The 57,671-nt window shown below is 66.4% G+C and carries 31 protein-coding genes and 2 pseudogenes (1 of these 33 running past the window's edge); 19 read left to right on the top strand and 14 right to left on the bottom strand.

The annotated features are described in order from the left end of the window. The 9 genes from pobA to C6A77_RS12000 form a co-directional block, all read left to right on the top strand. Window positions 1-593, top strand: the 3' portion of a protein-coding gene (gene pobA, locus C6A77_RS12050; RefSeq protein ID WP_114169673.1) for a 4-hydroxybenzoate 3-monooxygenase. Its footprint begins 595 nt before the window's first position; 593 of the gene's 1,188 nt are visible here — the last part of the coding sequence; its start codon lies off the left edge, out of view; its stop codon occupies window positions 591-593. An 82-nt stretch (window positions 594-675) separates the two neighbouring features. Beyond that, window positions 676-2,466: a gamma-glutamyltransferase gene (gene ggt / locus C6A77_RS12045; protein WP_114169672.1), complete on the top strand. Its 1,791-nt coding sequence runs from the start codon at window positions 676-678 to the stop codon at window positions 2,464-2,466. Window positions 2,467-2,536: 70 nt separating this feature from the next. Continuing rightward, window positions 2,537-3,418, top strand: coding sequence for a LysR family transcriptional regulator (locus C6A77_RS12040; RefSeq protein ID WP_114169671.1), 882 nt, complete (start codon window positions 2,537-2,539; stop codon window positions 3,416-3,418). 497 nt (window positions 3,419-3,915) lie between these two features. Continuing rightward, a complete protein-coding gene (locus tag C6A77_RS12025) occupies window positions 3,916-7,197 on the top strand; it encodes a non-ribosomal peptide synthetase (RefSeq protein WP_114169669.1) in 3,282 nt (1,093 codons plus the stop codon). A 40-nt stretch (window positions 7,198-7,237) separates the two neighbouring features. Continuing rightward, window positions 7,238-8,902, top strand: coding sequence for a cyclic peptide export ABC transporter (locus C6A77_RS12020; protein WP_114169668.1), 1,665 nt, complete (start codon window positions 7,238-7,240; stop codon window positions 8,900-8,902). Window positions 8,903-8,973: 71 nt separating this feature from the next. Then, window positions 8,974-11,193 (top strand): TonB-dependent siderophore receptor, encoded by a 2,220-nt coding sequence (locus C6A77_RS12015; protein WP_114169667.1) that lies wholly within the window; start codon window positions 8,974-8,976, stop codon window positions 11,191-11,193. 144 nt (window positions 11,194-11,337) lie between these two features. Beyond that, window positions 11,338-11,646, top strand: coding sequence for a hypothetical protein (locus C6A77_RS12010; protein ID WP_241507415.1), 309 nt, complete (start codon window positions 11,338-11,340; stop codon window positions 11,644-11,646). Continuing rightward, on the top strand, window positions 11,646-13,193 hold the full coding sequence (locus tag C6A77_RS12005; RefSeq protein ID WP_114169665.1) for a PepSY-associated TM helix domain-containing protein: 1,548 nt from the start codon (window positions 11,646-11,648) through the stop codon (window positions 13,191-13,193). The genes C6A77_RS12010 and C6A77_RS12005 overlap by 1 nt, the downstream gene beginning before the upstream one ends. Then, a complete protein-coding gene (locus C6A77_RS12000) occupies window positions 13,186-13,464 on the top strand; it encodes a DUF3325 family protein (RefSeq protein ID WP_114169664.1) in 279 nt (92 codons plus the stop codon). Before C6A77_RS12005 ends, C6A77_RS12000 begins: the two co-directional genes overlap by 8 nt. A gap of 318 nt (window positions 13,465-13,782) precedes the next feature. Here the strand turns inward: C6A77_RS12000 and C6A77_RS11990 are convergent, their stop codons facing one another. The 6 genes from C6A77_RS11990 to C6A77_RS11965 are packed head-to-tail and all read right to left on the bottom strand — an operon-like array spanning window position 13,783 to window position 37,313. After that, window positions 13,783-18,402: a non-ribosomal peptide synthetase gene (locus C6A77_RS11990; protein WP_114169663.1), complete on the bottom strand. Its 4,620-nt coding sequence runs from the start codon at window positions 18,400-18,402 to the stop codon at window positions 13,783-13,785. Window positions 18,403-18,459: 57 nt separating this feature from the next. Then, the gene (locus tag C6A77_RS11985) at window positions 18,460-19,512 is read right to left on the bottom strand and encodes a TauD/TfdA family dioxygenase (RefSeq protein ID WP_114169662.1); all 1,053 of its coding nucleotides are present in this window, start codon (window positions 19,510-19,512) and stop codon (window positions 18,460-18,462) included. A 3-nt stretch (window positions 19,513-19,515) separates the two neighbouring features. Next, window positions 19,516-24,297, bottom strand: a complete 4,782-nt coding sequence (locus tag C6A77_RS11980) for a non-ribosomal peptide synthetase (RefSeq protein ID WP_114169661.1) — start codon at window positions 24,295-24,297, stop codon at window positions 19,516-19,518. A 4-nt stretch (window positions 24,298-24,301) separates the two neighbouring features. Beyond that, a complete protein-coding gene (locus C6A77_RS11975; protein WP_241507414.1) occupies window positions 24,302-27,394 on the bottom strand; it encodes an amino acid adenylation domain-containing protein in 3,093 nt (1,030 codons plus the stop codon). 8 nt (window positions 27,395-27,402) lie between these two features. After that, window positions 27,403-36,330 (bottom strand): non-ribosomal peptide synthetase, encoded by an 8,928-nt coding sequence (locus tag C6A77_RS11970; RefSeq protein WP_114169659.1) that lies wholly within the window; start codon window positions 36,328-36,330, stop codon window positions 27,403-27,405. Window positions 36,331-36,335: 5 nt separating this feature from the next. Further along, on the bottom strand, window positions 36,336-37,313 hold the full coding sequence (locus tag C6A77_RS11965; protein WP_114169658.1) for a TauD/TfdA family dioxygenase: 978 nt from the start codon (window positions 37,311-37,313) through the stop codon (window positions 36,336-36,338). A gap of 202 nt (window positions 37,314-37,515) precedes the next feature. Between C6A77_RS11965 and C6A77_RS11960 the strand changes: the two genes are divergently transcribed. From C6A77_RS11960 to C6A77_RS11945, 4 genes are all read left to right on the top strand, one after another. Next, window positions 37,516-37,731, top strand: a complete 216-nt coding sequence (locus tag C6A77_RS11960) for an MbtH family NRPS accessory protein (RefSeq protein ID WP_114169657.1) — start codon at window positions 37,516-37,518, stop codon at window positions 37,729-37,731. 17 nt (window positions 37,732-37,748) lie between these two features. Beyond that, window positions 37,749-39,146: a diaminobutyrate--2-oxoglutarate transaminase gene (locus tag C6A77_RS11955; RefSeq protein WP_114169656.1), complete on the top strand. Its 1,398-nt coding sequence runs from the start codon at window positions 37,749-37,751 to the stop codon at window positions 39,144-39,146. A gap of 274 nt (window positions 39,147-39,420) precedes the next feature. Beyond that, a complete protein-coding gene (locus C6A77_RS11950) occupies window positions 39,421-41,112 on the top strand; it encodes a molecular chaperone HscC (RefSeq protein ID WP_114169655.1) in 1,692 nt (563 codons plus the stop codon). A gap of 6 nt (window positions 41,113-41,118) precedes the next feature. Further along, window positions 41,119-42,531 (top strand): J domain-containing protein, encoded by a 1,413-nt coding sequence (locus tag C6A77_RS11945; protein WP_114169654.1) that lies wholly within the window; start codon window positions 41,119-41,121, stop codon window positions 42,529-42,531. Between the two features lie 62 nt (window positions 42,532-42,593). On the opposite strand, the pseudogene C6A77_RS11940 reads toward C6A77_RS11945, so the two are convergent. From C6A77_RS11940 to C6A77_RS11925, 3 genes and pseudogenes are all read right to left on the bottom strand, one after another. Continuing rightward, window positions 42,594-42,998: pseudogene (locus tag C6A77_RS11940) on the bottom strand (aldehyde dehydrogenase family protein); the annotation flags it as partial. 305 nt (window positions 42,999-43,303) lie between these two features. Further along, window positions 43,304-44,632, bottom strand: a complete 1,329-nt coding sequence (locus C6A77_RS11930) for an MFS transporter (RefSeq protein ID WP_114169653.1) — start codon at window positions 44,630-44,632, stop codon at window positions 43,304-43,306. 85 nt (window positions 44,633-44,717) lie between these two features. Beyond that, complete coding sequence (locus C6A77_RS11925) at window positions 44,718-45,695, bottom strand: hydroxyacid dehydrogenase (protein ID WP_114169652.1); 978 nt, start codon at window positions 45,693-45,695, stop codon at window positions 44,718-44,720. Window positions 45,696-45,928: 233 nt separating this feature from the next. Between C6A77_RS11925 and C6A77_RS11920 the strand changes: the two genes are divergently transcribed. Together C6A77_RS11920 and C6A77_RS11915 are read left to right on the top strand one after the other, a co-directional pair. Further along, entirely contained in the window at window positions 45,929-46,606 is a 678-nt protein-coding gene (locus tag C6A77_RS11920) for an RraA family protein (protein WP_114169651.1), read from the top strand. A gap of 86 nt (window positions 46,607-46,692) precedes the next feature. Further along, complete coding sequence (locus tag C6A77_RS11915; RefSeq protein WP_241507413.1) at window positions 46,693-47,919, top strand: MFS transporter; 1,227 nt, start codon at window positions 46,693-46,695, stop codon at window positions 47,917-47,919. Window positions 47,920-47,923: 4 nt separating this feature from the next. Here C6A77_RS11915 and C6A77_RS11910 read toward each other — a convergent pair whose 3' ends face one another. From C6A77_RS11910 to C6A77_RS25970, 4 genes and pseudogenes are all read right to left on the bottom strand, one after another. Continuing rightward, on the bottom strand, window positions 47,924-49,249 hold the full coding sequence (locus C6A77_RS11910) for an MFS transporter (RefSeq protein WP_114169649.1): 1,326 nt from the start codon (window positions 49,247-49,249) through the stop codon (window positions 47,924-47,926). A gap of 45 nt (window positions 49,250-49,294) precedes the next feature. Further along, window positions 49,295-50,215, bottom strand: coding sequence for an SMP-30/gluconolactonase/LRE family protein (locus C6A77_RS11905; protein WP_114169648.1), 921 nt, complete (start codon window positions 50,213-50,215; stop codon window positions 49,295-49,297). 124 nt (window positions 50,216-50,339) lie between these two features. After that, window positions 50,340-50,504, bottom strand: a complete 165-nt coding sequence (locus tag C6A77_RS25510; RefSeq protein ID WP_161959664.1) for a hypothetical protein — start codon at window positions 50,502-50,504, stop codon at window positions 50,340-50,342. 27 nt (window positions 50,505-50,531) lie between these two features. Next, window positions 50,532-50,656 (bottom strand): annotated as a pseudogene (locus C6A77_RS25970) (hypothetical protein); the annotation flags it as partial. Window positions 50,657-50,878: 222 nt separating this feature from the next. Here C6A77_RS25970 and C6A77_RS11900 point away from each other — a divergent pair. Beyond that, window positions 50,879-51,595, top strand: a complete 717-nt coding sequence (locus tag C6A77_RS11900; RefSeq protein WP_114169647.1) for a helix-turn-helix domain-containing protein — start codon at window positions 50,879-50,881, stop codon at window positions 51,593-51,595. Between the two features lie 495 nt (window positions 51,596-52,090). On the opposite strand, the gene C6A77_RS11895 is transcribed toward C6A77_RS11900, so the two are convergent. Next, a complete protein-coding gene (locus C6A77_RS11895; protein ID WP_114169646.1) occupies window positions 52,091-53,005 on the bottom strand; it encodes a LysR family transcriptional regulator in 915 nt (304 codons plus the stop codon). Window positions 53,006-53,211: 206 nt separating this feature from the next. Here C6A77_RS11895 and C6A77_RS11890 point away from each other — a divergent pair, with 206 nt between their 5' ends. From C6A77_RS11890 to C6A77_RS11875, 3 genes are all read left to right on the top strand, one after another. Next, complete coding sequence (locus tag C6A77_RS11890) at window positions 53,212-54,234, top strand: zinc-dependent alcohol dehydrogenase family protein (RefSeq protein ID WP_114169645.1); 1,023 nt, start codon at window positions 53,212-53,214, stop codon at window positions 54,232-54,234. Between the two features lie 502 nt (window positions 54,235-54,736). Beyond that, the gene (locus C6A77_RS11880) at window positions 54,737-56,122 is read left to right on the top strand and encodes a hypothetical protein (protein WP_114169644.1); all 1,386 of its coding nucleotides are present in this window, start codon (window positions 54,737-54,739) and stop codon (window positions 56,120-56,122) included. Next, window positions 56,122-57,474 carry a GntR family transcriptional regulator gene (locus C6A77_RS11875; protein WP_114169643.1) on the top strand — a complete coding sequence of 451 codons (1,353 nt, stop codon included), beginning with the start codon at window positions 56,122-56,124 and terminating at the stop codon, window positions 57,472-57,474. The genes C6A77_RS11880 and C6A77_RS11875 overlap by 1 nt, the downstream gene beginning before the upstream one ends. The last annotated feature ends 197 nt before the right edge of the window (window positions 57,475-57,671 follow it).

Below are 57,671 nucleotides of genomic sequence, written 5' to 3'. Positions count from 1 at the left end.
TGATCTATGCCCATCACGAACGCGGCTTCGTGCTGTGCAGCCAGCGCTCGCATACCCGCAGCCGCTATTACCTGCAGGTACCGCTGGAAGATCAGCTCGAGGCGTGGTCCGACGAGCGCTTCTGGGGCGAGTTGAAGGCACGCCTGCCGGCCGATGTGGCGGCGCGCCTGGTGACCGGCCCGGCGCTGGAAAAAAGCATCGCGCCGCTGCGCAGCCTGGTGGTCGAGCCGATGCAGTATGGCCACCTGTTCCTGGTCGGCGACGCCGCGCATATCGTGCCGCCGACCGGCGCCAAGGGCCTGAACCTGGCCGCATCGGACGTCAACTACCTGTATCGCATTCTGGTCAAGGTTTACCGTGAAGGGCGCACCGAGCTGTTGCAGCAGTATTCGCCGCTGGCCTTGCGCCGGGTGTGGAAAGGCGAGCGCTTCAGCTGGTTCATGACCCAGTTGCTGCATGACTTCGGCAGCCACCAGGACGCCTGGGACCAGAAGATGCAGGAGGCCGACCGTGAGTATTTCCTGACCTCACCGGCCGGGCTGGTGAACATTGCCGAGAACTATGTGGGCCTGCCGTTCGAAGAAGTGACCTGAGCGGAAAACAGCCAAGGCTTGCACTGAGGTTGGCCGATGACCCAGAGTGCCTTGCTGAAAAGCTGATGCAGGACGCAAAACCATGAAACGTTCCATGCCTCTGATGGGCGCCCTGTGCCTGCTGGCGGCCAGTGGTTGGGCAGGCGCCGACCAGGTGCTGCCCGCACCACCGGAGCTGGCCTCCGGCTACCGCAGTGGCCTGCAGCCGGTGCACGCCAGCCGGCACATGGTCGCCGCCGCCAACCCATTGGCCAGTGAAGCGGGGCGGGCAATGCTGCGTGCCGGTGGCAGCGCCATCGACGCGGCCATCGCCATGCAGATGGTGCTGACCTTGGTCGAACCGCAATCCAGCGGCATCGGTGGCGGGGCGTTCATTTTGTATTGGGATGGCCAGCGCGTGCAGGCGTTCGACGGCCGCGAGGCCGCCCCGGCGGAGGTGACGGAAAACCTCTTCATGCAGGCCGATGGCTCAGCGCTGGCGTTCCGCGCCGCGCAGATCGGTGGCCGTGCGGTCGGCGTACCGGGGGTGCTACGTGCGCTGAAACTGGCCCATGAGCAGCACGGCAAGCTGCCCTGGCGCGAGCTGTTCGCACCGGCGATTGCCCTGGCACGTAACGGCTTCCCGGTGTCCGAGCGCCTTCACAGCCTGGTGGCAGGCGACCCGTTCATAGCCCGTACGCCCGCCATGGCCCGCTACTTCCTCGATGAACACGGCAAACCGTTGCCGGTCGGCACCCGCCTGCGCAACCCCGAGCTTGCGCACACCTTCGAGCAGATTGCCGCGCAAGGCCCCGAGGCGTTCTACCGGGGTGCAATCGCCGAAGCCATCGTCAGCGAGGTGCGCGGCCATGCCAATCCCGGTTACCTGTCGCTGCAAGACTTGCAGCATTACCAGGCCAAGGTGCGCGAGCCGGTGTGCGGCCCGTACAAGGCCTGGCGTATTTGCGGCATGCCGCCGCCGTCATCGGGCGGGGTGATGGTGCTGCAGACCCTCGGCATTCTTGAGGCGCTTCAGCGCACATCGCCACAACGCGACCTGGCCACCCTGCGGCCTTTGCGCACGTCGTCAGTTGCCGGGCTGGAGGCGCCGCCGCTGGCGGTGCACCTGGTTGCCGAGGCCGAGCGCCTGGCCTATGCCGACCGCGCCCAGTACCTGGCCGACAGCGATTATGTGCCGGTCCCGGTCAAGGCCCTGACCGATCCTGCTTACCTGGCCCGCCGTGCCACGCTGGTCGGTCAGTACAGCATGAAGCGCGCCGATGCGGGCCAGCCGCAGGGCGTTGATCTGGCGCAAGCGCCGGACCGCTCGCCACCGCGCATTTCCACCTCGCACCTCGCCGCCGTGGACGATCGCGGGCAGGCCCTGGCCATGACCACTTCGGTGGAAGCGGCGTTCGGTGCGCACCTGATGGTCAAGGGCTTTGTGCTCAACAACCAACTGACCGATTTCTCGTTCATCCCCAGTGAGCACGGCAAGCCCGTGGCCAACCGCGTGCAGCCGGGCAAGCGACCCCTGTCGGCGATGGCCCCGACCCTGGTGTTTTCGCGGGCGTCCGGCGAGCTGGTGGTCAGCCTGGGCTCAGCTGGTGGCTCGCAAATCATCGGCTACGTGAACAAGGCACTGATCGGCCTGCTGGACTGGCAGCTCGACCCGCAACAGGCCGCCGGCCTGCCCAACTTCGGCAGCCGCAATGCGGGTACCGAGGTGGAAGCAGGGCTGGCCAGCCCGGCGTTGATCCGGCAGCTGGCGGCCTGGGGCCACGAGGTGACGCCGATGACCATGACCAGTGGCACGCAGATCATCCAGCGCAGCGGCGAAGGGTGGTCAGGCGGGGCCGACCCTCGGCGCGAAGGCACGGCCCTGGGCGACTAGCGGTGCGCGTTGCGGTGCCGAAGGTGGCGTGATAGAAGTCAGTCCTGTCATTCAGTAGTTGAATACCAAGATGTCTATCAGCGTGAAATCGAATAGGGCCTTGTTCGACCTCGACCTGCTGCGCGCGATTGTCGTGGTGGCCGATTGCGGCAGCTTCACCACGGCTGCTGCGCGCCTGCACTCGACCCAGTCGACCATCAGCCAGAAGGTGCGCCGCCTTGAGGACATGGTTGGCCATCGTCTGCTGGTGCGCGGCAATCGCGATGTGCTGCCGACCGACGCCGGGCAGACCTTGCTCGGTTATGCCCGGCACATGCTGGCGCTCAACGACCAGATGCTCGAGGCCCTGGCCGGGGCGATGGTGGGTGTGACCGTTCGCCTTGGCGTGCCCGAGGACTTCGTCGGCGGGCGCACCACCAATGCGCTGGCGGCGTTCAGCCGGCTGCACCCGCAGGTGAAGCTGGAGGTGACCAGCGGCCTGTGCCGCGACCTCAGCCAGGCCTACGACAATGGCGAGCTTGACCTGGTGCTGCTGAAGCAGCGGCGCAACACACGTGAAGGCGTGGCCTGCTGGCCCGAGCGCTTGCAGTGGATCGACAGCGCCCGCGCGCCCGCTTTCGAGCTGGACCCGATCCCGCTGGTGACCTTCCCGCCGCGCGGCCTGTACCGTGACGACATGATCACCGCCATCGAAGGCATGGGGCGGCGCTGGCGCATCAGCTTTACCAGTTCCAGCCTCAGCGGCATCCAGGCGGCCGTCGCCGACGGCATGGGCATCAGCCTGCTGCCGCCACGGGCGGCCACCGTCGAGCACCGGGTGCTGGGGCCTGGGCAAGGGTTGCCGGAGGTCGACAGCTACGAAATCGTCATCGTGCACCGGCCGACGGCGGATGTGATGGTCAAGGCGTTGGCCGAGGTGATGACGCAATTGCTGGCGGGTGGCGGAATCTGACCCGCTTTACCCCAGCGGAATCCGATGCGCTGCATGGCACCGGCTGCGCCGGTGTTCGCGGCTAAAGCCGCTCCCACAGGTACCGCGTAAGCCCAGGGCTGCACCATCCCCTGTGGGAGCGGGCAAGCCCGCGAAGCAGACGACGCGGTGGATGGCACCGGCTGCGCCGGTGTTCGCGGCTAAAGCCGCTCCCACAGGTACCGCGTAAACCTGGGCCTGCGCCGTCCCCTTGTGGGAGCGGGTTCACCCGCGAAGCAGGCGGCGCGGAGGATGGCACCGGCTGCGCCGGTGTTCGCGGCTAAAGCCGCTCTCACAGGTACCGCGCACGCCTGGGCCTGCACCGTTCCCTGTGGGAGCGGGCGAGCCCGCGAAGCAGGCGACGCGGTGCATGGCCAATGGCGCGCCACGAAAGCACCTAATTGACATCGATTATCATTGGCTCCTAATATCGCGTCCTTAGAAAGCTGGTCGGTTTTTATAAGGAAGTATGAGTGCCGATGGAAAATCTCGATGATGCGCTGCTTGCCCTGCTGCAAAGCGATGCCCAGGCCCAGCCACACCCGCTCACGGCGGGGTCGCATGCTGGTCCGCAGCTGCTCTCGTTTGCCCAGCAGCGCCTGTGGTTTCTGCAGCGCCTGGCACCGCTTTCCACCGCTTACAACCTGACCCGCGCCTTTCTGTTCCACGGCGAGCTGAACGTTGCGGCGTTGCGCGAGGCGTTCTCTGCCCTGGTGGCGCGGCACGGTGTGCTGCGCACGCGCTTCATCGAAATCGACGGGGAACCGCGCCAGCAGATGCTGGCCGAGGCGCCCCTGGTGCTGCACCAGCGCGCCGTCGCCGGCGTGGCAGAAGGCGCCCGGCATGGTCATCTGCAAGGCTTGCTGGCCATCGAAGACAGCCGCGCCTTCGACCTGTCGCAGGCGCCGCTGCTCAAGGTCGAGCTGATTCGCTACGACGCCGCCTGCCACGGCCTGCTGCTGAAGATGCACCACATCGTCAGCGATGCCTGGTCCAACCCGATTCTGGTCGCCGACCTGGCCAGCGCCTACGCCCAGGCGCTGCGTGGCGAAACCCCGCAACTGCCGGCGCTGCCGGTGCAGTACATCGACTACGCACTGTGGCAGCGTGAACGCCTGGGTGGCGCCGCGCAGCAAGCCGACCTGGACTACTGGAAACAGTATCTGGGTAGCCAGGTGCCCGTGCTGGAACTGCCCACCGATTTCCCCCGCCCGGCGCAGCAAGGCCTGCGTGGCCAACGCCTGCGCTGGCAACTCCCCGAGGCGCAAGCCGAGCGCGTCCAGGCCTTCTGCCGCAACAGCGGCAGCAGCGCCCTGGTGCTTCTGCTGGCCGCCTGGCAACTGCTGCTGGCGCGCTACAGCGGGCAACCCAGCTTTGCCGTGGGCGTGCCCCATGGCGGGCGCAACCGCGAAGAACTCGACGGCTTGCTGGGCTTTTTCGTCAACACCCTGGTCTACCGCGTCGATTTGGCACCGCAACTGACCGGCCGTGCGCTGTGCGAACGCCTGCGCCACGAGTCGCTGAATGCCTTGCAGCACGCCGAACTGCCCTTCGAGTTGCTGCTCGAACACCTCTACGTGGAGCGCGACGTCAGCCGCACCCCGGTGTTCCAGGCCATGTTCAACCTCAGCAGCGGGGCGGCGGTCAACTTCAGCTTGCCCGGCGTGCAGGTGGAGCGCGTGCTGCCGGCGCAGGACAGCGCCAAGTTCGACCTGACCCTGGATGTCGCCGTGCGCCCGGACGGAATCCACTGCGAACTGGAGTACAGCCTGGATCTGTTCGCCGCCGCCACCATCGAGCGCCTGGCCGGCGCTTACGGCCTGCTGCTGGACGGCCTGATGAACCAGCCCGATACGCCAGTGTGGCAGTTGCCGCTGCTTGACCAGGTTCAGCGCCAGCAGCAACTGGCGCACTGGAATGCCAGCGAGCAGGCGCTGCAGCCGGGCCAGGACATGCTCGCACTGTTCGAGCACCAGGTCGCCACCGGGCCGCAGCGCTGCGCGCTGATCTGCGGCGAGCACGCGCTGAGCTATGCCGAACTCGATGCCCGGGCCAACCGCCTGGCCCATTGGCTGATGGCCAATGGCGTCGGCTGCGACGCGCGCGTGGGCATCTGCCTGGAGCGTGAAGCCGAGCTGCTGGTGGCGCTGCTGGCCGTGCACAAGGCCGGCGGCGCCTACCTGCCGATCGACCCCGGTCAACCGGCGGCGCGCAACCGCGACATCATCGCGCAGGCTTGCCCACGGCTGGTGCTGACCCGCGCCAACCTGCAGCCGCTGCTGGGCGATGCCGGGCGGGTGGTGCTGCTGGAAACCCTGGACGACGCCCTGGCCCAACTGCCGGCAAGCCGCCCCGGCCTGCCTGTACACCCGCGCCAGCTGGCCTACACCCTGTACACCTCCGGCTCGACCGGGCGCCCCAAAGGCGTCGACATCGAGCGTGAGGCGTTTGTGAATTTCCTCCATGGCATCCAGGCGCATGTGCAACTGCGCGCCGCCGACCGGCTGCTGGCGGTGACTACCCTGGGCTTCGATATCGCCGGCCTGGAGCTGTTCCTGCCGCTGGTGCATGGCGCGACCGTGGTGCTGGCGAGCCGCGCCGACAGCCTCGACCCGGCCGCCATGCTGGCGCTGATGGAGCGCCATGGCATCAGCGTCATGCAGGCCACCCCGGCCACCTGGCAGATGCTGGTCGAGCACGACTCGCCAGCCTGGGCCGGCCTGCGCCTGCTGTGCGGCGGCGAAGCGCTCAAGGCCGAGCTGGCCGAGCGCCTGCTGGCGCGCCAGGTGTGCCTGCTGAACGTCTATGGGCCAACCGAAACCACGGTGTGGTCGGCGGCTCAGGCGGTCGAACAGGTGAGCGGCGCCGTCCTGCCGATCGGCCGGCCGCTGGCCAACAACCGCCTGTACGTGCTGGACGAATACCTCGAACCACAGCCGGTCGGGGTGGCTGGCGATTTGTACATCGGCGGCGCTGGCGTGGCCCGCGGCTATGCCGATCGCCCCGAGCTGACCGCCGCCGCCTTCGTGCCCAACCCCTTTGCCCAGCCGTCGGCGCCCGGGGCCCAGGCCGGCAGCCGGCTGTACCGCACCGGCGACCGTGCCCGCTACCGCGCCGATGGCAGCCTGGAGTTCCTCGGGCGCAGCGACTTTCAGGTCAAGCTGCGCGGCTTCCGTATCGAGCTGGGCGAGATCGAAAGCGCGCTGGCAGCCTTGCCCGGGGTTTCCCAGGCCGTGGTGACCCTGCGTCAGGCCGCGGCCGGCCAGGACCTGCTGGTGGCCTACCTGTGCGAAAGCACCGGCACGTTCGACCAGGCCGCTGCGCAACAGCAGTTGCGCCTGCGCCTGCCGGCCTACATGGTGCCGAGCGCGTTCGTGGTGCTGGCCAGCCTGCCGCTGAACGCCAACGGCAAGGTCGACCGCAAGGCGCTTCCCGAGCCGCGCTGGGAAGGGCTCGACGGGCCTGGCGAGCAGCCCTTGAGCGGGCCGTGGCAGCAGGGCCTGGCGCAGATCTGGCGCGAGGTGCTGGGCATCTGGCCGCTTGCCGCGCACGCCGAGCTGTTCCGCCTCGGCGCGCAGTCGCTGCAACTGGTGCGCATCCAGGCGCGTATCCGCCAGCAGTTCGCCTGCGAGGTGGCCCTGGCCCAGCTGTTCGCCAACCCGGTGCTGGCCGACATGGCCGCGTTGATCGAGCAGGCCTGCGCCACACCGGTTGTCGATGAACTGGCCGAGATCGAAAAACTGCTGCTCGCCTTCGAGTGAACCATTTGGGCCTATGCACCGGCCACCCCGAGGATTTCGCATGTCCCTGTTCCTTTCACTGCTCAAGCGTCACCGTGGCCTGCTCGGCCTTGGCCTGCTGGCCAGCCTGATCAGCGCGGCGGCCGGCATCGGCCTGATCAACGAGATCAACCGGCTGATCGCCGGCAGCGTCAGCATGAACCCGGCCCTGGGCGGCAATTTCGTCGGCCTGCTGGTGGTGTTGTTCGGCTGTGGCTTCGGCTCCCAGGCACTGCTCACCGCGCTTGGCCACCGGGTGGTCTATGAACTGCGCCTGCAAATGGTCAAGCGCCTGCTCGACACCTCCATCGAACAACTGGAAAAGATCGGCGAAGCCAGCCTCTACGCGACCCTGAGCAAGGACATCGTCAGCATCGGCCAGGCCTTCAACCGCATGCCGTTCGTGTTCTACAACCTGGTGCTGATGCTCGGCGGCTGCCTATACATGGCCTGGCTGTCGTGGCAACTGCTGCTGATCTGCGTGGTCGGCCTGGGCCTGGGTACCTGGCTGGCCCATGGCTGGTTCGCCAAGATGCGCCAGCTGATGAAGCGCGTGCGCGAGACCGATGACCGCCTGTATGCCGCCTACCAAGGGGCCATCGAGGGGCGTTTCGAGCTGGCCCTCAACGCCCGGCGCAAGGAGCGCTTCTACACCCTCGACCTGCAGCCGGCCGCCGAATATGCCCGCCGCAACGAGGTGCACGCCGACCGCTACTGGACCTTGAGCCTGAACTGGACCGTGGCGCTGATCCTGGCCCTGGCCGGCGGGCTGTTCGCTGCCGGCGCCTGGCTGGGGGTGGGCAACGGGGTGATCGCCGCCTTCGTGCTGGTGCTGATGTTCCTGCGCATGCCGCTCAACGACCTGATCGGCAGCCTGCCGACGCTGGTGGCCGGCAATGTCTCGCTGGCCAAGATCCACACCCTGGCGTTCGCCGACGACCGCAGCGCCTTGCCTGTGCAGGCCGGTCAGGTCGATGTCAGCCAACCACTGCTCGAGCTGCAGGCGCTGTGCTACGACTACCCGCACCAGGCCGACGACTACGGGTTCCGCCTGGGGCCGGTGAACCTGAGCATCGCCAAGGGCGAGATCCTGTTCATCGTCGGTGGCAACGGCAGTGGCAAATCGACCCTGGCCAGGCTGCTCACCGGCCTCTACGAACCCAGCGCCGGCGCGCTCAAGCTGCACGGCGTGGCCATTACCCCGGCGCTGCGTGACTGGTACCGGGGGCATTTCTCCACGGTGTTCTCCACCTTCTACCTGTTCGAGCGCCTGGTCGGCCCGCAGGGCGACTTCGACCCGCAGCTGGCCCAGGCCTGGCTGGAACGCCTGCGCATGCAGCGCAAGGTCACCCTCGACGCGCAGGGCGGGCTGTCCACCACACGGCTGTCCCAAGGCCAGCGCAAGCGCCTGGCGCTGCTGGTGGCGCTGGTCGAGGAGCGGCCGATCCTGTTGCTCGACGAATGGGCCGCCGATCAGGACCCAGGCTTCCGGGCGTTTTTCTACCGTGAGCTGTTGCCCGAGCTAAAGGCGCAGGGCAAGACCATCATCGCCATCAGCCACGACGACCACTATTTCTCCATCGCCGACCGCGTGCTCAAGTGCGACGGCGGCCAGCTCTACGCCTATGACCATGACGCCGCCAGTACGGCGCCAGGCGCACCTTCCGAGTTGCCCGCGCCGGCATGACCGGGGCGGGATCGATAGCCCAACACTTAAAAAAACAATGGCCTGCAAGGCCATGCAAAGGAGCTCGCGGTATGTGTCAAGTTGAAAAGGGCCGACAGCCGATCAAGGCGGGGAACTGGCTGCTGGCCCCTCTGGTAAGCAGCAGCGTGCTGCTCGCGCCCATGGCCTGGGCTGAAGAAAGCGCCGAAGAGCAGGCACCACCGGCCTCCATCACGCTGCCGGAGCAGAGCATCGTCGGCATGCAGACCGAAGCGCCGACCGTTTCGGTGGGCACCAAGGTGCCGCTGCGCCTGAAGGAAGTGCCGCAGACCATCAACGTCATCGGTCAGGAACGCATCCAGAAGCAGAACCTCTACACCCTCGAGGATGCCCTGGGCAAAGTCGGCGGGGTGACCGTGCAGCGCATCGACGCCAGCCGCCTGAGCTTCTTCTCGCGCGGCTTCGAGATCACCTCGCTGCAACTGGACGGCACGCCGACCACCATGGACAACCGGATTTTCCTGTCACCGGACCTGACCATGTATGACCGCGTCGAAGTGCTCAAGGGCCCAGCCGGCAGCCTGACCGGTGCAGGCGGCTCGGGCGGCAGCATCAACCTGGTGCGCAAGCGGCCGATGGCCGACCCTGCGGTATCGGCGGAAATCAGCGCAGGCTCGTGGGACGCCTACCGTGGCATGGTCGATGTCACTGGCCCGTTGACCGAAACCGGCAATATTCGCGGCCGCCTGGTGCTCAGCGAGAACAAGACTGCCTTCCCCTACGATGGCAGTGGCAAGCGCGAGACCAACCAGGCCTACGGCATCGTCGACATCGACCTGACCCCGGACACCGTGTGGACCATCGGTGCCAGCAACCAGAACACCGACATTCGCGGCGCCCAGCGTTCGCTGCCGGCGTTCCGCTACACCAACAGCGCCGGCGAAGCGGCCATGTCGCTGCCGGACGTGTCGCGCAAGAACTTCTACGGTGCCAACTGGAACCGTGACTACTTCTGGAGCGCGGCGGTATTCACCGAACTCGAGCACCAGCTTGGCGGCGGCTGGAAAACCAAGCTGTCGGTGCGCCACGCCGACAACAACTACGACCTGACCCAGGCCTACGCGCGCAACGGCGGTGGTATCGACCCGGCCGACAACCTGGTGTCGATGAACTCGATCATGTTCGACTACCGCGAGAAGCAGGACGAAGTCGACCTGTACGCCGACGGCCCGTTCAGCCTGTTCGGCCGTGAGCACAAGCTGCTGGTGGGCACCAACTATTCCCGCTCGGAGTTCTCCTCCAACGGCGGCTACTACTCCAGCTTCCTGGGCGATGTCGACCTCTACGACCCGCAGGCGAACTTCCCGTTCCCGGAATTCCCCGACTCTGACCGGCTGCCCACCAACGTCGCCAACAGCCGCTCCAAGGCGGTGTACGGCAACATGCGCCTGAGCCTGAGCGACCCGTTGACCCTGGTGCTTGGCGGCCGCGTCACCTGGCTCGACATGCACCGCAGCCAGCACCAGCCCGAGCCCGGCTCGCCGTCGGAGAAAAGCAGCCAGAGCGAATCGCAGAAGTTCACCCCGTTCTACGGCCTGATCTACGACCTGAACGACACCTACTCGCTGTATGCCAACTACGCCGAGGTGTTCAACCCGCAGCCGGTCAGCAACCTGGACATCAACAACAACATCATCGCGCCGATCGAAGGCAAGCAGCACGAGCTGGGCATCAAGGGTGAGTTCCTCGACGGTGCGGTGAACGCGTCGCTGGCGGCCTTCCAGATCGAGGAAGAGAACCGCGCCATCCCCGACATGAACGACCCGTCGTCGCGTGCCGTGGTAGCCGGTGGCAAGGCACGCACCCGTGGCTACGAGCTGGAAGTCAGCGGCCAGATGACCGCGGACTGGTTCATCACCGCCAACTTCACCCACACCTACAAGCGCTACGACAGCCCCAACGAGCAGTTGCAGACCTACCTGCCGAAGAACATGCTGCGCGTCTGGACCCTGTACAAGCTGCCTGGCGAGCTGGAGAAGTGGAGCGTACAAGGTGGCGTGAGCGCGGTCAGCGAAACCTACAACAAGCTCGATGTGCCAGGCATCGGCATGAACGGCACCAAGCTGCAGCAGAGCGGCTACGCCCTGTACGATGCCGGTATCGGCTACCAGATCAACGAGAACCTGTCGGCCGACCTGCTCGCCACCAACCTGGGCAACAAGAAGTACTATCAGCGCATCAACACCTTCCAGGACGGCAACATCTTCGGTGACCCGCGCGCGGTATCCTTCACGTTGCGCGCGAAGTTCTAATGAAAAGGTGCTGATGAGTAGCGTCTGAAGCGCTTTAGCAGTATGCCGGGGCTGTCTGCCGGCCCTTCGCGGGTGTTCCTGCGAAGGGTTGCCAGGCAGCCCCGGCATTTTGCGTTGCAGTTTGTGCCTAACAAGGAGAACAGGGTGAGACGACCCGCTTCGAACAACAACCGTATGCTCGCCCGACAGCGTGCGCTATGGCTGGTGCTGGCGCTGCTGCTGGCGTACCTGTTCAGCTGGGCCCTCAGCGCCCAGCTTGCGCTGGGGCTGGCGTGGCTTGGGCAAGCACCCAGCGAGGCGGTGCTGAGCAGTTCGATCGCCGCCTTCGTCCTCTACCCGGCATTGCTGTTGTGGTTGCTGTGCGCGCGCCAGGCCCGGCGTAACGCCCTGTGGCTGAGTGGCCTGGCCTTGGCGCTGCTGGCCATGCAACGCCTGTTGGCGGGGGCGGGCTGATGTTCGACAGTGTCCGCCAGGCCATGCTGTGGGTGCACCGGGTGCTGGGCCTGGGTTTTTCCGGGTTGCTGCTGATTGCCTTCTTCATGGGCAGCCTGGCGTTGTACGACCGCGAACTGGACAGCTGGATGCTGCCAGCGCTGCGCGTGGCACCGGCGACCACGCCGCTGTCGCTGGACCGCCAGGTGCTGCCCCAGGTGGCCAGCCTGAGCGAGGGCAGGGCGCTGTTGCAGTGGTACGTCGAGTTGCCGGACGCGCGCCGGCCGCTGATGCGCTTTCAGGCCTGGAGCGTCGAGCGCGAAGGCTTCAGCCGTTTCCTGCTGCCTGGCAACACGGGTGCGCTGGAGGTGGCTGGCAGCCGCGGTGGCGACTTCTTCTACCGTTTGCATTACACCTTGAACATCCAGGCCTGGAACCTCGGTGCACGGTTGATTGGCCTGGCCGCCATGCTCGGGCTGATTGCCCTGGTTGCCGGCGTGTGTATCCATGCGCGGCTGTTCCAGGACTTGTTCACCCTGCGCGCCGACAAGGCGCCACGGCGCTTGCTCGACCTGCACAACCTGACCGGCGTGCTGGCCTTGCCGTTTCACGCGCTGATCATGCTGAGCGGCCTGCTGATTCTGTTTCCGCTGTACTTGCCTGCGGCCATCGAGGCGCTGTACCCCGGCCAGCCGGGGCAATTCGCGGTGCAGGCCGACGCTGCCTACAGCCGCCCGGCGAGCGGCACCCCCGGGCCGCTGGCTTCGCTCGACGCCATGCTGGTGCAGGCCAGCCAGCACTGGCACGGCGCAGCACCGGCCTTCGTCCGTGTCTGGCATCCGGGCGACGCAAACGCGTATGTCGAGATCAGCCGCAGCGTGGCGGACCGGTTGAGCGTTGACGGGCAAACGCTGTACTTCGATGCGGCCAGCGCGCGGCTGCTGCATGCGTCGCGGCTGCCACCGGCTGCCGCTACCTTCGATGTGCTGGGCGGGCTGCATGTGGCGCATTTCCACCAGCCGGCGCTGCGCGTGTTGTACTTTTTTGCCGGCCTCAGTGGCTGCGTGATGCTCGCCAGCGGCCTGTTGTACTGGTTGGCCAAGCGCCGCCTGCAGCAGCCTGCCCGGGAGTGGGGGGTGATGGGCGTGACTCTGTTGTGCAGCGTGCTGATCACTGGCATGCCACTGGCCAGCGTGGCCATGCTGGTGGCCAACCGTTGGCTGCCGCCGGGCCTGCCCGGTCGCGCTGACTGGGAGGTGCAGCTGTTCTTCGCGGCCTGGCTGCTGGCCGGGCTGCACGCACTGTGGGCGATCGGCCGCTGCGCCTGGGCACGGGCGCCGTGGGCCAGCCAGTGCCTGGCGATCAGCGTGCTGTCGGTGCTGGCGGTGTTGGCCAATGCCTGGAGCACTGGCGATCACCCGTGGCGCGCGCTTGAGCAAGGGCTGTGGGCGGTGGCCGGGGTCGACCTGGCGCTGCTGGCCTGCGCGGTGCTGGCCGGTAGCGTGGCCTGGCGCCTGCGCCGCCGCACGCAAGCTGCGCAGCGCTTGGCGGAGATCGAAGATGCTTGAAGGGGTGCTCAGCGTCGTGGTGCTGGGGTTGCAACTGCTGGGCCTGGGCGCGCTGGCCCTGAGCCAGGCGCCGCATTGGCAGCGGGTGCTGCGCGCACGGCCGTTCCCCGGCACGCGGGGTTTGCGGCTGATGGCGTTGCTGATATTGGCATTGGCCTTGCTGGTGAGCGTGCTCGATCTGGGGCTGGCCATGGGGGCGCTGTTCTGGCTGCTTGCCGTGTTGCCCTGCGGCTTGGTCGTGGCCTGGTTGTTGTACAAGGCAAGAAGCTGAAACCCAGCTGATCGTCGGCGAGGTGTTGCGGTGCCTGGCACCGGCTGCACCGGTGTTCGCGGGTGAACCCGCTCCCACAGAGTATCGGCGGGGGGAGAACATGAATCCCTGTGGGAGCGGGCATGCCCGCGAAGCAGGCGATGCGGTGCCTGGCACCGGCTGCGCCGGTGTTCGCGGGTGAACCCGCTCCCACAGAGTATCGGCGGGGAGAACATGAATCCCTGTGGGAGCGGGCATGCCCGCGAAGCAGGCGACGCGGTACATGGCAACCGCTGCGCCGGTGTTCGCAGGTGAACCCGCGAACACCGGATTTTCGCTTCAACTGTGGCTGTAGCGGCTCAGTACGTTCAGCAGGTCGCTCAGTTGCGGGTTGAGAAACACCAGGCTCGGCGGAACCTGGGTGCCCCACAGCTGTTGCAGTCGCGCGCACAACAACACGGCCTTGAGCGAGCTGCCACCCACTTCGAAGAACTGCGCCTGCTCATCCAGCGTCTGCACTTCCAGCACCTCGCACACCAGCGCCGCCACTTGCTCACGGGCCGGCGGCTGCTGCTCGGCCTGCGCAGCGGGTGCTGGCGACAGGCGTTGCACCAGCGCCTCGAACGGCGCCGTCGGCTGGCCCGGCAGGGCTTCGAGCAGGGCCCGCAGGTCCTCGCCCAAGGCTTCGATACTCGCGTGGCGGAACAGGTCGGTGCTGTAGGTGAAGGTGGCGATCAGCCCCTCTTCGCGCTCGCTGACATCCAGCATCAGATCGAACAGCGTGCTGCGCTTGCCGTGGTCTTCCTGCAACGGTTCGATGCTCAGGTTACCGAACGCCGACGAGCGCAGGTTGCGCTCCTGGTGCAGGTCGAACATCACCTGAATCAGCGGCACCCCGTGCTGCTGGGCACCCGGCAGGGCTTCGAGCAGCTGCTCGAACGGCAAGTCCTGGTTGGCATGCGCATGCAGCAGGTTGTCGCGTACCTGGTGCAACACACGGTCGAAGCCCGGGTTGCCGGAAAGATCGGTACGCAGCGCCAGGGTGTTGACGAAGAAGCCCACCAGCCCCTCCAGTTCGTGGTGATGGCGGTTGGCGATGGGGATGCCGATGCGGATCGCCGACTGCTGGCTGTGGCCGGCCAGCAACACGTTGAACGCGGTCAGCAAGGTCATGAACAGCGTGCAGCCCTGTTCACGGCTGAAGGTGTGCAGCGCCTGGGTCAGCGGCGCGCCCAGCACCAGGCTGTGTTCGGCGCCGCGATGGCTGGGCAGCGCCGGGCGCGGCAGCATGCACGGCAGCTGCAACAGGCTGCGGTCCTCGCCCAGGTGACGCAACCAGAAGTCCAATTGCGGCTTGAGCGCCGCAGGGGTCAGTTCACGGCGCTGCCATTGGGCGAAATCGGCGTACTGCAGTTGCGGCTCGGCCAGCGGCGAGGGTTGGCCGCTGCAGAAGGCGCTGTACAGGGCGATCAGCTCGCGGGTGAATACCCGCATCGACCAGCCATCGAAGACGATATGGTGCAAGGTCAGCCACAGCACATGCTCATCGGCCGCCAGCCGCACCAGGCCGGCGCGAAGCAGCGGCCCGTGCTCGAGGTCGAAGCGGTGCGTGGCCTGGGTCTTCAGTTCCTGTTGCAGGCGCAGCTCGCGTTGGGCCGCAGGCAAGCGGCTCAGGTCGATCAGGCCCAGGGCGAAGTCCTCGGCAGGGTGCACTTGCTGTACCGGCTGGGCGCCGTCGAGGACGAACGTGGTGCGCAGGCTCTCGTGACGTTGCAGCAGCACACTGAAACTACGCTCCAGCGCCGGCAGGTCGAGCGCTCCGCGAAGGCGTACCGCTTCGGGTACGTTGTAGGTGGTGCTGCCCGGGTGCAGGCGGTCGAACAACCACAGGCGCTGCTGGGCAAACGACAGCGGCAGCGGCGTTTCGCGCCGTTGCGCGGTGATCGCTGGCAGCGTCGATGCCTCGGCCCTGGGCAGGGCCTGTTCGACGAACGCACCGAGGGTCGAGTGCTGGAACAGCGCCCGCACCGGCACTTCCATGCCCAGGCTGCTGCGCAGGCGCGAGACCAGGCGGGTGGCGGTCAGCGAATGGCCGCCAAGTTCGAAGAAGTTGTCGTCCAGGCCCACCTGCTCGACCCCCAGCACCTCGGCCCACAGCGCCGCCAGCGCGGCTTCGCGCTCATTGCGCGGTGCCCGGTAGCTGGCGCGGCGCTCGCGCACCGGTGCCGGCAGCGCCTTGCGGTCGAGCTTGCCGTTCGGGGTCAGTGGCAAGGCGCCGAGCATCACGTAGGTTTTCGGCACCATGTGTTCGGGCAGGTGCAGGCCCAGGTGCGCCTGCAAGGCGATGGCGCCCGGGCAGGCATCACGGGCCACCACATAGGCGACCAGTTCAGTGTCGCCGGCCTCGTTGGCGCGGGCGACCACGGCGGCCTCGCGCACCCCGGGGTGGCTGAGCAGGCGTGCTTCGATCTCGCCCAGTTCGATACGGAAGCCGCGAATCTTCACCTGGTCGTCGATGCGGCCGAGGAACTCGATGTCGCCATGGGGGTTGACCCGGCCGAGGTCGCCGCTGCGGTACAGCAGGCTGCCGCCGGGGTTGAACGGGTTGCCGAGGAAGCGTTCGGCGCTGAGGTCCGGGCGGCCCAGGTAGCCTTGGGTGATGCCGGCGCCGCTGAGGTAGATTTCACCGCTGACGCCAGCCGCCAGCGGGCGTAGCTGGGCGTCAAGCACGTACACCTGCATGTTGGCGATCGCCCTGCCGATCGGCAGCACCCCATATTCGTCGCCCCGCGCGCGGTAATAGCTGCACCACACGCTGCCCTCGGTCGGGCCGTACTCGTTGTACAGCTGCGCCTGGGCGCACCACTGCCGGTGCTGGCGGGCCAGGCTTGCCGGGCAGGCTTCACCGGCGACGATGGCGCAGCGCAAACTGCCCAGCTGGTCGGCGGCCTGTTCCAGCACTTGCCCGTACAACGACGGCAGCATCAGGGTGTGGCTGACCTGGCGGGCGGCAATCAGCCGGCCCAGGGCCAGCGCATCCTGCACCTGTTCATCGTGCGGCAGGCACAGCTGGCCGCCCTGGGCCAGGGTCCAGAACAGCCCGGCTACCGAACTGTCGAAGGCCAGCCCCGACACCAGCAGAAACGCCTGCAACGGCTCCGGGTAAGCGAGCAGGCGCGCCGCGGTGGAATGCACGGCATTGCGGTGCGACACCATCACCCCCTTGGGGCGGCCGGTGGAGCCGGAGGTGAAGATCAGGTAGGCCAGGCTGTCGCCGTCGGTCACCGGCGCGGGACGCTGCTCGGGCAGTTCATGCTCGGCCAGGCGGTCGAGCCACAGGGTGCGGTAGTCGCCCTGGGGCAGGCGCGGCTCAAGGCTGCTCAGGCTGAGCAACAGTGTGGCGCGGGTCTGTTCGAGCATGTCGCTCAGGCGTTCGGCTGGGTAGCTCGGGTCCAGTGGCAGGTAGGCGCCACCGGCCTTGAGAATGCCGAGGATGCCGACGATCGCATCGAGGCTGCGGCCCATGAACAGGCCCACCGCCTGGCCCGGCGCCAGGCCGGCCTGGCGCAGCAGGTGCGCCAGCTGGTTGGCCCGCGCCTCGAGTGCCTGATAGGTCAGCTGTGCCTCGCCGTGGCTGACGGCGATGGCCGCTGGCCGCGTGGCGACCTGTTGTTCGAACAACTGGTGCAGCAGCGCTGGCATGTCCTGCTGCACGTCGGTGTGGTTCAGCGCGGCCAGCCAGGCCTGGTGCGCGGCACTGATGCCCGAGGCTTCGCCCAGCGGTTGCTGGCTGGCGGCGGTCGCCTGCAGGCACAGGGTAAGGAACTGGTCGAGCAGCAGCCCGGCCGCGTCGGCATCCAGGCGGCTGGCATCGTGGTGCAAGTGGAAGGCGAAGCCCTCGGGCTGGTCGAGCACTTCCAGCAGCAGGGTGTGCGCGCAGGTTTCGCCTTGCACCGCCAGTACCGGCCAGGCCGAGGCCAGCGGCTGGCGCAGACGGAAGCCGAACGGCGTGTCCTGCGCCTGGCACGGCCATTCTTCCTGCCAGGTGCGGGCCTGCTCCAGCAACTGGGCGAAGGCCGGCAGTGCCTGGGCCAGCGAATCCTGGTCGTCGGGCTCCAGCAACAAAGGCAGGCGCTTGCCGTAAGGGCCGAACGCGTTCGCCGTGGCACTGTTGCGGCCTTCGTGCGCCCAGCCCAGCAGCACCTGGGGCTGGCCCAGGTGGCGCTTGAGCAACAGCGCCCAGCACCAGCCGAACAGCGCCTCGGCCGACGCCGCGAGGCCGGCCAGGGCACTGCCGATGTGGTCCTGGAAGGCCGCGTCCGGGGTGCGCACCAGGCAGCTGGGTTGGGCCGGGCCCACGGCTTCGGCGCGCTGGAACGGGTGCCCGGTCAGGTACAGGTCGGCGGCTTGCTGGCGCTGCCAGAAGGCCCGGCCGGCGTCGCTGTCAGTGCTGCCCAGGTGTTCGAACTGCCATTCGGCGAAGTCGGCGAACTGCACCGCTTCCTCGTCTGCCGGCAGGCCCTGGTACAGCGCCTGCCAGGCGCTGAGCAACAACTGCAGGGTGGTGTAGTCGGCGTTGGCGGCCGGCAGCGCCAGGCAGGCGCGTTGGGGTGTGCCGTGAATCACCGCCACGGCCAGGCTGGCCTTGCCCAGCGCCTCGGCCAGCAGGCGCTGCAGGGCCTGTTGCTCCGGCTCGCTGGCCAGCTCGCGCCAGTCGATGTGCAAGTGTTCGGCGATGACCTGCACCGGCTGCTGCATGCCGGGGCTGGCCAGCAGCCGGGTGCGCAGGATCTCGTGCTGCTCCAGCACCTGCCCGAGGCTTGCCCGCAGGCGCGCGAGGTCGGTGCCGTCAGGCACGGCAACGGTCAGGTACAGGGTGTCTTCGCGGTGGCTGGCGTGGGACCAGTGGGCATTCTGTTGCAGGGCGGGGCGGAAGCCCTCGATGGCATTGCTGGACATGGCGTTGGAAACCTTGAATAGGGGGCAGAAACGAAAACCGTGAACCGTGCTGGCGCGTCAGGGCTTGAGCGCCACCTCCGTGCTGTTCAGGGCTTCGGCCATCGACACCAGGATGCGGCGCGGGCTGTCGTATTCGTTGCGCGCGTGCACCGAGAGCATGTTGTCCAGCAGCAGCACATCGCCGTGCTGCCAAGGGAACTCGGTCATGTGTTGCAGGTACAGGCCGCGCAGGTGTTGCAGCACCTGCGGCTCGATGGGGCTGCCGTCGCCGTAAAAGGTGTTCTGCGGCAGGTCGTCATCGGCGAAGTCGGCCTGCAGCGCATCGCGCACGCTGGCCGGCAGGGTGCTGACATGGAAGAACGTGGCGTGGTTGAACCACAGCGTCTCGCCCGTGCGCGGGTGGCGCACCAGCGCCGGGCCGACCTGGCGGGTGCGCAGGCGGCCGTCGGCTTTCCATTCGGTGCGGATACCGACGCTGGCGCAGTAGGCATCCACCTGGGCGCGGTCGTCGGTCTGGAACACGGTCTGCCAGGGCAGGCCGAAACCGTCGCCGTAATTGCGCACGTACATGATGCCCAGGCGGGCAAAGCGTTCGCGCACCTCAGGGTCGATGGCGCGGGTGATCGCCCGGGTGTCGCCGATCGGCGTTTCGCCACGCGACAGCGGCGCGATATCGCACCAGAGGAAGATCTTCAGCGGGAACACCGGCGAGTAGGAGTGTTCGTTGTGCGGGAAGATCCGCTGGTCCTTGGGGTAGTCGGTGGAGGTGTAGATATGCAGGCGGGGGTCCACCTGGGTGCGCGGCGAGGCGCGAAACTTGTACTCCAGCGCACCGCCGGACAACGCGCTGATGCAGTCGTCGAACGCCTGCGCGGTGTCGACCGGGAAGCCGCGGAACAGCAGGGCGCCATGCTCGAGCAGCTTGCTTTCGATCAGTTCGCGGTTGGCCTGCGCCCAGGCCACCAGGCTGATACCCGGGCCGCTCGGTTCGCAGACGGCGGTGTACACGCTGCCTGGGTTGAGCGGCGTGAAGCGCACCAGCGCGTTCTCATCCACACGGATCGGTTTGCGGCGCATGCCGCCGAGCTTGGCAATCGCGGGGCTGTTCATCTGTTATCCCTCCATAGAGTCGATGGTGATGCGGGTGCGGCGCCGGCTGCCGCCGAGGCGGGCCAGGCTCTGTTCGCTGCGCGCGCTCAGGTGCTGCATGCGTTGTTCCAGGAGCTGCGCGCGCAGCGGCTGGACCAACGTTTCGACCGGCAGCTCGGGGGCTGCGACCAGTTGTTCGAGCAGGCGCGTGAACGCCCCGGCAAAAGCCTCGGCGCTGTGCCCGTCAAGCAGCTCGGTGTTGTATTTCAGGGTGCAGGCCAGGCTGCCCTGGCGTTCTTCCACGCTCAGGTGCAGGTCCAGTTGCGACTGGCCGTGCTCGATGCGTTCGGGCAGCACGCTCAGGCCCGGCAACTCAAGGGCGCTGTCCGGTTGGTTCTGCAACACCAGCTTGGCCTGGAACAGCGGGTTGCAGGCCAGGCTGCGTGGCGGGTTGAGCGCTTCGACCAGGCTGTTGAAGGGCAGTGCCTGGTGGCTGAACGCTTCCAGCACCTGCGGCCGCAGGCGTTGCAGCAGGGCGTTGAAGCTGGGGTTGCCGCCGACGTCGCCGCGCAACGCCAGCTGGTTGATGAAGAAACCGACCATGCCCTCGGTCTCGCTGCGCTCGCGGTTGGCCACATCGGTACCGATCACCGCCTGGCTGCGCTGGCTGTGCAGGTACAGGTTCAGTTGCAGCACAGCGAGCAAACCCATGAACAGGGTGGCGCCATGGCTCAGGCACAGTTGCCTGAGCGCCAGGGCAGGGCCGGCGTCGATCTGGAACGACAGCCGCGCACCCTGGCCACCGAGCACCTGCGGGCGTGGCCGGTAGCTGAACAGTTCGAGCGGCGGCAGGGGTTCGCCCAAGGCCTTGCGCCAGTAGTCCAGGTGGCGTTGACGGGCCGGCGCGTCGAGCTGCTGGCGCTGCCAGGCGGCGTAGTCGCTGTACTGCACCGCCAGCGCCGGCAAGGCCGCACTGGCCCCGCTCAGGGCGGCGCTGTAGAGCTGGCTGAGTTCGCGGACCAGTACGCCCATCGACCAGCCATCGGACACGATATGGTGCATCACCAGCAGCAACAGGTGTTGTTCATCGCCCAGGCGCACCAGGTGCAGGCGCAGCAGCGGTGCCTGGCGCAGGTCGATCGGGCGTGTCGCCAGTTCGATCAGCAGTTGCCGGGCGCTGGTCTCTTGCTCGGCTTGTGGCAGTTGGCCGAGATCGTGCAGCGCCAGCGGCAGTTCGATGGCCTCCCGCACCTGCACGTACAGGTTGCCGTCCTCTTCGTGGAAGCTGCTGCGCAACGCCTCGTGGCGCTGGCTCAGGGCCTGGAAAGCCTGCTGCAGGGCGCCCAGGTCAAGGCGGCCGAGCAGCCGCGCAGCACTCGGGATGTGGTAGGCCGCGCTGTCTGGCTGCATCGCCTGCACCAGCCACATGCCCTGCTGGGCATGCGACAGCACCCGGCGGCCATCGCCTGGCTGCGCGGCGGCGACGATCGGCGCCTGGTCGGCGGCGCTGGCGGTGTCCAGCAGGGTGGCCAGCTGGGCAATGGTCGGTGCCTCGAACAGGCTGCGCAGCGGCAGCTCCAGGTTCAGTGCCTGGCGGATGCGCGCAACCAGTTGCGCGGCGAGCAGCGAGTGGCCACCGATGGCGAAGAAGTTGTCATCCATGGCGATTGCCTGCTGGCCGAGAACCTCTTGCCACAGCGCCAGCAACTGCCGCTCGCGTGCGCTTTGCGGCGCGCGCTGGTCGCTGCCCTGTGCGCTGCACTGGGCGTTATAGTCCGGCACCGGCAGAGCCGCGCGGTCCAGCTTGCCGCCTGGGGTCATGGGCATCTGCGGCAAGTGCACGAACGCCGAAGGCAGCATGTAGTCGGGCAGCTGCGAAGCCAGGTGCCGACGCAGGTCGGCGGCCTCCGGTGCCGGTGCGTGGCACACCAGGTAAGCCACCAGGCGGCGGTCGCCGGGGCGGTCTTCGCGCACCAGCGCCAGCGCCTGGCGTACCTGCGGGTGGCTGCGCAGGTGCGCTTCGATCTCGCTGAGCTCGATGCGAAAACCGCGCAGCTTGACCTGCTGGTCGATCCGCCCCAGGTACTCGTAGGTGCCGTCGCCGAGGCGCCGGGCCAGGTCGCCGGTGCGGTACAGGCGGCTGCCGGGCGGGCCGTACGGGTCGGGGCAGAAGCGCTCGGCGGTCAGCCCGGGCACATCGTGATAGCCGCGCGCAAGCAGCTCGCCACCGATGCACAGCTCGCCCGGGGCGCCCGGCGCTGCCAGGTTGTCGTCGCGGTCCAGCAGGTAGTAGGCGCGCCCACGCAGTGGCGCGCCGATCGGCAGTTGCAGCGGCAACTGCTCGCGGGCCAGCAGCGCGCTGCAGTCCTGGATGCTGGAAACCACGGTGATTTCCGTGGGGCCGTAGATGTTCAGCAGGCGCACCGCCGCCAGGCCGGCCTGGCGCCAAGCTTGCAGGCCGGCGCTGGGCATCGCTTCGCCGCCGACGCTGACCAGGCGCAACTGGCCGTAGGCCGCATGCGGTTGGCGGGCGAAGTCCTGGGCCAGCTGGAACCAATAGGCCGTGGTCAGGCAGGCGGCGACGGTGATCTGGTGACGATACAGGCGGGCATGGAATTCCTGGCTGTCCCACAGCTCGGGGCCGCGTACCACCAAGGCGGCGCCGCATACCAGCGGCGGGAACAGCTGGTCGACGAAGCCATCGAAGTTGAAGGTCGAGAACTGCAATACCCGGTCGCTGGCCTCGACGCCGTAATAGGCGCGGGCGACTTCGGTGTAGCCGGCCAGCGAGCGGTGGGTGACCGCCACACCCTTGGGTTTGCCGGTGGAGCCGGAGGTGTAGATGACGTAGGCCAGCTGCTCTCGCTGCACCGGGCGGGTGCTGGCGACCCCTTGCACGGTCGCCGCGCTGGCGTCCAGGCCGGTGATGTCCAGGCACGGGCGCTGGTAGGGCGCCATCACCGCTGTGGTTTGCGGCGCCACCAGCAGCAGGCGGATGTCGGCGTCGTCGATCATGTGCGCCAGGCGCTCGCCGGGGAACTGCGGGTCGAGCGGCACGAAGGTCAGCCCGGCGTTGAGCGTGGCGAACACCGCGGCGACGATGTCCAGGCCGCGCGGCAGGCACACGCCGATACGGGCTTCGGCGGGCAGGTCGAGGGCCAGCAGGTGGCGGCTGATCAGCTCGACCCGCTGTTGCAGGGTGGCGTAGCTCCAGCTGTGGTCGTCATGGATCAGCGCGATGCGCTGGGGGTGCTCGGCGGCTTGCCTGGCCAGGCGCAGGTGCACCAGCTCCGGCAACGGGCCGAGCGCCAGCGAGGCCTGGCAGTCGGCCAGCAGGCGCTGCTGTTGTGCCTCACTGTAAAGCGGCAGCTGGGCGACGCGCGCTTCGGGTGCCTGCACCAGGCTCTGCAGCAGGGTGGCATAGCTGTGGCCGTGGCCGGCCAGGGTGGCGGGCGCGAACAGGTCGGCATTGCCGGTGAATGTCAGCTCCAGTGCCTCGGCACGCTCGACGACGGTAAGTACCAGGTCGAACTGCGCGCTGACCTGCTCGCGCTCGATCTCCTCGACCTCCAGCCCTGGCAGTTGCAGGCGGCGCGGGGTCTGGCCGTCGAGCAGGTTGAACATCACCTGGAACAACGGCGAGTGCTGCAACTGGCGCTCGGGCTCCAGGGCCTGGACCAGCCGTTCGAACGGCAGCTGCTGGTGGGCCAGGGCCTGGCGGCGGGCCTGCTCGACGCTGTCGAGCACGGCAGCGAACGGCTGTTGGCCGTCGAGTTGGCAGCGCAGCACCAGGGTGTTGATGAAGCAGCCGATCAGCCCTTCGGTCTCGACCCGGGTGCGGTTGGCCACCGGTACGCCAACCCGCAGGTCGGTCTGCCCGCTGAGGCGGTACAGCAGCACATTGAAGGCGCTGAGCAGCACGCTGAACAGTGTTGTGCCGCGGGCCTGGGCCAGTTCACGCAGCGCCCTGCACAGCGGCGCGTCGATGTGCAAGGTGTGGCGGTTGCCGCGCCCGCTCGGCTGCCGTGGGCGTGGGTGGTCGGTGGGCAGCTCCAGGGTCGGCTGGCGCTCGCCCAACTGCTCGCGCCAGTAGGCAAGCTCGCTCGCCAGGGCATTGTCGCTGAGGCCGGTCTGCTGCCAGACGGCATAGTCGTGGTACTGAATCGGCAACGCCGGCAGGCCGCTGTCGCGGCCTTGCAGAGCGTCGGTGTACAGCGCGGTCAGCTCCTTGACCAGGATGCCCAGCGACCAGCCGTCGGCGACGATGTGCTGGGCCGTCAGGATCAGCACGTGCTCGTCGGCAGCGAGCCTTGCCAGCAGGCCGCGCAGCGGCGCCTGGCGCAGGTCGAACGGCCGGTTGCTCTCGCTGTCGATCAGTTGCTGCAGGCGCGCAGCGCGCTGTTCGGCGGGCAGCGAGGACAAGTCTGCCCGGGCCAGGGGCATCGGCAGTGCGGCGTGGACGGTCTGCCGGGCCTGGCCGTTGTGCTCGTCGAAGGTGCTGCGCAGGATCGCGTGGCGGGCGATCAACTGGTCGAAGCCGCGTTGCAGCGCCGCGTCGTCCAGGCTGCCGCGCAGGCGCAGGGCAGCCGGCATGTTGTAGGCGCTGCTGGCCGGGTCCAGGCGGTGCAGGAACCACAGGCGCTGCTGGGCCCACGACAACGGGTGCGGGCCGGGTTCGCTGGCCGCGACGATCGGCAGCCGAGCGAGGGCGAAGCCTTGCGCGGCCAGGGCCGCGGCGAAGGCCTGGCGTTTTTCCGGGGCGAGCCTGGCGATACGCTCGGCCAATTGCTGGGGGTCGAGTTGCATGGCATCAGTTCCTTGGCGCGTTGGCGGTTTGGGCGCGGGCTTGCAGGGCGGCGCGCTCCTCGGGCGACATCGCCGCCAACATGCGGCGCAGCTCGGCGATCTTCAGCAGCGTGCCCGGCTGGCTTTCGCGGGCGCGCAGGGCTTCGCCCAGTGCCGCCACGCTGGGGTGGTCGAACACCAGCGCCGGCGCCACTTCCAGTTGCAGCAGGCTGCGCAGGCGGGTGCACAGCTTGATGACGATCAGCGAATGGCCGCCGAGGTCGAACAGGCTGTCATGGATGCTCAGGCGCGGGCGTTCGAGCAATTCCTGGTACAGGTCGACCAGCAGCGCCTCCAGGGCGTCACGCGCTGGCACTTCGAGCGGCTCGCTGGCTTGGCTGCCTGCGCTTGGCAGGGCGGCGAAGTCGACCTTGCCGTTGGCCAGGCGCGGCAGTTCGGCCACGCACAGCAGCTGGCTCGGCAGCAGGTAGTCGGGCAGCCGTCCACGCAGCTCGGCCAGCAGTGCGGCGCTGTCGCGCGGGCTGACGGCATGCGCCAGCAGCTTGCCGTCGCGGTACTGCACCACGGCCTGGCTGACCCCGTCGAGGCCGAGCAGGGCGGCTTCCAGCTCGCCCGGCTCGACGCGGAAACCCCGAATCTTGATCTGCTTGTCGATACGCCCCGCCAGGTGCAGCTGGCCGCTGGCCGAGAGGTACCCCAGGTCACCGCTGCGGTACAGACGCTGGCCGGGTTGCAGCGGGTCGTCGATGAAGGCATCGCTTGCCCGGTTCAGGTAGCCGCGGCACACCTGGGCACCGCCGATGTACAGCTCGCCGAGGGCACCGAGTGGCGCCGGTTGCAGGCCGCCCGGGGTGCTTTGCAGCACGCGCACCCAGGTGTTGGCCAGGGCATGTTGCAGTGGCAGCGGGGTGCGTGGGTCAGGCGCCTGGTCCAGGCTGTACAGCACGCCCACGGTGGTTTCGGTGGGCCCGTAGTGGTTGTGCACGCGGCTGCCCGGTGCCAGTTGCCCGATGCGTTGGCGCAGCGCGCCTGGGCAGGCTTCGCCGCCCAGCACCAGCACCTGCGGCAGGGCCACGTTGTGCTGGCCGTCGAGCAGCGCCGCCAGGTGCGATGGCACGATCTTCATGCAGTCGATCCGCCCGCTGTGCAAATACCTGGCGAATGCGGCGGCATCGCGGCTGGCCTGGTCGTCTGCCAGCACCAGGCAACCACCGGTCCACAGCGCGGCGTAGAGGGTGGTGTTGCCGAGGTCGGCGGCCACCGAGGAAATCAGCGCGAACCGCTTGCACTGAGCCAGGCTCAGCGCTTCGCTGACGGCGGCGGTGTAGTTGAGCAGTTGGCCGTGTTCGATCACCACGCCCTTGGGTTCGCCGCTGGTACCGGAGGTATAAAGCAGGTAAGCGGCATCGTTGAGGGTGATGGCAGCGTTGACCGGCGCTGTCGCAGGGCTGTCGAGCAGGGCCGCGAGCGGGCAACCGTCGTCACCGCCGATCACCAGCTGCGGCTGGGCGTCGGCGATGATCCGCTGCACCCGCGCCGCTGGCCAGGCCGGGTCCAGCGGCACATAGGCGGCACCGGCGCGCTGCACGGCGAACAGGGCCAGCAGCAGTGGCGCCGAGCGCGGCAGCAGCAGCGCGACGTTGGCACCGCGCCCGATCCCGCGCGCTTGCAGCACCGCAGCCAGGTGTTCGACCTGGCTGTGCAACTGGGCGTAGCTCAGGCTGAGTGCGCCGCCCTGCAGCGCCGGGGCGTCCGGGGTGTGCAGTGCCCAGTGGGCCAGGCGGTCGATCAGCGGCTGCGGGCCAAAGTCGCGCTGCGGGCCGCGCAGGCATTGCTGCAAAGCCAGATGGGCGGGTGGGCTGACCGGCAGATCGCGCAGGGCGCGCTGGCCCGGCTGTGCGACCAGCGCCTGGAGCAAGTGCAGGTATTGCTCGAGCAGGCACCGCAACTCGGCTTCGGGGTAATGCGTGGTGGGCGACTGCACGCTGAGGGCGAGCACGCGCTGCTGCGCGTCGAGGGTCACTTGCAGCGCCAGTTGCAAGCCCGCATCGGCGCCGGGCATGGCGTCCACCGACCAGTGCAGGCCGGCGCAGGTGAATGCCGCGCTGTGGCGCACCAGGGTGAAACCGACGCTGTGCTGCACGGCGACGGCAGGCTCGGCGACATTCCAGTACTCCTGCTGCTGGGCGTGCCCGTCCAGCTGTGCGGCGAGCTGTTGCAACCAGACGTCGAAGGGTTGTTCGAGCTGCGGCATCAAGGCCAGCGGCAGCACCTTCTGGTACACGCCGATGCCATTGGCCAGGGCTTCGTAGTCGAAGCGGCAATCCTGTTGCCAGCCGGCGCTGAAGGCGGCGTTGCCGCCGATGCGCGCCAGCAGCACCCACCAGGCGGCCTGCAGCACGGTGCCCAGCGCTTGCCCGGTGCTGTGCGCAAGGTGCTCCAGCGGGGTGTGCAGTGCATCGGGCAGGGCCTGTTCAACGGTGCTGCCCGCGGCTTCGGCCGAGGGCTCGCGCAGGCCGTTCAGGCGCATCGGCGCCAGCGCCTGCAGGCCCAGGCCGGCCCAATAGGCGCGCCCGGCGGGCGCCTCTTCGTCGGCGTCGAGGTCGTTGCGCCATTCGACATACTGGCTGTACTGGAAGGCTTCCTCCAGGGCGGCGTCAGGCTGGGCATACAGCGCGGCCAGTTCGCCGAGCAGGTTCTGCAGGCTGAGACGGTCTGCGGCGCAGGCGGCGACGTACAGGTCCAGGCGCCACTGCTCGGCACCTTGGGCACGGACGATGGCGCGCACCAGGCCGCCCTGGTCGATGGCCAGCGGTTGAGTGGCCAGCGCCTGGGCTTCGGCTTGCTGGTCAGCGCCCAGCAGGTGCCAGTCGAGGCTGGCCGGCTGCGTGCTCTGGCGCAGGCTGCGGTACAGCGTGGACGGGCGCAGGGCTACGCGCAGGCTGGTGTGGCGCTCGATCACCTGCAACAAGGCTTCGTGCAGGCGCCCGGGCTGCAGCGGCCCGGCAAGGCTCACGCCCAGGTGCAGGGGCGCGCGGCCCTGGCGTACGGCCAGGGCCTGTTCGGCGCTCAGGGGCAGGTCTTGGTTCGGTTCCATGGCGGTGTTCATTGCGCGGTGTGGTCCTGCAGTTCCGTTGCGTGGGGTTTGGCAGCCAGTCGGGCCGGTTCGTGCATGTCGCCCATGGCGACGGCGATCTTGCGTGGCCCCTGGTACGGGTCGCGGGCGTGGGCGGCGATCAGGTTGTCGAGCATGACCACGTCGCCACGCTGCCAGTCGAAGCGCACGGCGCAGGCTTCGTAGAGGCGGCCGATCAGGGCCATGCTTGCTGCGTCGATCGGGCTGCCATCGCCGAAGTACACCTGGCGTGGCATGCGTGCCTCGCCGACCATATTGAGCAAGTCTTCGCGCACCTGGGGTTCGAGGCACAAGGTGTGGTGCAGCTGCAGCTGGTTGAAGAAGCTGCGCTCGCCGCTGAGCGGGTGACGGATCACCGCCGGGCAGCGGGTGCGGGTTTGCAGCTCGTCATTGGCCAGCCAGCGGAACTCGGTGTCGCTGGCCCGGCACAACGCTTCGACCTGCTCGCGGCTGTCGGTCTTGAAGAACTCCCGCCAGTTGACGTCGAGGCGCTCGGTGAACGTGCGCACGTAGAGCAAGCCTTTGCGTTCGAAGGCTTCGGCGAGCGCTGCCGGCAACTGCCGGTACAGCTCGCGGCAGTCGACGATCGGCGTGGCGCCACCGACCGGCGACGGCTGCTCGCAGTAGAACCACTGCTTGCGCGGCGCACGCGGCAGGTGCGAACTCTCGTTGTGGAACAGGATCATTTCCTGCTCCGGGTACGGCGTGGAGCGGTAGATATTGCGCCCGCCTTCTTTCTTCGGCAGGTCGCCGTAGCCGCCGAACAGGCCGGGGTGAATGGCTTCGGCGAAGGCTTCGAAGGCTTTCGCATCGTCCAGGGCGAAGCCGCGGAACAACAGGCCGCCGTGCTGGCACAGCAGGGTGTCGATCAGGTCCCGCGAGCTTTGCGCCCAGCCCACCGGGTCGAGGTCGGCGGCCAGCGGTTCGATCAGCAGCGGGAACTCGCGGCCCGGCTGCAGCGCCGAGGTGCGGATCAAAGGCCGCGGCGCGGCGGCGCGGGCCGGCAGTTTTTTCAGCTTGTCGAGCTTGCTTGACGAAGGGGCGGGGGTTGCCAAGGCCGGTGTCTCCATACGGGGCAGGGTGACGGTGAATGAGTTGAGGGCAGCCTGCGGCTGGTCGGCCAGCTGCTGCAGCAGGTTCAGCCAGGCACTGATCAGCGCGTCGATGCGTTCAGCCTTGAACAGGGCGCGGGCATACACCCAGTCGCCGCGCATGACCGCGCCGTGGCGTTCGAGGAACAGCGCCATGTCGAACTTGCTGGTGCGCTCGGCGGCAGGCTGCATGCGCACATCGAGCCCGGGGATCGAGAAATCGCCCGCCGGGGTGTTCTGTAGCACGAACAGCGCCTGCACCAGCGGGTTGCGGCTGCGCTCGCGCGGCACCTGCAAGGCCTCGACGATGCGGTCGAACGGCAGTGCCTGGTGCTCCAGCGCTTGCAGGCAGGTGTCGCGGGTGCGGGCGAGGAAGTCGCGCAGGGTGTCGCCCGCCTGGCGCCGCGAGCGCAGCGGCAGGACGTTGACGAAGAAGCCGATCAGGCCTTCGAGATCGGCGTGTTCGCGGCCGGCCACGTCGGTGCCCAGCAGCAGGTCGTCGGCACCGGTGACGCTGTGCAGCAGCAGTTCGAAGCTGGCCAGCAGGACCATGTACAGGCTCACGCCCTCGGCCAGGGCCAGGGCTTCGAGGCGTGCCAGCAGCGGCGCGGGGATTTCCAGCGCCCTGGCGGCGCCGCGGGCGTCGGCCTGGGCCGGGCGTGGCCAGTCGCAGGGCAAGCCCAGCACCTGCGGCGCGCCTTGCAGCTGGTGTTGCCAGAAGCCGACCTCGCGCTCCAGCGCAGCGCCTTGCAGGCATTGGTGCTGCCAGGCCGCGTAGTCGGCGTACTGCACGGGCAGCGCCGGCAGCGAAGCCGGGCGGCCGTCGCGAAGGCTGGCGTACAACTGGCTGAACTCGTTGACCAGCACCCCCACCGACCAACCGTCGGCAACCATGTGGTGCAGCGCCAGCAACAGCAGGTGCTGGTGCTCACCCAGGCGCAGCACCCGCGCCCTGATCAGTGGCGTCTGGCGCAGGTCGAACGGCAGGCGCAGGTTGTCCAGGCTCTCCTGTTCGGCCACCTGCTGGCGCTGGCCATCAGGCAGCGAGGTGAGGTCGCGCAGGCTGACGTCCAGCGTCAGCTGCTCGGCGATCAGCATGATCGGCTCACCGTCGAGGTCGTGGTAGGCGCTGCGCAGCACCTCATGACGGGCGAGCAGGGCATTGAAGGTGGCGCGCAGCGCGGCCATGTCCAGCGGCCCGCTCAGGGTCAGGCTGGCGGCCATGTTGTAGGACGCCGACGGGCCGTGCAGGCGATCGACCAGCCACAGGCGCTGCTGGCTCAGCGACACCGGCATGTGCGCCTGGCGCGGCACCGGCAGCAGTTGCGGGGCGGCACTGGCCTGGGCCGGTGCGGCGGCCAGGGCGTCGAGGCGCTCGGCCAGCTGCCACAGCAGCGGCGCCTCGAACACGCTGCGCAGCGGCAGTTCGAGGGCGCAGCGCTGACGGATGCGGGCGATCAGGCGGGTGGCCAGCAGCGAGTGCCCGCCGGCTTCGAAGAAGTGGCTGTTGCGGCCCAGCGGCTGCTCGGGCAGCAGCGCCGCCCACAGCTCGCCGAGCAACTGTTCGTTGGCGCTGACCAGGGGCTCGACCTCGGCGTGCTGCAACGACGGCAATGGCAACGCCTTGCGGTCAACCTTGCCGTTGGCGTTGGTCGGCCAGCTGTCCATCGCCACCCACAGCGACGGCACCATGTAGGCCGGCAGGCTGTCGCGCACATGCTGCGCCAGCACGGCGTCGTTCAGCGCATGGCCGTTGCGCCCTTGCCAGTAGCCGACCAGCAGGTCGCTGCCGCCCAGCGTTTGCAGGCTGACCATGGCCCGCAGCACATCGGGGTGACGCTCCAGCTGGGCCTCGATCTCGCCCGGTTCGATGCGGAAACCGCGCAACTTCAACTGGAAGTCCTTGCGCCCCAGGTACTGCAGCACGCCGTCGGCGTCCCAGCGGGCCAGGTCGCCACTCAGGTACAGCCGGCTGCCGGCGGCGCCGAACGGGTTGGGAATGAAACTGGCGGCGGTGCGTGCGGGGTCGGCCAGGTAGCCGCGGCTGACGCCGATGCCACCGATGGCCAGCTCGCCGACCACGCCGGCGGCCACCGGTTGCAGGTCGTGGCCCAGCACGTAGAGCTCGGCATTGGCGGTAGGCCGGCCGATGGCCACAGTGGCGCCTTGCGCGGGCGCCTGGTACAGCGGCTGGAAGGCTACGTCATCGGAACATTCGGCCGGGCCGTAGGCGTTCATCAGCGGAATCTGCGGGTAGTGGTGGAACCACAGCTGGGCGGTGGCCACCGGCAGCGCTTCGCCGGTCGGCAGTACCCAGCGCAGGTGCGGCAGCGACAGCGGCTGGCCATCGACGCTTTCGAGCATGGCCTGGAGCAGCGCCGGCACGGGTTCGAACAGGCTGACGCGGCGTTCGTGCAGCAGCTGCAGCAGGGCCTGCGGGTCACGTACCAGGTCATCGCCGATGATCTCCACGCAGGCGCCGAACAGCGGTGCGGTGAGGGTTTGCCAGACCGATATGTCGAAGCAGGCCGGGGCGGTCTGGGCGATCACGTCGTCGGCGTTCAGGCCCAGCGGGTGGACCTTGGCCAGCATGTTGTTGAGCATGCCGGCACGCGGCACCATCACGCCTTTGGGCTGGCCGGTGGAGCCGGAGGTGAACAGCACGTAGGCCAGTTGCTGCGGGCCTGCCGGCTGCTGCGGCAGCATACCGCTGGCGCTCAGCTCCAGCAGGTCCGAGGGCAGCGCGCGGTGGCCCTGGTAAACCGCAGCCAGCGGCTCGGCATAGGCCTGGCTGCAGACCACCAGCGGCTGCTGCAGGCGCGTCAGCACCTGCTGCCAGCGTGCCGGCGGCTGCGAGGGTTCGAGCGGCAGCCAGCCGCAGCCGGCGCGCAAGGTCGCGACCATCAGGCAGAACCACTCGATGCCACGCTCGGCCAGCAACGCCACCGGCTGGTCGGGTTGCGCGCCGAGGGCTTGCAGGCCACGGGCCAGGCGTTCGGAACGGTGCCACAGCTGGGCGTAGGTCAGCGACTGACCGGCGCAGCGCGCGACGATGCGCTCAGGGTGCGCGGCGACCTGCGCCGCGACCCGCGCTTCCCAGCTGTGTTCGAGATCGTAGGCGGCCGGGTTCAGGCCCCAGTCGAGCAGGCGCTGCTGCTGCGCCGGGCTGAGCGTGGTGAGCTGCTCCAGGCACGTGTCCAGCGGGCTGTCCAGCGCCAGCAACAGGTTCAGCAGGTCGTCGCTCAGGCGCTCCAGCGCGGCACCGGGGAGGCGCTGGGCATCGGCGCTGAACAGCACTTCCAGGCAGCGCCCGGGCAGCACTTCGACCGTCAGGCCGTAGCTGGTCTGCTCAAGGTTGTCGAGGACCTTGAAGGTCAGCTCGCCGGCCTGCAACTGCCGTTCGCTGAGCGCCGGCAGGTTCTGGAACACCAGCAGGGTGTCGAACAGCCCGGCACCGCGCGGGTGCTGCTGGAGGATCTGCGCCAGCGGCGTCTGCTCGTGCTCGCGCATGGCCACGCTGACCGCCTGCACCTGTTGCAGGTAGTCGCCCAGGGCCATGCCCGGGGCGATGTGCAGGCGCAGCGGCAGGGTGTTGATGAAGACGCCGAGCATCTGCCCGGCATCGGCCAAGGCGTCGGGGCGGCCGCTGCTGGTGACGCCGAACATCACCTCGGTGTGGTTGTTGCAGCGCGCCAGCAACAGGCCCCAGGCCGCCTGCATCAAGGTGTTGAGGGTAACCCGGCAGGCCTTGCCGAGGGCGTTCAGGCGGCTGCTGTGGGCTTCGCTCAGGCGCAGGCTGCGGCTGTGGTAGCGGGCCGTGCCGCCGGGCTCGGCCGGGTTCAGCGCCGGCAGGCTGCCGACCCCTTCGAACTGCGCCAGGTGTTGCTGCCAGTATTGCAGGCTGTGTTCGGTCGGCTGCGCCGAAAGCCAGGCAATGTAGTCGCGGTAGGCTGGCCGCGCGGGCACGGCGCTGCCGTTGTAGCGGGCGAGGATCTCTTCCATCAGCATCACCGAGCTCCAGCCGTCGGCGATCAGGTGATGGCGGCTCCAGATCAACCAGCTGTGCTGCGCGTCAAGGTGGATCAGGGCCAGCCGTTGCAGCGGTGGGCGCTGTGGGTCGAAGCCTTGGGCGCGGTCGGCCTGGCAGTAGGCGTCCAGCGCCTGCTGGCGTTGTGCCGGGCCCAGTGCGCTCCAGTCCAGCCGCTGGATGGGCAGGGTCAGCTCACTGCACACGCCTTGCAGCGGTTCGTCCAGGCCTTGCCAGAGAATGGCCGTGCGCATCAGCGGATGCGCGGCGAAGGTGGCGCGCCAGGCGGCGAGGTAGCGCTCGGCATCCAGCGGCCCTTGCAACTCGGCCTGCAACTGGTTGACGTAGACCCCGCTGGCGCCTTCCAGCAGGCTGTGGAACAGCAGGCCTTTTTGCAGCGGCGAGAGCGGGTAGGCGTCCTCCAGCGGAGTACCCAGCAGGGCTTGCAGCGGTTGGCGTTGTTCGGCGCTCAGCGATACCGCGCGGTGCACTGGCGTTGCTGCGGGCGCGGGCTGGGCCGCCTGGCGCTGTTCCAGGAGCACGGCCAGGGCGGCGACCCGCGGCTGGGCGAACAGGTCTTTCGGGCTGAACTTCACACCCAGCTTGCGCGCCTTGGCAATCAGTTGCAGGGCGATGATCGAATCGCCGCCGACGCTGAAGAAGTCGTCCTCGCGGCTGAGTTCCGGCTGCCCCAGTACTTCGCGCCAGAGCGCCAGCAACTGCGCCTCCAGCTGTTTCAGCGGCGAGTCCAGGGTGGCCGCGAGACGAGCAACGGTGGGGTGGGCGAAGAAGTGCCGGGGGGTGATCTTGAGCTGTGCCTTGCGCGCCTTGGCAATCACTTGCAGGGCCATGATCGAGTCGCCGCCCAGGGCGAAGAAGTCGTCATGGACCGACAGCTCAGGCTTGCCCAGCACCTCGCTCCAGAGCGTCAGCAGCAGGGCTTCGACCGGGTCGCGCGGGGCGCTGTGCGCTTGCGCGGGGGCTTGTTCGGCTGCCGGTAGCGGCAGGTTGTGCCGGTCGACCTTGCCGTTGCCCAGGCGTGGCAGGCGCTGCAGTTCGACGTAGCGGCTCGGCAGCAGCGGCTCGGGCAAGCGCTCGGCCAGTTGCTGGCGCAGCTGCGCGTGGTCCAGCCCAGGCTCGGCGACCAGGTAGGCGACCAGCCGTGGCGCTTCGCCCTCAACCAGGGCGCGGGCCAGTACCGCCGCTTCGCGTACGCCGGTGCAGGCGCGCAGGCAGGCTTCGACTTCGCCCGGTTCGACGCGGAAGCCGCGGATCTTGACCTGGTCGTCGATGCGGCCGAGGAATTCGATGGCGCCACTGGCCAGCATGCGCACGCGGTCGCCGCTGCGGTACAGGCGCTGGCCGTTGCCGGCGAAGGGGTCGGGAATGAACTGCCGGGCGGTCAGGCCGGGCTGGCCCAGGTAGCCATCGGCCACCCCGGCGCCGCCGATATACAGTTCACCGATGCTGCCTAGCGGCAGCGGCGTGAGGTGCGGGTCGAGCACCTGCACCTGCACGTTGTCCAGCGGCAGGCCGATCGGGGCAAAGCCGGAAAGGCCCGGGCGTTGGTCTTGCACGGCGTGGGTCAGGCAGCCGACGGTGGTTTCCGTGGGGCCGTAGTGGTTGACGATGCGGCAACTCGGCGCAAGTGCCTGCAGGCGCTTGACCAGGGCCAGGTCCAGGCCTTCGCCGCCGAGCACCAGGCACTGGCGCGGCAGCAGGCGTTGCGGCTCGGCCACGGCGAGCAGGGCCGCCAGGTGCGAAGGCACGATCTTCAGGCAGTCGACCGGGTTGGCCGCCAGGTACTGGGCGAGTTCTTCCGGGGCACTGGCCAGTTCGTCGCTGATCAGTTGCAGGGTGCGGCCGCTGAGCAGCGCGCCGAACCAGGCGGTATAGCCCAGGTCTGCGGCGACGCTGGCCAGCGCTGTCAGGCTGGCCTGGGCGCTCAGCGCCAGTGGCTTGAGCACGGCTTCGGCGTAGTGGGCCAGGTTGCCCTGGGTTACGCGCACTGCCTTGGGCGTGCCGGTGGAGCCGGAGGTGTAGATCAGGTAGGCCAGCTGCTGCGGATGCGCGCCATGCGCTGCCACGCTGGCAGCGCCTGCCAGACGGTGCAGGGCGTGGGCGGCGTCGATCAGCACGCTGGCCGCGCTGTCGTCGAGCAGCTGGCGTTGCCGCTCGGCGGGCAGGGCGGGGTCCAGGCACAGGTAGGCGGCGCCGAGCTTCCAGCTGGCCAGCATCGCCGTGATCAGCGCGCGGCTGCGCGGCAAGGCGATAGCGATGACCTGCCCGGCGCCGGCCCCCGCTGCGCTCAGGCGGTCGGCCAGTGCGCAGGCGGCGTGGTCCAGTTCGCGGTAGCTCAGGCTGCCTTCGGCGTCACGCAGGGCGATGCGCTGGCCATGGGCCTGGACCTGATGGGCGAAGGCGGCCACGGCGGTGGTGAAGGCGGGCGGCTGGCTGGCGCCGCTGCGGCGGGCGAGGTTGGCCGGTGGCGTGGCTGGTAGCTGATGCACCGGCGCCTCCACTTGCCCCAGGGCAACGTCGGCGAACCAGGCGAAGTCCTCGGCCAGGCGGGCGATGCGTGCGGGCTCGAACAGGTCGCTGCGATAGCGCCACTGGGCCAGCAGTTGCACGCCGTCGTCCTGCCAGCGCAGGTTGAGTTCGTTGGCGGCGCCGCGCTGGGTGAACAGGTGTTCGCGTACGCTGTAGTCGGCGAAGGCGTCGTCACGGTGGCTTGGCATGTAGGTCATCATGCAGTGGAACAACGGCCCGCTGGCGACCTCCTGCTGCAGGCGCGCCGCAGGGTAGCGGCGGTGGCGCAGGCCTTCGCGCATCTGCTGGGCGGTGTCGCGCAGGCAATCGGCCAGGCTTGGCGCGTGGGCGAAACGGGCGCGCAGCGGCAGGCTGTTGAGGGTGAAACCGATCAGCTGCTTGTAGCGGGCTTTATGCCGGTCCATGGTCGGCGTGCCGATGAGGAAATCATCCTGGCCGGTATAGCGATGCAGGAATACCTGGAACAGCGTGGCCAGCAGCACATACAAGCTGACGCCCTGGTCTGCGGCGAGCTGGCGCAGCCGGTTGCTGAGGGCGGGGTCGAGCAAGCGCTCGACCTCGCCGCCGGCAAAGCCTGGCGTGCGTGGGCGCGGGTGGTCGGCAGGCAGCGTCAGCGCGCTGGGGCTGCCGCTGAGCTGGGTACGCCAGTAGCTGGCGGCTGCTTCGAGCTTGTCCTCGGCCAGCAGCGCGCGTTGTTCTTCCAGCCAGTCGAAATACAGGCCGGCCGCTGGCAGCGTCATGGCCTCACCGCTGTGCTCGGCGTGGTAGGCGGTGAAGGTCAGTTTAAGCATCCACTCGACGCTGAGAAAATCGCCGCTGATATGGTGGGCCGCCATGCACATATAAAGGCGGCCTTGGTTTTGCAGCAGGTCAAGCCGGCAGATGTTCGCCGCCGCCAGGTCGAACGGCTGGTCGGCGTGCTGTTCCAGCCAGGCCTCGACGCCGGCGCTGTCGAGGTTGTCGATACGTTCGATGCGGGTGTGCACCTGGATGTGTTGCGGGCGGTACATCCACAGCACGCCGTCCTGCTCGCGGTAGCCGCAGTGCAAGGTTTCGCAGTGTTCGACCACCCGGGCGAAGGCGCGGCACAGGGCGCTGGGGTCGAGGTCGGCGCGCAGCTCGCGGGCGGCGACCATGTTGTACGCCGGGCTGGCCGGGTTGAGCTGGTGGTACTGCCACAGCGCCTGCTGGCCGGCGCTGGCCTGATGCAACGGGTGAGAGGTTGTCATCGGGGTCACTCCTGGGCCGGTTCAGCCATCGCCACGATCACTTGGCGCGGCCCTTTGAAACTGGCGCGGCCGTGGGCCACCAGCATGTTGTCGAGCATCAGCACATCGCCTTGCTGCCAGGGGAAGCGCACGGTGCACTGCTCCAGCACCCCACGGATCTCTGCCAGTGCGCTTTCTTCCAGCGCGCTGCCATCGCCGTAATAGACGTTGCGCGGCAGGTCGAGCGGGTCGTCGACCACCGCCAACAGGCTCTCGCGCACCGCCGCCGGCAGGTTGGAAACATGAAAAAGATGGGCCTGGTTGAACCACACCCAGTCCTCGGTGACTGGGTGGCGCGCGGTGGCCTGGCACACCTGGCGGGTGCGCAGTTCACCGTCTTCCTTCCATTCGAAGGCAATCTGGTTGGCCCGGCAGTAGGCTTCGGCCACGGCGCGGTCTTCGCTGTTGAAGGCGCGCTCCCAGGGCAGGTCGAGGCCGTTGCCGTAGTTGCGCACGTACATCAGGCGTTTGTCTTCGAAGCGCTGGCGCAGGGCGGGATCGATGTGCCGGAAGATCTGCCGGCTGTCGGCGATCGGCGTTTCGCCACCCTCGAGGCTGGGCTGGACGCAGTGGAACCAGATCTTCATCGGCCATTGCAGGGTGTAGGACTGCTCGTTGTGCAGCGGGATGACCTGATGCGCCGGGTATTCGGTGGAGGTATACACCCCCTGTTCGATCGCCTTGCGCGGGGTGGAGCCGAATTCGTAGTTGAGCAACGGATGACCGAAGCTGCGCACCAGCGCCTGAAACGCCTGCTCACCCAATACCCCGAAACCCCGCAGCAGCAGGGCGCCGCTTTCATGCAGGCAGTCGTTGGCCAGCGCATGCAAGGCTTCGAGGTTGCATGCGCCGGGTTGTGCCGGCTCGACCAGCACCGGCAAGCCGCTGCCTGGCAAAAGTGCTTGCACCGACAGGCTATCGACCAGCCCGACCCCTCGTCCCATGAGTTGCTCCTTTGTTCGCATAGTGGTTACAGCAAATGGCCATCCTGGGTCCCCCACTGGGCCTCGGCGGAATATATACGAAAGATATGGTAAGTGTTAATGCAATTTATTAGCATTCACGCCGTTGGTGAGCGCCTCGACTGCAGCCTTGTTTCGGGCAGCCGGGATCCAGTGAAAAACGTTTGTTCAAGGAATCGAAAAAATGAGTTGGGAAAAGGCCGAAAGCGGGTTCGTAGTGGTGGTCAATCATGAGGAGCAGTATTCGATCTGGCCGGATTACAAAGCGCTGCCCGAGGGTTGGCGTACAGTCGGCCAGCAGGGCGACAAGGCCCAGTGCCTGGCCTGGATCGAGCAGAACTGGACCGACATGCGCCCGCTGAGCCTGCGCCAGGCCCTGCAACGTGCTGACCAACGCTGATCGCCGGGGAGCTATCCATGGAAGACATTCAGCCTGCGCCGTTCAACCTGGCGCACTTTCGCCGCCAGCCGCCACGCCATTTCGACGCTGATCCGCTGCTTGAGCGCCAGGCCGCACGCGAGTCGAATGCGCGCTCTTATCCGCGGCGTATTCCACTCGCATTGAAAGCCGCCCACGGCATCTACGTGCAGGACACCCGCGACCAGCTGTTCATGGACTGCCTGGCCGGCGCGGGGACATTGGCGCTAGGCCATAACCACCCGTGCAGCCTGGCGGCGATGCGCGCCACCCTGGACAGCGGCGTGCCGCTGCACACCCTCGACCTGACTACCCCGGTCAAGGACCTGTTCGTCGAAACCTTGTTCGAGGCGTTGCCGCCGGCCTTCGCTGCCCAGGCGCGTATCCAGTTCTGCGGGCCGACCGGGGCCGACGCCATCGAGGCGGCGATCAAGCTGGCGAAGATCGCCACCGGTCGCAAGGGCGTATTCTGTTTCTCGGGTGGTTACCATGGCATGACCCACGGCGCGCTCAGCCTCATGGGCAACCTGGGGCCCAAGCAACTGCCGGGTTCCCTCATGCCCGATGTGCAAGTGCTGCCGTACCCCTACGACTATCGCTGCCCGTTTTCGCTGGGTGGCGAGGCCGGTGTCGACGCCGGGCTCAGCTACATCGAGCAGCTGCTGAGCGACCCGGAGTCCGGGGTGCCGCTGCCGGCGGCGGTGGTGGTGGAGGCGGTGCAGGGCGAGGGCGGTGTCATTCCGGCGCCGGCCCGCTGGCTGCAGGGCCTGCGCAAGCTGACCCGCGAGCACGGGGTGGTGCTGATCGTCGATGAGGTGCAGAGCGGCATCGGCCGCACCGGGCGCATGTTCGCCTTCGAGCACGCGGCGATCGAGCCCGACGTGGTGGTCATCTCCAAGGCCATCGGCGGCGGCCTGCCACTGGCGGTAGTGGTCTACCAGCAAGCGCTCGATGTGTGGAAGCCGGGCGCCCATGCAGGCACCTTCCGCGGCAATCAGCTGGCCATGGCTGCCGGCACCGCGACCCTGCGGCATATTCGCGACCACGGCCTGGTAGCCAATGCCGAGCGCATGGGCGACTACCTGATGACCCGGCTGCGTCAGCTGCAGCGTGATTTTCCGGCCATCGGTGATGTGCGCGGGCGTGGCCTGATGGTCGGCATGGAGCTCGTTTCCACGGCCGCCGGCCAAGGCCGCGTACCGGCAGGGGACGGCGTACTTGCCAAGGCCGTGCAACAGAACTGCCTGCGCGAAGGGGTGATTCTCGAACTGGGCGGCCGGCATGGGGCGGTGGTTCGCTTCCTGCCGCCACTGACCATCGGCACGGAGGAGGTCGATACGCTGGTGGAGAAACTGCAAGTCGCGTTGACCAGGAGCCTTGCGTCGGCCCTGGCCTGAACGCGCTCGATCGTCTTTTGAATGAGGTAGCGGTTAACAGGGCTGCCTGCGGGCAGCCCTTTCGGATGACTGCACACCAGATGTAGTGTGTTGGGCAAGTATCGATTCCGCCACATCAATCGCGCTAACATGCCGCCCTCATTCAGGCGCTCAAGCTGCCGATCCCCACCGCCGATAACCCCGACCACGGGTTTGCGTTCGCCAAGATGGCGCTCGTGCACGGCCGGTCAGCTGAGCGTTTTGCTGCCCGAACGCGTCATAAGGAATAGTGATTGTGATCATCGGAATCGACCTGGGCACCACCAACAGCCTCGTGGCTGTTTGGGAGGGTGAACAAGCCCGGATTATCCCCAATGCCCTGGGCGAATTGCTTACCCCCAGTGTCGTCGGCCTTGATGACCAGGGCCAGTTGGTCGTCGGTAATATCGCCCGCGAGCGGCTGCACACCCACCCGCACCTCACCGCGTCGCTGTTCAAGCGCTACATGGGCAGCGCCCGGGAAACCCGGCTGGGCACAACGGTCTACCGTGCCGAAGAACTCTCGGCGATGCTGCTGCGCAGCCTCAAGGAGGACGCCGAGCGCGCCTTGGGCGAGCCGGTGCACGAAGCGGTGATCAGCGTGCCGGCGTACTTCAGCGACGCCCAGCGCAAGGCCACGCGTATCGCCGGCGAGCTGGCGGGGCTGAAGGTCGAGAAGCTGGTCAACGAGCCCACCGCGGCCGCCCTGGCCTACGGCCTGCAACAGCGCAGCGAAGCGAACTTTCTGGTGTTCGACCTGGGCGGTGGCACCTTCGATGTGTCCATCCTCGAGCTGTTCGAAGGCGTCATGGAAATCCGTGCCAGCGCCGGCGACAACTTCCTCGGCGGTGAAGACTTCGATGACTTGCTGGTGGCGCACTTCATCAGCAAGATCGGCAACGCCGACCTGCCGGACACTACCCAGCCGGCCATCGCCCAGCGCTTGCGCCGTGAAGCCCAGCGCGTGCGGCACGCGCTGGGGCAGGCGCCGGTCGCCCGCTTCAGCCTGCGCGAGCAGGACCGCGAGTGGGACCTGGAGCTGAGTCAGGGGGACATGGCCGAGGTGGTGAAACCCTTGCTGGAGCGCCTGCGGGCGCCGATCGAGCGGGCCATGCGCGATGCCCGGATCAAGGTCGGCGACCTCGACGAAATCCTCTTGGTGGGCGGCACCACACGCATGCCGCTGGTGCGCAAACTGGTGGCCTCGCTGTTCGGGCGCATCCCGTCGATGCAGCTCGACCCGGACCAGGTGGTGGCCCAGGGGGCTGCCATCCAGGCGGCGTTGCAGGCCCGCCATGCCTCACTCGAGGAAGTGGTACTGACCGATGTCTGCCCATACACCCTGGGCATGGAGGTCTCGGTAAAGCAGGGCGCCACTGTCCAGAGCGGCCATTACCTGCCGATCATCGAGCGCAACACGGTGGTTCCGGTGAGCCGGGTGCAAACCGTTTACACGCTGCATGACGGCCAGAAAGCGCTGCAGCTGAAGGTCTACCAGGGCGAAAGCCGGCTGGTGAGTAACAACATCTTCCTCGGCGAGCTGGAAATCCCGGTACCGCCGCGCAAGGCCGGCGAGGTCAGCCTGGAGGTGCGCTTCACCTACGACAACAATGGTTTGCTCGAAGCGCAGGTGCACGTGCCAATCAACGGCGAAAGCCATCGCTTGCTGATCGAGAACAACCCGGGCGTACTGGCGCCTGAAGAGATCAGCCGCCGCCTGGCGGCATTGCAAGACCTGAAAGTCCACCCCCGCGATCAGCAGGTCAATACACTGCTGCTGGCCCGGCTGGACCGCCTGTACCAGGAAAGTCTCGGTGAAAGCCGGGAGTTCATCGCCGCGATGGCGAACCACTTCCAGCAGATGCTCGAGACCCAGGACGAACAGCTGATCCGCAAGGCCCGCAGCGAGATCAGCCAGCGTCTTGCGCATTTCGACATGGAGGGTTGAGGGATCATGAGTCACTGGCAACTGCTCGAACTGACCCCGGACGCCGATGAGCGCAGCATCAAGCGCGCCTATGCGCGCCTGTTGAAAGTCCACCGCCCGGACGACGACCCGTTGGCCTTCCAGCGCTTGCGCGAAGCCTACGAGGCCTCGCTGGCCGAGGCCCGCTGGCGAGCGCAGGCTGATGATGAAGAGGCCGCACTGGCGCTGGTTGAACACGAACCCGCTGCGCAAAGCGCAACGCAGGTCGCGCCAATGGCGCGCGAGGAGCACGCGGCGCCGGTAGAGCCGTTGACCGCCACCGACTGCAAGGAGATCGCGCTCGCTGCCAGCCCCCCGGAACCGTCCTTGGCGGTGATGCAGCAATGGCTGGCCGAGGGCAAGGAGCCGCAGGCGCTCGACGCGCTGCGCCATTGGCTGGCCAGCGATTGGCTGCTGCCCTTCGCGCGGCGCCAGCAGTTCGACCAGCAGGTGCTGGAGTGGCTGGAAGCGGCGCCGCAATGGTCACCAGCTTTTTTCGAGCGCGTCTGCCAGGCCATGGGCTGGGACGAAACCCAGGGTGATCTGCCTTGCGACTACTGGCGCTGGGACGGCCTGATCGACCGCTGCGAGCGGCAGGCCCTGGAAGAGCGTGTGCGTGCCGACCTGGCCAGCCATGACGATGATCAGCGGCAAGGGCAGGTCGCGGCACTGCTGCTCAAGCCCCTGAGCGACCGCCGCCGCCGCCAGACCGCCGACGGTTTTTCGGGCCACGATTGGCAGCGTTTTGCCGAGTTGGCTAAAGCTATCGAATACCAGAGCCCCGGCTTGCCCGAACGCCTGGGGCTGCAGCTGCTGGACAACTGGCGGGACTGGTTGCCAGCCAGCAGTTTCACGGGCGTGTACGTATTCCTGTGGATCGCGTTGGCGGTGCTGGCCGGCTATTCGATGCTGGCCAACCCACAACTGATCGATGGGCTGGCCGCCACCCTGGCCATCGCGCTGTTCATTCCGGGTGCGATCTTTCTTGGCAGCAGGGCCTACCGCTTCTGGTCGATGCTGGCGGTGTCGGCCGGGCCGTTGGATATCCTGCTGAGCCGGCGGCTGGTGCCGCGCCGTTGGTACCGGCAAGGTGCCGGGCTTCTGCTGCTGCGGCACATAGTACCGAGCATCGTGCCTGCCCTTTATGCCTACGCATGGTCCAGCGGTGTGCCGGGGGTGCGCTGGGCCAGCACGCTGCTGGTGTACCTGGGCACGTTGTATTTCACCGATGTGGCGCTGAGTAGCGCCAAGGCCACCATCTGGGACCGGGCGACGCGGGCGATCAAGCGCCAGGTGGCGCGCCTGCCTTGGCATCTGCTGCGGCGCCAGGGCTTGTTGATTTGCCTGGCCGTGGTGGCGATGGGGGTGTATGTGTATTTGCATTCCGGGATAAGGGGTTAGGACTGCAGCAGCCAAGGCTGACGGGTTTAATGACCCGCTTCGTTCAGCTGACCGGTGTGCTGTCAGGGCCGGGATCGCAAAGTGAAGGCGATAGCAACATCGGCCAGTTTCCCGAACGGTGCGCGGAGCAGCCTTGGCAAGTTCCACCGGCCTTGCACGAACACGCCCTTGGCATGGCTCATCGCGCGAAAACCCTCGATACCGTGGTAAGCCCCCATGCCGCTGGGCCCCACGCCGCCGAACGGCAAGCCGTCCACAGCGACATGTATATGGGTATTATTGATGCCGACGTTGCCGGAGGTCGTGCACTTGAGCAGCGCTTCGCTCTCGGCGCCCACATTGCCGAAATAGTAGAGCGCCAGCGGACGTGGCCTGGCATTGATGTAGCCGATGGCTTCGTCGAAAGAGCGGTAGGTACGCACCGGCAGCAAAGGCCCGAATATTTCTTCGCGCATGACCTGTGCATCCCTCCAGCGAGGCATCCGCCGGTAGCAGGGTGGCGCCGGGTGCGGCCGGGATGCGGCTGTCGTAAAGGTGCATGTGGCAGTCGATGCTGCCTGAGGGCGGCGTCAGACGCGGGTGCGCATCGCCCTTGCTGAAAGGTACGTCGGCCATGGCGCGCATGGAGGCGGCAGCTCCCAGTGCTCCGGTGGCCCACAAGAATTGACGACGAGACAACGTCATGGGTATTCCTCGTTTTTTGTTGTTGTGAAATGACGATGCCCACATTCATGAGGCAGGAAAGTGGGCATCGAGGTGCAGCTTGTCTGGCTTACTTTGCGCTGATGGCGCTGGCTGTTTCAGCTTGCTCGCGCTGGCGCTTGCGGCCGATCACCAGTACAGCGATACCGGCCACGGTGCACAGTGCGGCCAATGGCATCAGCGCCAGGGAGTAGCTGCCGGTGGCATCGTGAATGGCGCCGTAGGCATTGACCATGATCCCTCCACCAATCAGGTTGGCCATGGCACCCACGGCTGCAAGGCCCGCAGCAGCGGTCGAGGAAGACAGCCAACCGGACACCAGCGCCCAGAACGGCCCCTTCATCGAGTAGGCGCCCACCAGGACCATGGTCAGCATCACCACCGTTGCCGGCAGGGACGAGGTGAACAACGTCATCAGCAAGCCCGCTGCGATCAGCAGCATGGTCATCGCCGTGTGCCAGCGACGCTCGCCGGTGCGGTCGGAGCTGCGGCCCCAGATGATCATCAGCACCGAGGCAATGCCGTAGGGGATGGCGTTTACCAGGCCGATCTCCATGGCGCTGAGGCCAAAGGTTTTCAGCAGCTGCGGTGCCCACACGCTCATGGTGCTGCCAGCGGCAGAGGCGCCCGAGTAGATCAGTGCCAGTACCCAGATGTCTTTGTGGCGCAGCAGCTTCCACAGCGAAATATGGCCGATGGCGGTCTTTTTCGAGGCTTCATCAGCCAGGCGCTGAATAAGCCAGCCGCGTTGTTCGTCACTCAGCCACTTGGCCTGCTCGGGGCGATCGGTGAGCACGAACAGGCAGGCGATGCCCAGCAGGACTGCAGGGATGCCTTCGAGAATGAACAACCAGTGCCAGCCACGCATGCCCATCCAGCCATCCAGGCTCAGAAGCAGGCCCGACAGCGGTGAACCGATGAAGTTGGCGGCAGGGATTGCCACCATGAACAGCGCTACCATGCGCGCACGGTAGGCCGACGGCAGCCAGTAGGTGAGGTACAGCAGTACGCCCGGGAAGAACCCGGCCTCGGCCGCGCCGAGCAGAAAACGCATCACGTACAGGGAGTTGGCGCCCTGTACGAACGCCGTGCCTGCCGAGATCAGGCCCCAGGTGATCATGATGCGGGCGATCCAGATCCGTGCGCCGTAGCGTTGCATGGCCAGGTTGCTGGGCACTTCGATCAGGAAGTAGGCAAAGAAGAACAGACTGCTGGCAAAGCCGAACACCTTGGCCGTGAGCTGCAGGTCTTCGTTCATCTGCAGGGAAGCCATGCCAATGTTGCCGCGATCGATGATCGCGATCAGGTAGCAGACGATCAGGAATGGCAGCAGGCGCCAGGCGACACGGCGCATGGTGCTGCGTTCGAGTTCATCCGGCAGAGATGTTGCTGAATTCATGGTGCTCTCCAATTGTTTTTTTTCTGGAGTGATGCGTCGTGAGCACGCCGCCTTTCACCAAGCCGGCGCGCGGAGCGTGGGGCGATTAGCTGGTGAACAGGTGGCGGTTGACCACGCAGCGCGGGTCCAGAGCATTACCCGCCCAGACATCGAGGATCTGTTTCAGCGCGACCAGGCCTACGCGGTCACGGGCCTCGGTAGTGTTGGCGCCGACATGCGGAGTGGCGACCAGGGTCGGCAGGCCCCACAGCGGGCTATCGGCAGACGGCGGCTCGGGGTTGAAGGTGTCCAGGCCAGCACCGGCGATGCGGCGTTCGCTGAGCGCTTTCACCAAGGCGTTGGTGTCGATCAGTTCGCCACGGGCGGTGTTGATCAGAATGGCGCCTGGGCGCATGCGCTCGAACTGGGCAGCGCCGATCAGGTTGTGGTTGGTCTCGGTCAGCGGGCAATGCAGGCTGATGATATCGCTTTCAGCCAGCAGGCGATCAAAATCCTCTTCACGTTCGACGTGCGGCCGATCAGGCAGTTGCTTCAGGTAGGGGTCGAACACCTTGACCTTCATGCGCAGCGGTGCCACCAGGTCCATGAGGATACCGCCGATCGAGCCCAGGCCAATCAGGCCCAAGGTTTTGCCCGACAGCTCGATGCCGTTGGCCGAGGCCTTGTCCCAATGCCCGTCACGCATGCGCGCATCCAGCAATGCGGTTTGACGGGCCACGCTGAACATCAGGGCGAAGGCCAGCTCGGCCACCGACTGGGCATTGGCGCCTACGGCGATCGATACCGGGATGCTGCGATCTGCGGCGGCCTGGATGTCGATGGTGTTGTAGCCCACGCCATGCTTGGCGATCACTTTCAGTTTGTCCGAAGCCTCGATCATGGCGCGGGTAAGTTTGCCCTGGCGTACCACGATGGCATCGGGCTGCTCAGCCCGAATGATGGCTTCCAGTTCATCGGCCGGGAGGTAAGGCGTCGTGGGAACGATTCTGACGCCCTGTTCGGCGGCAACGTTCATGGCCTCGGCGGCAAGCGCGGGGCCGGTCAGCAGAATGGTACGAGACATCGTGGATACCTTGTTCTTGTCTGGGGCAGTTCAGGGGAGTCTGCCGCGCGACTGCGGCACTGGTCTAAACCCTACCATAATGAAACGGTGTTGCAATAAAATAAAAATGCCTCTCGTCGCGGCGCGATTAAGACTTCAAAAATTCCATTGCCATGCCTGTAATGAAATGACATTCTAAAAACAGATTCGGCAGTTGCCGATGACATCGAATAACATCAAGAGAGGTATGTCACATGAGCATTGGCTTCCAAGTGCTTGAGCGCGCGCGTAAAGTCGGCGATGAGTGGGTTGCACGTTTCCGTGAGGTTCCGGTAGCCAACGTAAGCGACTCGATGAACCGCATGACCGCAGGTGGTGCCCGCTTGCGGCCCATGCACCGCGAAGGCGTGCTGTGTGGCCCAGCCTTGACCGTCAAAGCCCGTCCGGGTGACAACCTCATGCTGCACTACGCAATCGATATCGCTCAGCCGGGCGACGTGATCGTGGTAGATGCCGGGGGCGACCTGACCAACGCCCTGATTGGTGAAATGATGGTGGCCTACGCGGTCAAGCGTGGCGTGGCCGGTATCGTCATCAACGGCGCAATTCGCGATGCTGCCAACATCGGCGCGGGTGACTTCCCGTTGTTCGCGGCAGGCGTTTCGCACCGTGGTCCATACAAGGACGGCCCGGGCGAGATCAACGTGCCGATTGCCATTGATGGTATGGTGATCGAGCCGGGTGACTTGGTGATCGGTGATGACGATGGCCTGTTGTGTGTGCCCTACGACCACGTTGCTGAGGTCTACGCGGGCGCCACTGCCAAGCACACTGCCGAAACTGCACAGATGGAAAAAATTGCCCAAGGCACCAACGACCGTTCCTGGGTCCTGGAGTCCTTGAAGAAGAAAGGCTGCCTGCTGCCAGGCTGATCCAGCATGCGCTGTGCACCTTGCGATGGGGTGCGCAGCGGCTGATGGGTTGGTATCGGTCGCAGGTCTATTGAGGATTCGCAGACTTGTCCGATTCATCTCCGCCGCATCGCACGCGCTGGCCCGCCGCTGTGCGGGCGCTCTCTCATCGTAATTTCCAGATCTACTTCGTCGGCCAGGGTGTTTCCACGTTGGGCAAGTGGGTGCAGCAGGTTGCATTGGCCTGGCTGGCCTATCACCTGACCGGTTCGGCGGTGCTGCTGGGGCTGATCACCTTTCTTTCTCTGGCGCCGCAACTGCTTATCGGCCCGCTAGCGGGTGCCTGGATCGACCGCCACGACAAGCGCCGCCTGCTCATCGTCGTGCAACTGATCCTGATCGTGCAGTCGTTGGTGTTGGGCCTCGCAACCTGGCTGGGCTGGGTGGGGGGGCCTTTTATCGCCGGCATGGCCCTGTTGCTGGGCCTGCTCAACGCCCTTGAAACGCCACTGCGCCAAGCGCTGATCGGCAGCTTCGTCGACAACCCAGGCGATCTGCCGAATGCGCTCGTGCTCAATGCCATGCTGATCAATGCCGCACGCTTCGTCGGCCCGCCTCTGGCAGGGGCGCTGATTGCCTTCGCCGGGGAAGCAGCTTGCTTCCTGCTCACTGCCGTGGCTTTTCTCGCGCTACTGGGTGGCTTGCTGAAGGTCCGAGGCACTGCCAGCCCCAAGGCCGGCGGCTCAACCGTGCAGGTGTTCCGCGAGGGCCTGGACTATATGTGGCAGACCCGCAACGTGCGCCAGTTGTTGGTCAACGTGATCATGGTCAACTTGCTGGCTTCCTGCTACGCGGCACTGCTGCCGATCCTGGCCAGAGCAGTGTTCGCGGGTGATGCGCGGGTGTTGGGTTGGCTATGGGGGGCGGCAGGTGCGGGGGCGTTCGTGGCGACGCTGGTGTTGGCGGTGGGCGGCGCCTTGCCGCGGCTGCGCCAGTTCACCGATGCAGGGGCGCTTTCGTGCGCGGTCGCCTTGACTGGCTTATGGCTGGCGGGAGAGCTGCCGCTGGCGCTGCTGGCGTTGGCGGTATTGGGTTTTGGCATCACCTTGAGCAACGTCAGCACCAACATGCAGTTGCAGAGCGGCGCACCGAGCCATTTGCGTGGTCGGGTCATCGCCTTCTACATTGCCATGCGCTTTGGTTTCGAAGCTTTGGGCGGCATGGCCGCAGGCTTGATAGCCGCTCGATGGGGCGCGCCAGCGACCCTAGGGATCGCCGGCGCGGTACTGATGCTAGGGCTGCTGGGGCAGTACATCAGGTACTGCCGTCATTGAGTGCTCAGACGGCGTGTCCTTGGGGTGCATGCCGTTTGGCCGGGTCGCCCAGCCAGAGCATGAGGACGATACCGATTACCAGAATGGCCGCTACGGCGAAGAACGGTATGACGAAGCTGTGGGTGGCGTCCTTGATCAGGCCGATCATGAACGGCCCGGTGAAACCGCCCAGGTTGCCGATCGACACGATCATCGCCAGGCCGCCCGCAGCTGCGCGGCCGGTGAGGAAGGTCGAGGGGATGGCCCAGAAAGTGGCCTGGAAGGACAGGATGCTTGCCACTGCGATGCACAGCGCACCGATCTTGACCAGTGGGTCTGCAACTAGTGCGGCTGCGACCAGGGCAAGGGCGGCCATGCCCAGCGCGCCGACTACGTAGGGCAGGCGCTGTTCGCTGCGGTTGGCCAAGCGTGCCCAGAGAGTCATGGCAATGGCGCCCAGGATATAAGGCAGCGCGACTACGAAGCCCAGCGTGCCTGCGGAGATGCCCAGCCCCTTGATGATCTGCGGCAACCACATGCCGATTCCGACCGAGCCCACGATGCAGCAGAAGTTGATCGCGGCGAGGGTGAACACCTTAGGGTTGGTCAGTGCCGAGCGCAGCGTATGGCCATGGCTCGCGCCGATCGACTGCTGCTCTTGCGAAATCCGGTTGCTCAGCCAGTGTTTCTCACGCTCGCTCAGCCACTTGGCCTTTGCCGGGCTGTCGACCAGCACCCACAGGCAGGCGATACCCAACAGCACGGCCGGCAAGGATTCCGTGACCAGCAGCAGTTGCCAGTTCTTCAGGCCCATCACGTCGTGTTGCTGCATCAGCCAGCCGGACAGCGGTGAGCCGATGATGTTGGCGGTGGGGATGCCCAGCAGGAATGCAGCGGTAGCCTTGGCGCGCCACTTGCCCGGGAACCAGTAGGTGAAGAACAGGTAGATTCCGGGGGTGAAGCCCGCCTCGGCAACGCCCAGCATGAAGCGCAGGATGCTGAAGCTCACCGGCCCGGTCGCGAACGCTGTGGCCATCGACAGCAAGCCCCAGGTAACCATGATGCGAGCAATCCATACCCGAGCGCCAAAGCGTTGCAACAGTAGGTTGCTGGGCAGCTCGAAAATGAAATAGCCGAAGAAGAACAGCCCGGCCGCCCAGCCGAACATCGTGGCGGTCAGGCCCAGGTCCTGGTTCATGGAGATGGCGGCGAAGCCGACGTTGGTGCGGTCCAGGTAGCTGATGACATAGCAGCAGAAAATGAACGGTAGCAGGCGCCACAGCACCCGGCGCATCAGGCGTTCACCTTCGGCCTCGCTAAGTGGGGGCAAATTGGGATTATGGTTGTTCATGTCGTCTGGTCTTCTTGTAGTTGTTGTCAGTGAGGCTGGGCGTTGTCAGCTGTGCGAGAACATCGCAAGGCCTGGGGCCTTGGTCCTGACCTGCAGGATGCTGCCCGTCTCGGATTCGGTGATGAACAAGGTCTGGCCGTCGTCGCCGCCAAAGGCCAGGTTGGTATTGCTGATGCCGGCGCAGGAGGCGATACGTTCCAGAGGTTCCGCGACTTTTGACAACTTCCACACCGAACCGAAACCGGTGTGGGCGATGTACAGGTTGCTCTGGGCGTCCAGGGCCAAGCCGTCAGGCCCACCCAGCCCGCCGTGCAGTTGGGCGAACACGCCGACCTTGCCGATGATCGAGCCGTTGCCCAGGGGAACGCGCCAGATCTGCTGGGCACGGGTCACGGCTACCAGCAGGTGGTTGAGATGGGGGTCGTAGACGATGCCATTGGGGCTGGGAATAGTGCCCAGCAAGCAGGTCAGGTTGCCGCTGATGTCGAGCTTGTATACGCGGCCGCTGGCATCCTGCAGCCCGGTCTGGCCCTGGTCGGTGAAATACAGGTCGCCATTGGGTGCGAACACCAAGTCGTTGACGCCTTTGAAGCCTTCGGATCCTGCCGAGTCGAGCAATGCCTCGATGGCGCCTGATTCTGGATCGAGCACCATGATCCCGCGCTTGTAGTCGGTGATGAAGATGCGCCCGTCCTGGTGAATCTTCAGGCCGTTCGGCCAACCATCGTACTGGCACACCAATTCCCATTCGCCTTGGGGCGAGATGCGGAAAATTCGCCCGTTGGGGATGTCGGTCACGTAGAGGCGGCCTTGGCGATCGAACGATGGGCCTTCGAGGAACGAATCGATGGCTCGGCCCTGGCGGTTGGCATTGGCCCAGGCAGTCGGGCGCGGGTCGCGGAAGCAGTCGGGCAGGCGAGTGAATACCGTAGTTTCCACGGTTGGCGGGGCAGCAAAGAAGCTCATGGGCGCTCCTGCAGGGCCGGGGGACGCCTGAGCGTCCGATTGTTGTTTTGATTTGTATAATGCAACGACGTTGCAAAATAAACCATAATCGGACGAAGGGTGAAGCAAATTCGGCGGGTGTTCCTTATTTTAAGCGCGGCTCTGTGCGGCGGTTGACGATTGCGGGGTAATCTGAGTTCACGTAAAGGAAATGGCGTTTCAAAATAATAGCAGCGATCCCTGGAGTCTTTTTCTTGAAATCCTTACCTTCGATCTGCCGCATTGCTCTTGCAACAGGCGGCAGCGTCATAGGCTTGTCTGCTCAGGCCGACCTGATGCCATAGCGCTCGGTGTAATGGCTACGTAGTTTCAGGTCGCTGGGCAACGGCCGCAGGTCAGGCCGTTCCAGTGGAAGCCTGCGCCACCTACACCATTACCCAGGAGGAAGGTGCCTTGCTGACGGTAAGCCCTGATCGAAAGCGGGTAGCCAGTGCCCTTAATGCGCTGAACATACCCTCATGGAAAAACGATTGACCTCCTGCCAGCAGGCGCAGAAATTGCCCTGCTGGCTTTTTATCTGGCCCACGGCCCATGTTACGTTGGCGGGGGGCGACCGTTGTCGGATAATGAGGTTTTCATGCCCTCGCGTTGAATGGAGGGCCTCAATCGTGTGAGGTTTTGCAAATGGCAATAGCGCGGCCGCGTCCAGCGGTGAATGGTGTGGCATCGGCAGACCGAGTTTTGACCGTGCTAACCGCTTTTCAGATAGGCGACTCTGCGCTGAGCCTTGTCGAGCTGGTTGAGCGTACCGGGCTTATCAAGAGCACGATCATGCGATTGATGGTGTCTCTGGAGAACCATGGTTTCATTACGCGCATGGCCGATGGTCGCTATCAGTTGGCGAGCGAAGTCATGCGTTTGAACGCCGTGTACCAGGAGGCGCTAGACCTCGAAAAGCACGTGATGCCACGTTTGCATTATCTGGCTGAACAGTCGGGCGAAACTGCTTCCTTCTATGTGCGTCATGGTGCGTATCGGATGTGTCAGTACCGGGTTAATTCTTCGCATCGACTGCGTCTGAACCTGCAACCTGGTGACATGCGTCCGATGGATGAGGCCGCGGGTGCGCAGGCCTTGCGCGCTCCTTATCAAATCGGCATTGCCCTGCAAAAACCGTACTACTCCAAAGGCGCAACGGACCCTCATGCAGCTTCGATGGCGCTGCCCATCTACGGTGCTCAGCAGGAACTCATGGGTGCCCTTGTCATTTCAGGGCCTGCGAGTCGTTTAACTGAAGAGTACGCCGAAAGCCTCAAGCCCATGTTCTTCGAGGCGGCACGTGATCTGATGCGAAGCTTGGGCTTCAAGTCTGCGTCATTGGAATTCGAATCGGCTCAATAAGCTAGCTGTCGGGCGTATGCCTGCGGGCGGCCACAGGATAGGGCTCAGGTTTAATGGGGTCGTGCTTGCTAGATATTACCAGTAGCATCTATGGGAATTTGGCAGGCAGCGAAGCACAACCAGTAGCCTGTAGGCTTGGGTGTCTATTGCGGGGGGCAGCTTCTAGCCGTTAGCTGTTAACACTGAAGGGCAGCTTCGGTCGGATAGCGACGGTCAGCCCTCGACCGTCGCTTTGGATGGTCAGACCTCCGTCTGCTCTGCCATCTCCAGGCATCTCGACCTCAATCCCCCAAGGCATCGCTGAGTTTTCGCCGGAACGCTGGTGCGGGATCGGTAGGCATAATCTGGGGGTATCGTTTTTCAGTAGAAGGAAAAGTACCCCAAACGATATCCCCAGTACGCTGGAAAAGGGTGGAGCTCGACGGACGGGACTGGATTAACTATGTCCGTATGTTGCTGTATTTAATGGGTTTCATAGATCTTGGTGGAATTCGCTCAAAGACTATCCGGATCCCCGAAGAACATCTGTATCCGCGACCGCAACCACCGCTCCGCCGGGTCATTGTCCTGCGCCCCGCGCCAGGCCATATGCAGCTCGAAACTGCGCACCGCCAGCGGCAGGTCCTCGGCACGCAACCCGCCTGCGGCCGTCAGCGCATCGGCCGTGTAGTCCGGCACCGTGGCGACGATATCGGTGCCCGCCAGCAAGCTCCCCAGCCCGTTGAACTGCGGCACTGCCAGTACCACGTGGCGCTTGCGGCCAATCTCCTCCAGCGCCTCGTCGATGAACCCCGACAGGTCGCCGGCAAACGACACCAGCGCATGCGGCCGCGCGCAGAAGTCATCCAGGGTGATGGTGCCGGGCACGCTGTCGGCGCGCAGCAGTTTCGGCATGCTGCGGCGCAGCACCTTGCGCTTGGCGTTGGCCGGCAATTCGCTGGTGTAGCTGACCCCCACCGAGATCTCGCCGGACGCCAGCAGGGTCGGCATCAGCAGGTAATTGACCCGGCGCACCACCAGCACGATACCCGGCGCTTCGGCGCGGATGCGCTTGAGCAGCTGCGGCAACAGGGCGAATTCGGCGTCGTCCGACAGGCCGATGCGAAACACCGCATTGCTGGTGGCCGGGTCGAACTCGGCGGCGCGGCTGACCGCGGTGGAAATCGAGTCCAGCGCCGGCGACAACAGGGCGAAGATTTCGTGCGCCCGCGCAGAGGGCTCCATGCTGCGGCCGGTGCGCACGAACAGCGGGTCGTCGAACAGGTTGCGCAGGCGCGACAGTGCCGCGCTGATGGCGGGCTGGCCGAGGAACAGCTTTTCCGCGGCACGGGTCACGCTGCGCTCGTGCATCAGCGTTTCGAACACGATCAGCAGGTTGAGGTCTACGCGACGCAGGTCGTTGCGATTCATCGGTGCGCTTCGCCTAAAGTGGGGCAGGGGTGAATCTTAAGGCCAAAGGCTGGTACCCTGCACGGGTTTACGGGGACCAATCGCAGGGAAAGTCGGGTGCCCAATCGATGACAAGCATGTCGACTATTAATGACCACTGATGGTCTAACCGGCAAAGCCCGGATAAAGTCCGTGGTAATTAGAGGTTCACAAAGGCGAGGTATGCGATGTCCCGCATGATCCGTTTCCACAAGTTCGGCGCTGCCGATGTGCTCCGTTGCGAGGAGCAGGCCGAACCGTCACCCGCTGCCGACGAGGTGCAGATCCGCGTCGAGGCGGTTGGCGTCAGCTGGTATGACGTGCTCTGGCGCCAGAACCTGGCGCCTTCCCAGGCACGCCTGCCGGCGGGGATCGGCCACGAGATGGCCGGGGTGGTGACCGCGGTCGGCGAAGGGGTCGAGGACATTGCCGTGGGCGACCGGGTTGCCAGCTTCCCGGCCACCAGTGCCAACGACCACCCGGTGTATGGCGATGTCATCGTGCTGCCGCGGATGGCCATCACCCGCTACCCGGATGTGCTCACCCCGATCGAGGCCAGCGTGCACTACACGCCGCTGCTGATCGCCTATTTCGCCTACGTCGACCTGGCCCGGGCCAAGGCCGGGCAGACTGCGCTGGTTACCGACGCCAGCCACTGCGCGGGCCCGGCGTTCGTGCAACTGGGCAAGGCCCTGGGGTTGAAGGTGTTCGCCGCCACCAAGGAGGCGGAACAGCGTGAATACCTGCTGGGCCTGGGCGCCGACAAGGTGATTGTCACCGAAGAGCAGGACCTGCTGCTGCAGATCGGCAAGTACACCGATGGCCGTGGCGTCGACATGGTCCTCGATGGCATGGGCGGGCCGCAGATGTCGCTGCTCGGCGATGTGCTGGCGCCGCGTGGCAGCCTGGTGCTTTATGGCCTGCAGGGCGGCAACCAGACGCCGTTCCCGGCCTGCGCGGCGTTCCAGAAGAACATCCAGTTCTATGTGCATTGCATCGGCAACTTCACCGGCAAGCCGGAGCTGGGCATCAGCCAGGACCAGGTGGCGCTGCAGCGCGCCCTGCGCGATATCAACCAGTTCACCGCCGACCAGTTGCTGACACCGCAGATCATCAAGGTGTACCCGTTCGAGCAGGTGGTGGAGGCGCATCGTTACATGGACCAATGCCCCTGCGGCGGGCGCGTCGTGCTGGACATGGCACAACACTGACGACGGTTTGCACAAAACCCGGGCACCGTCCCGGGTTTTTGTGGCTATACAGAACGGCTGCTGTATTAAAGAAGTTTCCTACAAAAAATAGCGAAGCAGATTACATTAAAATCGATTGATTTTTGATCTTCGCAATATCCCGCCAAGCTTTTTGACTTGAACTGTTCGTGCCTTGCAGTCAATGTGCTTTCCCGTCTCTTCTGAATGGTTTTTTTACCATTATCTGTATCTTCCATTCGCTCGGTATCCCTCGATAATGGCGCAGTGACAGTTTGCGCAAGGAGCGTGATATGAGTATGGCTGTGCGCGGGCCAGGGTGGTGTGAGGCGGCGCCAGGGCGCCGTGATGAGGGGTTCTTCTCGATGGCATGGCGACAGTGACTGGTTACGTCATTACTTTCATTTAGTTGTAGGAAATTTCTTCTGGACAAGTTCGGTACCTATTGCCGTTCAGGTTTCCTGTTCGGCCGGTGCTGGCTGCATGAAGTTGATGAGGTGATTTCGTGACTGCTATTCACGACCAGGCAATGCACTATATCTACCAGCAAGTACTTGAGCGCTTGCTCAATCACATGTCACAAGCACAGCGTGCTTCCTTGCAGTTGCTGATCCAACGGCTGCTGGTTGCCGCAGGCGGCCCCGAATACATCGGCACCTTCCGCTTGCTGGTGCTGCACGGCCACGATCGCCATAGCGCGCGGCTGCTGGCCATGCTGCGTGCGGCGCAACTGAGCATCGCCATGCGTGCGCCGGTTACCTTCCAGTTACGGGTGCTGGTGGTCAGCCTGCCCGCAGCGGCAAACACCACGCTGGAAAGCCATGAACGCAGCTTCAGTACGCTGTTCATGCAGGACGACCCGCGGGTGCAACTGCAGATGATCGAGGGGCGTGAAGTGGTGCCGTTCAGCCGACAGCGCAGTGCCACCGCCGAACGCTGGCTGCTGGCGAGGGACGCCATGCTGATGTTCGGCCACCTGGTCGACGCCAGGCCTGAAGCACTGCTGGGGAGCCGCCTGCACCTGGAACTGGCGAGTGCCGTGGGCTTTGCGCTGCAGGCGCAGGCACCGACAGATGTATTGATCACCGCCATCCCCGCACGCCAGCGCCTGCGCTACCTGGCCTGGGCCAGGCGCAGCCTGCGTCTGGCCGGAGAGCGCGGACCCCATGTGGTGCATCACTGCGTGGCAGCGCTGGCGCAACGGCTGGGTCGGCTGCACGGTGTCGTCGGCAAACCGCTGGGCGCGGTGAAACAGCCGGCATCAGGGGATGCGCCGCAGGTTACGCCGGTGCGGGTGATTGCCATCGACGACTTGCTGCCCCCAGCCCCCGAAGCGCAGCAGCTTGACCTTGTGCTTGGGGGTTACTTCGAGGTCGTTGAGGATGATTGGCCCCTGGCGGCGTTCGTCGAACCCTCGGCTTCGGTGCAGTTGCGCGAACTGCACGCACGCAGCCTGGAGCCGAAGGCCAGTCGCCCTGCGCTGCGTTTGGCGGGCCAGCCAGGCGATAACCCACAGCGCGACATGCAGACGATGCCGCTCGGCAAGGCCTACGGGCTGAACCAGATCCAGCAGGAGTGTCTGCTGCTGAGCCCGTTCGCCAGGCAAGGGAAAAACCTCGAGCGGTTTCTGCAATGCCGGCATGCCGACATGCTGGTGGCCTTGCCTTACCTGCACCGCGCCTTGCAAGGCAAACCCTGCCCCGAGGCGGTGAAAAACTGGCTGGTGAACACCAGTGGCCTGCCGCTGGTGCAACTTCGCGCAGTCTATGACGGGCGCCTGCCGCTGGCCGCCTGGCGCCTGATGAATCATCTGGCCCGCCGCGATCTGCAGCTGAAGTTGTTGCCGCGACAGGCTTCGGCGCGTCGGCATGGCCTTGCGAGGCGGCCCTGATGGGGCGATCGGTCCCCGGCGAGTTTGCCTACCGCAAGGTCTATCGTTACCTGCAAGCCTTGATCGACCAAGGGGAGGGGAGTGGCTTCAGCCGGCTACCCTCGCTGCGCGTGCTGTCCCGGCGGTTGCGCGTGTCCTTGGCCACCGTGCAGAGTGCCTACAGCCTGTTGGAGGAGGAGGGGCGCGTGCAATGCCTGCCGAGGTCGGGCTATTACGCCCAGGGCGCGGGCAAGGCGCAGGCGGCCATGCCCTGGCAGCCACCCGCGGCGGCGCAACCGATGCTGGAGCGTACCTTGCTCAGCCACGAGCGGCGCCTGGCGCGCCAGCGTGGTTACACGACTTCTCCTTGGGAAGCACCGGGTAGCGGGCGTTTGCGCAACGCCGTGGCCGAACGCTATACGCGTTCCTCCAACCAGTACTGGCAGGCCGAGCACGTCCAGTTGGCCCCGGATGTCCCCGCGTTGCTGGAGACATTGCTGGCGGCACTGGCCCTGCAAGGGGGCACCGTGCTGGTGCACTCGCCCTGTTGCTGGCAGGTGTTGCGCACCCTGGCGCGTGCCGGCATGCGGGTACTGGAGGTACCGCCCGATAGCCGCGGCAACCCCGACCTGCGCGCCCTGGCCCGGCTGTTGGCCTGCGAGCCGGTGTGCATGCTGGTGATGCCGTCGTGCCTCGGCATGCCACAGGGGCGGCTGCTTTCGCTGCACGTGCAACAGCAACTTGGCCAGTTGCTTGGCCAGCACCCTGTGTGGTTGCTGGAAAATGATCTGGACAGTGAGCACTGTTACAGCGGGCCGCCGAATACGCGCTTGCGCGACTGGGTCGACCCCCGTCAGCTTCTGGTATTGGGGGCGTTCGAGGCGGCGGTGGGGGCCGAGGCACCCTATGCCTATGTGCTGAGTCATGACGTCGCACTGGCCAGGGCTTTCGCTGAACGTGCCTTTCGGTTCGCGCCGCTGCGTCTGCAAGCACTGGCGCAGATGCTGGGCAAAGGCGAGATCGACGCGCACCTGGTGCGGTTGCGCCTGGACCTGCAACGACGCATGCAGTGCCTGGCGCGTGCGCTGCAATTGCAGTTCGGCCAGCGGGTGGTCCTGCAGATACCGGAAGGTGGGCGAAGCCTGTGGGTGCGCTTTCGCCAGCCGCTACCGTGGGAAAGCATTGCTGCAGCGCTGGCCGGTACGGCACTGCACGCGCTGCCGGGCAGCCAGTTCAGCCTGCAAGGGCGTTACCCGCAGTACCTGGCGTTGGTATGGCTGGGTGAACAGCCGGGAGAGCTGCAGCTGGCGTTGGAGCGCCTGGCCCAGGCGCTGGAGCTGCGTTGTGGCCGGCCCGCCGGGGCCTCAGGTTGACCGCCCCTGCGCCCACTTCGAGCTGACCTCGTACCCGTGGGAGCGGCCATGGCCGCGAACACCGGCGAAGCCGGTGCCATCCACCGCGTCGCCTGCTTCGCGGGTGAACCCGCTCCCACAGGGACGGCGCAGGTCCGGGGCTCACGCTGTACTTGTGGGAGCGGCTTTAGCCGCGAACACCGGCGTAGCCGGTGCCA

Source organism: Pseudomonas sp. AFG_SD02_1510_Pfu_092, from assembly GCF_003331055.1.
Lineage (GTDB): Bacteria > Pseudomonadota > Gammaproteobacteria > Pseudomonadales > Pseudomonadaceae > Aquipseudomonas.
Note: the sequence above shows the minus strand (reverse complement) of the source record. Positions and strands in the feature narration are given on the sequence as shown.

Bases quoted from the DNA above. Each gene is read 5' to 3' on its own strand.
- ggt (WP_114169672.1), top strand. From the start codon at position 676: ATGAAACGTTCCATGCCTCTGATGGGCGCCCTGTGCCTGCTGGCGGCC.
- C6A77_RS12040 (WP_114169671.1), top strand. From the start codon at position 2,537: ATGTCTATCAGCGTGAAATCGAATAGGGCCTTGTTCGACCTCGACCTG.
- C6A77_RS12025 (WP_114169669.1), top strand. From the start codon at position 3,916: ATGGAAAATCTCGATGATGCGCTGCTTGCCCTGCTGCAAAGCGATGCC.
- C6A77_RS12020 (WP_114169668.1), top strand. From the start codon at position 7,238: ATGTCCCTGTTCCTTTCACTGCTCAAGCGTCACCGTGGCCTGCTCGGC.
- C6A77_RS12015 (WP_114169667.1), top strand. From the start codon at position 8,974: ATGTGTCAAGTTGAAAAGGGCCGACAGCCGATCAAGGCGGGGAACTGG.
- C6A77_RS12005 (WP_114169665.1), top strand. From the start codon at position 11,646: ATGTTCGACAGTGTCCGCCAGGCCATGCTGTGGGTGCACCGGGTGCTG.
- C6A77_RS12000 (WP_114169664.1), top strand. From the start codon at position 13,186: ATGCTTGAAGGGGTGCTCAGCGTCGTGGTGCTGGGGTTGCAACTGCTG.
- C6A77_RS11990 (WP_114169663.1), bottom strand. From the start codon at position 18,402: ATGTCCAGCAATGCCATCGAGGGCTTCCGCCCCGCCCTGCAACAGAAT.
- C6A77_RS11985 (WP_114169662.1), bottom strand. From the start codon at position 19,512: ATGAACAGCCCCGCGATTGCCAAGCTCGGCGGCATGCGCCGCAAACCG.
- C6A77_RS11980 (WP_114169661.1), bottom strand. From the start codon at position 24,297: ATGCAACTCGACCCCCAGCAATTGGCCGAGCGTATCGCCAGGCTCGCC.
- C6A77_RS11975 (WP_241507414.1), bottom strand. From the start codon at position 27,394: ATGGAACCGAACCAAGACCTGCCCCTGAGCGCCGAACAGGCCCTGGCC.
- C6A77_RS11970 (WP_114169659.1), bottom strand. From the start codon at position 36,330: ATGACAACCTCTCACCCGTTGCATCAGGCCAGCGCCGGCCAGCAGGCG.
- C6A77_RS11965 (WP_114169658.1), bottom strand. From the start codon at position 37,313: ATGGGACGAGGGGTCGGGCTGGTCGATAGCCTGTCGGTGCAAGCACTT.
- C6A77_RS11960 (WP_114169657.1), top strand. From the start codon at position 37,516: ATGAGTTGGGAAAAGGCCGAAAGCGGGTTCGTAGTGGTGGTCAATCAT.
- C6A77_RS11955 (WP_114169656.1), top strand. From the start codon at position 37,749: ATGGAAGACATTCAGCCTGCGCCGTTCAACCTGGCGCACTTTCGCCGC.
- C6A77_RS11945 (WP_114169654.1), top strand. From the start codon at position 41,119: ATGAGTCACTGGCAACTGCTCGAACTGACCCCGGACGCCGATGAGCGC.
- C6A77_RS11930 (WP_114169653.1), bottom strand. From the start codon at position 44,632: ATGAATTCAGCAACATCTCTGCCGGATGAACTCGAACGCAGCACCATG.
- C6A77_RS11925 (WP_114169652.1), bottom strand. From the start codon at position 45,695: ATGTCTCGTACCATTCTGCTGACCGGCCCCGCGCTTGCCGCCGAGGCC.
- C6A77_RS11920 (WP_114169651.1), top strand. From the start codon at position 45,929: ATGAGCATTGGCTTCCAAGTGCTTGAGCGCGCGCGTAAAGTCGGCGAT.
- C6A77_RS11910 (WP_114169649.1), bottom strand. From the start codon at position 49,249: ATGAACAACCATAATCCCAATTTGCCCCCACTTAGCGAGGCCGAAGGT.
- C6A77_RS11905 (WP_114169648.1), bottom strand. From the start codon at position 50,215: ATGAGCTTCTTTGCTGCCCCGCCAACCGTGGAAACTACGGTATTCACT.
- C6A77_RS25510 (WP_161959664.1), bottom strand. From the start codon at position 50,504: ATGACGCTGCCGCCTGTTGCAAGAGCAATGCGGCAGATCGAAGGTAAG.
- C6A77_RS11900 (WP_114169647.1), top strand. From the start codon at position 50,879: ATGGCAATAGCGCGGCCGCGTCCAGCGGTGAATGGTGTGGCATCGGCA.
- C6A77_RS11895 (WP_114169646.1), bottom strand. From the start codon at position 53,005: ATGAATCGCAACGACCTGCGTCGCGTAGACCTCAACCTGCTGATCGTG.
- C6A77_RS11890 (WP_114169645.1), top strand. From the start codon at position 53,212: ATGTCCCGCATGATCCGTTTCCACAAGTTCGGCGCTGCCGATGTGCTC.
- C6A77_RS11875 (WP_114169643.1), top strand. From the start codon at position 56,122: ATGGGGCGATCGGTCCCCGGCGAGTTTGCCTACCGCAAGGTCTATCGT.